The sequence below is a fragment of the Pseudomonas sp. GW821-FHT07F05 genome (assembly GCF_059418765.1).
Genome location: NZ_JBWKQL010000004.1, coordinates 121,920 through 179,590, shown reverse-complemented (window position 1 = coordinate 179,590; position 57,671 = coordinate 121,920). Strand labels below are relative to the sequence as shown.

Genomic DNA, 57,671 nt, shown 5'->3' with positions numbered 1-57,671 from the left:
ATGAGTCGTCGAGTAGCACCGGTGCCCATGTAGGAGTGACCGGGGTGGCGCTCCACCTTGCTCGCGAAGAGGTCGGTACATTCGCCGAGTATGCAGCGGCTGGAATGCAGTCTTCGCGAGCAAGGTGGAGCGCTACCCCGGTCCCTCCCACAGGACCGTTGATTCCCCCCGACGATGCATGTGGCTGACACAAGGTACGACATTTGCTTGCACGATAGGCCTACACACCGTCAGAGCCCTCACTCCCATGCTCCAGACCCTCGTCCCCGCCGCCGCATCGAACACGCCCGCCGCCAGCAATCGCGGCGTGCTGTCGGCTGCGGCCAACGGGCTCGATGGCTTTATCGTGCAACACGGCGGTGATCTGGACCGGGTATTCGGCCGCTCCGGCATCGACCCCGAGCAGCTGCTGCACCCGACCCTGAGCCTGCCGCTGACCAACTACTGCAAAGTGCTGGAAGAAGCCGCGAGCCAGACCGGCTGCGACAATTTCGGCCTGCGTTACGGCCAGCAATTCCGGCCCCAGGCGCTGGGCCTGCTGGGCTACATCGGCCTGTGCTCGGCGACGCTGGAAGACGCCCTGATCAATTTCTCCGCCGCCTTCCCGTTCCATCAGCACAGCACGCTGATCGAACTGGTGGATCAAGGCGAGTGCTACCGTTTCGATTATCAGGTGCGCCACGGCGCGATCAACGAACGCCGCCAGGACGCCGAGCTGACCATGGGCATGGCGCTGAACCTGGTGCGGCACGTGCTCGGCCCGGACTGGGCTCCTCGGCAAGTGGCCTTCGAACACGCCAAACCCCAGGGCTGGCACGAACACCGCGACGTGTTCCGCGCTGACGTGCGTTTCGGGCAGCGCTGCAATTCACTGCTGATCCCCAAGCGCGATGTCGTGGGCAAAGCCATGCCCGGCAGCGACCCGATTCTGCTGATGCTGATCAAGGACGCGATCCGCCAGCTGGGCGATAACGGCAGCAGCACAGGCAACGGCCCCGAGGCCACGCTCCTCGACCGCGCCCGCCAGACCATCCTCGCCACCCTGCACCTGGGCGAACCGGCGCTGGACGACATCGCCCACACCCTCGGCCTGTCCGAATGGACCCTGCAGCGCAAACTGCGCGAACACGGCTTCAGCTTCACGCAGCTGGTCGACCAGATCCGCCAGGACTCGGCCCTGAATCACCTGAAACAGCAGAACCTCAGCATCACCCAGCTCGCCTCGCTGCTCGGCTACTCGGAAACCAGCGCGTTCTCCCGGGCGTTCAAACGATGGTTTGGCGTGAGTCCGAAGCAGTGGCGGGGTGGGGATTGCAGGGTTTGAAAAGTCATTGTCCGGATTCTCGCCCCTGCTGAAAGCCGGGCTCAGCGGTGATAAACCAAGTGTCGGTTATTTGAAAGCCGAGTTACGTCCCGCTGCGTAATGGCGCGTCTGATACGGCAGCAGGGTCTGCACTTTCAACCCCAACCCCTCGCTAAGTCCCCACGACACTGCAAGCTCGTCCCGACGGTCACGCAGGCGAGTCTCCGCTATTTGCTGGTCGTCGCCCTGACGCGGAAAACGCTGCATCAGCAAACTCAGCGCGTGCAAGGTCTCGCGCACACGCTCGTCAGTCGCACAGGGGAACCGGGTCAGCTTTTCCAGAAGGTACCCCACTCGGCGCGCCGCCAGCTCGCCAGGATTGCTGGCGAGAAATCTGCGCAATTCTGACTCCATGCTCGAGTGCTCATACCAGACCTCCTGAGCCAGACTCACCAACGCGCAATCATCGGCCTGACTCAGCGGCTGATCAGCGAGTCTGGCCATCGCTTCGGAAAGTAAGTGGCGCTCAGCCGGGCTGTCCATCAGTGGTCTCCAGGTAGTCCTGCAAAATATTGGTGAGGATGGATGTGGGAGGTTCGTGATTGCCAACATAGCAATCAATGGCCTGCAGGGCCAAACGCTCAAACTCGGCAGCAAGGATGAAGCCGGTACGCAACAGGGCGAAGATATCGCTGACGTCCTGCTCAGTCCCGCGTCCGAGCTTGGAAATAGCAAGATCGACCGGCGACGCTATCAGAACTCGCAATGGCGACAGCGGCCCGAACGAATCAAGCGGCACTCCGCGTTCCAGATAGTCCTCATGCAATGGGCCCAATCCAGACGTGAAGTTGAGGTCGTAAGACAATTCCACCACTCGACCACTTTGCTCATCCACGAATGTCTGGGGGACTGCCGCCAGCATAGTCTGTAAATCCAGGCTCGAAGGCAGCTCCGACGCAAAGAACTCTGCATCGACATCACTGGAAACCCGATGACTTGTATACAGATGCACCGCGCACCCACCAAAGATAACGACGGTAAGCGCCGCAGGCGGGGCCTTCTCACAAGTCAGTTCGCTCTCAACCAACTTGAACATGGCCACCAATGCTCTTCCCAACGCGGTCTTGCAATTAAGGATGGCAGGCCGTACATCATAGGCAGCGTTCTTGTTCACGGTTCGTCCCTGGATCGCTAAAAGTCGATCAGAAATTTACCGATGAATAAGCTGGTACGAAGTCAGCGTGGATCGTCCCCGTGTGTAGGAGCCGCCGGAAATAAGGGAAGGCAATCCCGCTTAAAACGGATCGTTACCGAGAGAGGTGTCCGCCCCCTACTTACGCCCCAAATCCTGCAACCAGTCATTCACGTTCCCCGGCAGCAGCAGTTCGTGCCGGGCGCGGGAGCTGGCGGTGTAGAGCAGGGAACATACGCTGGCCAGTGAATGGGTCGAGCCCTCGCGCGGTGGGCGCATGAGGTCGCGGGAGAGCAGCACAGAGTCGAATTCCTGGTTCTTCACGTCTTCGACTTTCGCCAGTTTGAGGATGGCGGCCGGGTCATTGCAGAACCGCTGGGTGGTGTCGAGGAAGTCCTGCAGGCGGTTGCCCTGGCCGAGCCACTCATGCATCGCCTTGAATTCGTGGCTGCCGCCCATGGCCGAGGCCAGCGCGTCCCAATAGGCAAACCGGAAGATCAGCCGGTGCTGCGGGCGCAGGTCTTCGCGGTAGAGCAGGTCCAGGCCTTTGACGAACAGCGTGAGGCTTTCAAAGGTGCGCAGGGGCATTTGAAAGCGCGCGCCGGCTTCGGTCAGGCGCTTGAACCAGGCAAACAGGCCCCATTCGTTGGCGACCAGAATCGTCGTGGGTTTTTCCGGAATCGGCATGATGCCGTGGCCAATGATCCGCGTCGGGTGCGGCGCGCGGCCGACGAAACCTTCCTTGATGTCGCTGGGGTGCAATTGAATCATCGGGTTGAGCACGTCGGCCATTTGCTTGCCGGCGCGGATCGACTGGGTCATGAAACGCTGGCGAATGAAGCCGACGTGGCGTGGAGTCTTGCCGCTGAGCTGCTGAAATTCGTCGCCCAACGTAATGACCGCCTGGGGGCTGCGGTCGAGGATCTGCACCATCGGCGCCGTCAGTTCGTGGCTTTCGTCGATGATGATATGGCTGTAGTTCTCGGGGATCACTTCGTTGGTCAGCGCCAGGAACTTGATCCGGTGGCTGTTGCGGATTGGCAGACGAATGTGCGGCGCCGATGGCCTGACCGTCTCGCGCCAGAGCAGGCGGCTGTATTCCAGCAGCAGAGCGATGTCCGCCTGACTCGCCGCGTGGCCCAACGACGGCAAGTGCCGCGCCTCGATATTCGCCAGCGGCGACAGGCTGTAGCTGTGCACGGTACTGGCGCAGACCCGCGCCACATCCCGCGGCTGCAGTTTGCCCACCGCTTGCAGGTTAAGCCACTGCGCCACTTGCTGGTCATCGACCAGCGAGCTGGCACCGGTGCGCTGCATGTCGGCACTCCGCCAGCCACGGGAGGTCAGATCGCGGTTGACCAGCAGGTTGGCCATGTGGCCGAAGGTGCACGCGTTGATCCGCGCGTCGGGGTTGGCCTGACGCACCCGCGTCTGAAGCGCGCTCACCTGACCCGGAAAGGTCGCCATGAGCAGGGTTTTTTCCGGGACCAGGACCTCGAAGAACTTCGCCAGCAGGTAGGTCTTGCCCACCCCGGCATAGGCCTGCAGATGGAACGACTCCTCGTTGCAGACCTTGAACTCGTCGAAGATCCGGCTCTGCTGATCGCTCAGGCGCAGGAGGTCGCCGGACGGCATCACGATCTCGCGGGTCAGTGGCTCCAGTTTGGCGCGATGACGCAGGCCAAAACCGAAGTCCCACTGCCCTTCCCCGTCGAGGTAATCCTGCTGCTCGATCTCAGCGTCCTCGAGAAGACTGACGCCGGCAATTTCAAGCACCGCCAGCCCTGATGCCAAGCGCTCAGGGGTGAACCTGCCACGCACCAGATCGGCAAATCGACCGCCGGCTTCTTCAACGGAAGCGGCTGCGCGCAGGACGTCATCGAGCATGCGTTCGAGCTGTTCGACGGCGGTGTTTTGCGCGACCAGTGCGTTGAGATTGAGCAGCAGCATCAGCGCAGCGAGTTGCGGCCGGCCGGCTTGACTCAGGAAATCGTCCAGCGATTCGCCAGCGGCCAGGCCCTTGCACACCTCTTCGGTCAGGGGCAGAAACAGCGACGGCGGTGGCGCGAAGGCAGCGGGTGATCTCATTGCGGGCGTCAGGTCCTGAGCGGCGCGTGGGCGCGGGCAGTCAAAAAGGAGCACAGCTTACTCCTGCCGCCCGATCACCGCCCACTTGCGTGTCGCCGTTACTGCGGACGGCCCGAAAGACCGCCGCCTGAATCGGGCCTCACACTCGGCTCTGCTGCTCACCCGCCATGCCGGCGCGGGTGTGTTCGGAGCCGCCTTCCGCGACCATCTGTCCGCAGCTTTCGATCCACATCACCAGCGGCGTTTTGTCAGAGCCGTTTTCAGCGACTTTCGGCGCGAGCTGGAAGCAGGCGATGTCATCGGCGCCGGTGTGCTGCACCGCTGCGTTGGCGTGCACGGCGAATCCGGCGAGTGCGAAAGCAACGGCGGACAGGGTGGTCTTGATCGGTGTCATGGTGTGATCCTCATGAAATCTTCAACAGTAATGAGTGAACCGGGCGGCCGGTGACACGTCACCCGCCCCGAGCCTGGACTCAGTTGTCCTGCGGGCAGTTCTGGGCCACGGTCTGGTAGTTCAGGGTCTGTTGCTGACCTTGGGAATCTAGGTAGCGCAGATGGGCGTTGACCACGCCGCAGGTCGGGGTTGAGTCGACTTCGGTGGACAGGGCCTTGGCGATGTCCAGGTGGTCGCCGTACATGTAAGTGTGGGCTTGGACGACGGGCTGGGCGTGTGCAGTCAGGGCGCCGAGGCTCAGGGCGGCAAACAGGGTGGCGATGCTGAGGTTCTTCCAGTTCATGATGTTCTCCGGTATCCAAGGTTGTTCGGTTGGGGTTCGAGGCGGTGTGTGTCTGTCGTCTCGATGGGTCCCATTGAACGCCCCGCAGGTATCTCGCTTGTGTCGCGAACCGCCGGAAAATCATCCTTACGTGTCAGAGCCCGCTGCAGATACACAGCGATACATTCGCGCCGAAAAAACCGCCTTTTGCATGCGCATGTATGCCCGGCAGCGCCAGATACAGTGGAATACAAACCCCGGCAGGCAAGTCACGCGCGACTGGTTAAGATGCGCCACACACACATGAATACGGGAGCTGCGGCAATGGAGCACGTCGATCACATTCTGATTGTCGATGACGATCGCGAGATTCGAGAGCTGGTGGGCAATTACCTGAAGAAGAACGGCCTGCGCACCACCGTGGTCGCGGATGGCAGGCAGATGCGTTCGTTTCTGGAATCGACGCCCGTCGACCTGATCGTGCTCGACATCATGATGCCGGGCGACGATGGCCTGCTGCTGTGCCGCGAGCTGCGCACCGGCAAGCACAAGACCACCCCCGTGCTGATGCTCACCGCCCGCAGCGACGAAACCGACCGCATCATTGGCCTGGAAATGGGCGCCGACGATTATCTGGTCAAACCCTTCGCCGCCCGCGAACTGCTGGCGCGGATCAATGCCGTGCTGCGCCGCACCCGCATGCTGCCGCCGAACCTGATCGTCACCGAAGCCGGTCGTATGCTGGCGTTCGGCAAATGGAAACTGGACACCACCGCCCGCCACTTGCTCGACGCCCAAGGCACGGTCGTTACCCTCAGCGGCGCGGAATACCGCCTGCTGCGCACCTTCCTCGATCACCCGCAGCGGGTCTTGAGCCGCGATCAGCTGCTGAACCTGACCCAGGGCCGTGACGCCGATCTGTTCGACCGCTCCATCGACTTGCTGGTCAGCCGTTTGCGTCAGCGCCTGGCCGACGACGCCCGCGACCCGGCCTACATCAAGACCGTGCGCAACGAGGGTTACGTGTTCACTTACGCCGTGGAAATTCTCGGGGAAAGCCCATGAAGCTGAGCGTCGGATGGCCGCGCACCCTGGCGTCACGGCTTTCGCTGATTTTTCTGATCAGCCTGGTGCTGGCCCACGGGTTGTCGTTCGGCCTGCAATTCTATGAGCGCTATGAAAGCGCGATGACCACGATGCTCGGCAATATGGAGCGCGACCTCAGCACCACCGTCGCTGTTCTTGAGCGCCTGCCGGCCGACGAGCGTCAGGCCTGGCTCCCACGCTTCGAACACCCGACCTACGGCTACATCCTCGGTGCCGGCCAGACCGGGACACCGGTGGACATGGACAAGGCGCCGATGTCAGTGCATTCGATGCAGGAAAGCCTGGGCCACGATTACGAACTGACGTTCAATAACATCGCCGACAGCCGCCCGCACTATCAGGCGCATCTGACGCTGAAGGATGGCAATCCGCTGACGATCGACGTACGCCCGCAGATCACCCCGCTGTCGCCCTGGCTGCCGTTGTTGTTGATCGGCCAACTCGTGCTGCTGTTTGTCTGCACCTGGCTGGCGGTGCGCACGGCCATTCGCCCGCTGACGCGCCTGTCCCACGCGGTCGACAACCTCGACCCGAACGGCGCAGGCATTCGCCTGGATGAAAGCGGCCCGACCGAAGTGGCCTTCGCCGCCGTGGCGTTCAACACCATGCAGCAACGGATTTCGACCTACGTGAAAGAGCGCATGCAACTGCTGGCGGCGATCTCCCACGACCTGCAAACCCCCATCACCCGCATGAAACTGCGGGCCGAGTTCATGGACGATGGCGTCGAGAAAGACAAACTCTGGAGCGACCTGAGCGAGATGCAGCACCTGGTCCAGGAAGGCGTCGCGTATGCGCGAAGCATGGACACCTCGACCGAGACAGCGCGGCGCGTGGACATGGATTCATTCCTCGACAGCCTGGTGTTCGACTACCAGGACGTCGGCCGCGACGTGCAGCTGAACGGCAAGACCGGCGCCGTCATCGACACCCGCCCCCACGCCCTGCGCCGGGTGCTGGTCAACCTGACTGACAACGCGTTGAAATTCGGTGGAGCGGCAGAGATCCAAGTGGTCGCCCACGCCGACCAGAGCCTGTCGCTGCAAGTGCTCGACCGCGGACCGGGAATTGCCGAAGGGGAATTGTCCGAGGTCATCAAACCCTTCTACCGCGTCGAAAGCTCGCGCAACCGCGATACGGGGGGGACGGGGTTGGGCCTGGCGATTGCGCAGCAATTGACGATCGCGTTAGGTGGAACGTTGACCCTGACCAACCGCGAAGGCGGCGGCTTGTGCGCGCAATTGAAGCTGCCCGCGCGGTTGGCGCCGGGGGCGGTGAAGATCACGGATCTCTAAGGGGTGGTGACGAGGGTCATCCCTAGTGGGACCGGCTTTAGCCGGGATTGGACGCAGAGCGTCCGGGGCGGCATTACCACGCGAAGCGTGGGAACGATCGGAGTCATGGACGCACGCTGCGACCGTCTGACTATTTGTCGAACGATACAACCGTAATTTCTCCATTCTCAGGGTTCACCAGATAACTCACCCCATTCCAGTTACCTGCGATCAGATCGTCATTCTGACCTATGTAGATATTCACATACGGCTTGTCTTCTTGAGTGCCATGGGGGCTTTCTTCTATCTGCCAGAGAACTTTGCCCTCATGGCTAACTCCATAAACGTTCCTGTTGAAAATGACCCCGGCCGGAGGTTCAACTCGAACGATGATCGAATCACGGTAAGTAAGTGCCTCTTCTACAGGATGCGGAAAATCGATTACTCGGTCGCCGATGGTAAGTTTTCCGTTAACTATCACAAATGCCATTTTATTCATCGGCCAAGCCTTATCGATTCACAAGGACCGGCTTCAGCCGGGAAGAGGCCGGTGTGAGCACCGAACATTCTGCAGTGTGACGCCTGACGCATTCCCGGCTAAAGCCGGTCCCACTAAAGGCTCGCGGGCACCCCGTAGGACCGGCTTCAGCCGGGAAGGCGTCGGCCGCTATAGCAACACTCTCGATCCTAAACCTCAATATCCAGCAACGCCGCCCCCAGCGCTTTGCCGTGGGCATCCAGCGCCAATGACCGTGTAACGCCCCCCTTCAAAATCCCCGGCAGCACAAAATTCAGCGCGTGCACGTTTGGCAGTTCATACCGAAGCACCCGCGAGGCATCGCTCCCCAGCAACTCGGCAAAGTGCTCAGCCACCCGCTCGACCGTCAGCACCTCCAACAATCGCGGGTAGTCTTCCGCCTTGAAAGCGATCACCGAAATATTCGAGGTGTCGCCCTTGTCGCCGGTCCGGGAATGGGCCAGTTCGCGCAATTTCACGGTGCTCACGATGCGTCCTCCAGATGAACCTTCGCCTTGACGGCATCCCGCGGCATCAGCAGCGACGCCACGGCCACCACTTGCCGCACGCCCTTGGTCGCGCCGCCGCCGCCATAGGGCCCGTTGGTGTAGAGGGTTTCGACTTCATTGCCGATGCGCACGGCTTCGGCCTTGTCTGCACAGCGCGCCGCGACCCGCAGGCGCACCTCCCACGGCTCGGCCGCCGTCCGCGAACCCAGCGCCGCACCGTGCAATGCGTCGACGCCAATCAGCTCGGCGCGCACGTCATCGAAGACCACGCCGGTCAGTTGCAGACGTTCCAGCACCACGTCCCGCGCCAGTTGCGCGCGGGGCAGTGCGCCGGGGCCGCCATAGGAAATCTGCCCTTCGCCGATCCAGCCGTCGAGATAACCCACCGAGACCTTGAGCGTCTCGGGTCGCGCGCGGCCATCGGCGCCCTCAGCCCGCACCTCGTCAGAGGCAACAACGCTAAACGACACGCCGGAAAAATCCGCCGTCACGTCCGGGGTCAGGTACGCCGCCGGGTCGTGCACTTCATAAATCATTTGCTCGGTGCAGGTGGCGGTGTCGATCCGCCCGCCGGAGCCTGCGACCTTGCTGATCACCGCCCTGCCCTCGGCATCGACTTCAGCCAGCGGAAACCCGAGGCGCGCCAGGCTCGGCACCTCTTTCACCCCCGGATCAGCAAAGTAGCCGCCGGTGATCTGCCCGGCGCATTCCAGCAAGTGGCCGATCAAGGTGCCGCTTCCCAACCGTGTCCAGTCGTCCTCGGCCCAACCGAACTCAAAGACCTGCGGCGCGAGAAACAATGAAGGGTCTGCCACACGGCCCGTAATCACCACATCGGCATCGGCCTCCAGCGCCTCGACAATCCCCTCGGCACCCAGGTAGGCATTCGCCGAGATCAACCGATCACCCAACGAAACAATTGTCGCGCCGTTATCCAGCATCTGTTCAGGACTCGCCCTTAGAACAGCGAGCACGTCATCCCCCGTCACCGCCGCGACCTTCAGCCCGTGCAGCCCCAACTCGACCGCGATGCGGCGCACTTCCCGCGCCGCCGCCAGCGGATTGGCCGCGCCCATGTTGCTGATCAGCCGAAGCCGCCGTTGCCCGACTTCCCGTCCACGCCCAACGAACGGCAGCACGCGACGCATGCGCTCGCTCAGCAGCGGGTCGAAACCGGCTTCGGGATCGCTGAGCCGCGCTTGTTGTGCCAGGGCAATGGTGCGCTCGGCCAGGCACTCGAAGACCAGGTAATCCAGTTCGCCTTTCTCCGCCAGTTCGACCGCAGGCTCAATGCGATCACCGGAATAACCGGCGCCAGAGCCGATACGTAATGTCTTCATTTAAAACACTCCCAGCAACAGTGCGGTCAGGGTCATCAGCACCGATGCGGCAAACAGAAACGGAATGGTGAAGCGTTGGTGGTCGGCCAATTCGACCTTGCACAGCCCGACCAGCAGGAAGGTGGCCGGCGTCAGCGGGCTGACCGGGAAACCGGTGGTGTGCACGCCCAGCAGCGAGGCCTGGGCCACTTGCAGCGGATCAACGCCCAGGGAGCGGCCGACTTCGGCAATCACCGGCATCACGCCGAAGTAGAAGGAATCGGGATCAAACAACAGGCTCAGCGGCATGGACAGGAAGCCCACCACCATCGGAATCAACTTGCCGTGGCCGGCCGGGATTTGCGCCACCGCCACTTCGGCCATGGCCTTGAGCATGCCGGTGCCCTGCATGATCCCGGTGAAGACCCCCGCCGCCAGAAGAATGCTGGCCATGGTCAGGGCGGTCTTGGCGTGGGCATCGATGCGCGCGCGCTGGGCGTCGACGTTGGGGTAATTGATGCACAGCGCCAGCACCGTGCCGACCATGAACATCACCACCGGATCGACCCAGCCGGAAATCATCACCGCCATGACCACGATGGTCAGCACCAGGTTGAGCCAGAACAGACGCGGCCGGCGCAGCACCGCTTCCTGCTCGGTGAGCACACGCTGCGGCACCACGTCGATGTGCTCGGCCGTGGTTTGAAAGCGGCCCAGCCCCAGGCGCTTTTCCTCACGCCGCCCGAGCATCCAGGCGCAAAAGAAAACAAAGGCCAGGCCAACGATCTGCACCGGAATCAGCGGCTGGAACAGTTCGGACACGGGTACATGCAGCGCCGCCGACGAACGCAGCACCGGCCCGGTCCACGGCAGGAAATTCACCCCCGCCGCCATCGCCGCGACGCAGGCCAGAATCCGCCGATCAATACCCAGCCGCGTGTACAGCGGCAGCATTGCCGGGATCGTCACCAGAAAGGTCACCGCGCCGGAACCGTCGAGGTGCACCAGCAACGCCAGCAGTGCGGTGCCGACGACAATCCGCGTAGGACGCGTGCCCACCGTGCGCAGGATGCGGTCGATGATCGGGTCGAGCATGCCGGCGTCGGTCATCACCCCGAAGAACAGAATGGCGAACACGAACATGCCGACCACCGGGGCGACGTTCTTGATACCGGTGATGATGAAGCCGCTGGTTTGCAGACCGAATCCGCCGATCAGCGCGGCGATGATGGGCAAGGCAATCAGGGCGACCAAGGGCGAGACGCGCTTGCTCATGACAGCAGCGAGCAGGCAGAGGATGGTAATGACACCAAGGGTGGCGAGCATGGTTTGATCCTTCGTCATCCCTGACCGGCGGGCGGCGGGACGAGCTGTTGTTGTTTTCAGCGAGTATCGAAACGGGGGTAAGCTTTGTAAATTGAAATGTTCGGCGCCCTGCGTTCGGAAAAACCGAATGACGCCGCGACAAGAAGCATTGGAAATCAGCGCCATGAAAAACTCGATTCAGCACATCCGCGCGTTCCTGACCGTCGCCAACACCGGCAGCTTTGCCAAGGCGGCGCTGGAGCTGAACCTGTCGCCGTCCGCCCTGACCGTGCAGATCCAGCAGCTGGAAGAATGGCTCGGCGTTGCCCTGCTGGAGCGCAGCCCGCGCCAGGTCAGCCTGACCGCTGCGGGTCAGAACAATCGCGGGCCCATGGAGAAACTGCTGCTGGACCTGGACAACATCGTCAGCGGCTCACGGGATCTGGCCGCGCTGCGTCGGGGCGTGGTGACCATCGCTGCCCTGCCGTCGATGTGTTCTGGCACGCTGCCGCCCATTCTGAAAACCTTTCGCGAGCAGTTCCCCGGCGTCGAAGTGCGCTTGCGTGACGTGGTCGCGCAGCGGATCGATGCGCTGGTGCGCGAGGGCGAAGTGGATTTCGGGCTGGGAGTGCGGGCGCGCATGGGCCACGGGCTGGCGTTCGAGGTGGTGATGGTCGACCGGCTGAGCCTGTTCGTTCCCGCTGACCATTCGCTGGCACAGGAGCGTTCGGTCACCCTGCAGGCCCTGGCGGGACAGCCGATCATCCTCACCGGTCGCGACAGCAGTGTGCGCGAGCGGGTGGAACAGTTATTTGCCGAAGAAGGGCTTGTGCTGACGCCCGGACTGGAAGCGAACTACATGTCGACGGTCATGGCGCTGGTGCGGCAGGGACTGGGGATGACGTTGCTGCCGGAGTCCGCCGACGAGGGCCGCGGCGATTTGACGCAGGTGCGAGTCGAGCATCCTGGGGTGTGTCGGGAGATCGGGCTGATTACCCGTGCTGGATCGGACCCGAGCCCGGCAGCGCTGCGATTCGTCGAGACCCTGAAAGCCGCGCTGTGAACGCTAAAACGCTCTGGCCGCTTGCGCGCTTAAAGCTTCCAGCTCCCTCACTGCCTGAACCCCGGCTGAACAAGCAGGGTTTTGCAAAAAAACCAGTGCACGCATTCAATAATGAGTATCATTATGTTACACATTGGCTGAATGCGAATGGCTACCCGACGCATTCACGTCGCACACCCTATCAGATATGCACCGGTGATAAATGCTCGTTCCTTTTTTGATCATGCTGCGCGAAGGGATTGAAGCCGCGCTTATCGTTGGCATCATTGCCAGTTACCTGAGACAGACCGGCCGCGGCGAGTGGATGCCTGCGGTGTGGATCGGCGTGTTCCTGGCGGTCGCCCTGGCGCTGTTCGTCGGCGGTGGTCTGGAGATGGTCAGCGCTGAATTCCCGCAAAAGCAGCAGGAACTGTTCGAAGGCATCGTCGGCCTCGTCGCCGTGGTCATCCTCAGCTCGATGGTCGTGTGGATGCGCAAAGTCGCGCGCTCGGTCAAGCATGACCTGCACCAGTCCCTGGACGCCGCGCTGGCCGGGTCGAGAAACCAGACCTACGCGCTGATCGGCATGGTGTTCTTCGCCGTGGCCCGTGAAAGCCTCGAGACCGTGTTTTTCCTGCTCGCCGTGTTCCAGCAGAGCGAAGGCGTGTCCGGCCCGCTGGGTGCGCTGTTCGGCCTGATCATCGCGGTATGCATCGGCGTCGCGATCTATAAAGGCAGCATGCGCCTGAACCTGAGCAAGTTCTTCCGCTACACCGGCCTGTTCATCCTCGTCGTCGCGGCGGGCATTCTGGCCAACTCCGTGCGTTCGCTGCACGAAGCCGGGGTCTGGAACCACTTCCAGGACGTGGTCTTCGACATCAGCGCGATCCTGCCGATGGACGGCCCGACCGGTTCGGTGCTGGCCGGCATGTTCGGCTATCAGGATGCGCCGACCGTCAGCGTGCTGGTGGCGTACCTGGCTTACCTGGTCTTTGCGCTGTTCCTGTTCTTCAAGCCCCAGGCGCGGGTGGTGAGTCTGCCCACCCGCCCGGCCCATGAACACGGTCACACTTCTTCGGTTACGCATTCAGTTACGAACAAATAAGGGCTCCCATGAACTCCACTGCCAACGGCCTTCCTCCCAAGAAAGCCAAGCCCCCTCGCGCCTTGCAGTTCGCCGTTGCAGGCTCGGTGATTTTGATGATCGCCGCCGGCGCCATGTTTTATTTCGCCTCCCAGGCCGCGCAGCAAAAGCGCATCGCCAACAGCGGCAATGAAACCGTCGTGACCATCAACGCCAAAAGCTGCGAGCCGAATTCGATCACCGTGCCGGCCGGGAAGAACGCTTTCCGCATCGTCAACGCTTCGGATCGCGCCGTGGAATGGGAAATCCTCGACGGCGTGTTCGTGGTGGAAGAACGCGAAAACATCGTTCCGGGCCTGAGCCAGATCATCAACGCCAACCTGCAGCCGGGCGACTACGCCATCACCTGCGGCCTGCTGAGCAACCCGCGCGGCACCCTGCACGTGACGCCGACCGCTGAATCCGATGCCGCTGCCAAAGCGCGTCCGTCGATGGTCGCCTTCATCGGCCCGCTGTCCGAATACCGCGTCTACCTGAGCACCCAGAGCAGCGCGTTGATCCGCGCAGTGAATGATCTGCAACAAGCCATCGACAGCGGCGATCTGGCCCAGGCGCAGAACGCCTACGCGCCGGCCCGTGCTGCCTATCAGCGCATCGCCCCTGCGGCCCAGCGCCTGTCCGAGCTGGACAACGCGATCAACGCCCGCGCCGATTACTACGAAAAACGCGAACAGGACCCGGGCTTCGGCGGCTTCCACCGCCTGGAATTCGGCCTGTTCTCGCAGAAATCCGTCGATGGCCTGACGCCGGTCGTGCAGAAGCTGCAAACCGACATCGCCAGCCTGAAACAGCAATTGCTGGCCCAGAGCATTGCCCCGGAACAACTGGCGAGCATGGTCGTGCGCAACATGCGCAGCATCGCCGAAGTCCGCAGCAACGGCGAAGAAGAACGCTATAGCCACCTCGACGTGAACGGCTTTGCCGCCAACCTGGAAGGCACGCGCAAGGTCATCGACCTGCTGCGTCCGCTGCTGGCCAAGTCCTCCGGCGACATGCTGAAAAAGATCGACACCGCGAGCACCGCCCTGGATGACCAGTTGCTGATGCTCAAGACCGCCGACGGCTTCAAGCCGTACGACCAGGTCAGCACCGAACAACGAAAACAAGTAGCAGACAAGGCCAAGGCACTGGCCGACGCACTCGATGGAATCGATCCGGCCCTCGGCCTCTCAGGCCTGTGAGCGTGCCCAGGCGGGTGCCCCATGCACCCGCCCGGCCCTGAAACCAGAGCGAAGACAGCATTCACATGAAAGACTCCGATTCAAAAAACGCGCCGATCTCCACTGACCGTCGCCGCGTCCTGCTGGGCCTTGGCGCTGCGGGCGCAGCGGTGGCCGGTGCCAGCCTGACCGGCAACGCGTTCGCCGCCACCGCGCCGGCGCAGGTCACCGAAGCACCGAAAAGCGAAAAAACCCAGGACCACAACGCGTTCCACGGCCCGCATCAGAGCGGCATCGTCACCCCGCGCCCAACCGCCGGGATGATGGTCTCCTTCGACGTGCTGGCCCAGGACCGCGAAGATCTTGAGCGCATGTTCCGCACGCTGAACGAGCGCATTGCGTTTCTGATGACCGGAGGCCCCGTGCCCCAGGTCGACCCGAAACTGCCGCCACTGGATTCCGGCATCCTCGGCCCGGTGGTTACGCCGGACAACCTGACCATTACCGTGTCGGTGGGTGACTCGCTGTTCGACGACCGCTTTGGTCTGGAACCCGTCAAGCCCAAGCGTCTGCAGCGCATGGTCGGTTTCTCCAACGACGCGCTGGAAGCCGATTGCTGCCACGGCGATTTGAGCATTCAGTTCTGCTCGAACGCCCCGGACAGCAACATTCACGCCCTGCGCGATATCGTGAAAAACCTGCCGGACCTGCTGCTGGTGCGCTGGAAACAGGAAGGCACCGTGCCCGCCCAAGCCCCGCTGAAACCGGGCCAGCCGCCGGAAAGCGCGCGCAACTTCCTGGGCTTCCGCGACGGCTCGGCCAACCCCGATTCGAACAACCAGAAGACCATGAACGAGCTGGTCTGGGTGCAACCGGGCAGCGACGAACCGGCCTGGGCCGCCAACGGCAGCTATCAGGCGGTGCGCATCATCCGCAACTTCGTCGAGCGCTGGGACCGCACCCCGCTGCAGGAGCAGGAATCGATCATCGGCCGGGTCAAAACCACTGGCGCGCCGATGCATGGCAAGACCGAAACCGACGTCCCGGATTTCCAGAACGATCCGGAAGGCAAGATCACCAAGCTGGACTCCCACATCCGCCTGGCCAACCCGCGCACGGCCGAAACCCAGCGCAACCTGATCCTGCGTCGCCCGTTCAACTACTCGAACGGCGTGAACAAGAACGGTCAGCTGGACATGGGTCTGCTGTTCATCTGCTATCAGGCGGACCTGGAGAAAGGCTTCATTACTGTGCAGACGCGCCTCAACGGCGAGCCGCTTGAGGAGTACCTCAAGCCGGTGGGCGGCGGGTATTTCTTCACCCTGCCGGGCGTGGTCGACAGCAACGATTTCATTGGCCGGTCCTTGCTGGCCGCCTCTGCCCACACAACAAAAACTGCCTGACAACCCTTACCTCACAGGAAGAGCTCTATGAAAAAGTCGCCCCTCGCTTTGTTGCTGACCTTTGGCCTGTTGCAGACATCGATGTCCGCGTTCGCCGCCACCGCGCCGCTGGATCTGGTCACGCCGGTTTCGGATTACAAGATCTACGTGACCGAAAACGTCGACACCCTGGCCGCCGACACGCAGAAGTTCACCGACGCGATCAAGAAGGGCGACCTGGCAACGGCGAAAAAGCTGTTCCCGACCACGCGCCTGTCGTACGAGTCGATCGAGCCGATCGCCGAACTGTTCAGCGACCTGGACGCGTCGATCGACTCCCGTGAAGACGATCATGAGAACGGTGTGAAGGCCGACGATTTCACCGGTTTCCACCGCCTGGAATATGCGTTGTTCTCGCAGAACACCACCAAGGATCAGGGCGTGTTCGCGGACAAGCTGTTGGCTGATGTCAAAGAGCTGCAGTCGCGTATCGCTGGCATCACCTTCCCGCCAGAGAAAGTCGTGGGCGGTGCTGCTGCGCTGATGGAAGAAGTGGCGGCGACGAAGCTGTCGGGCGAGGAAGATCGTTATAGCCATACCGATCTGTATGATTTCCAGGGCAACGTTGACGGTTCGAAGAAGATCGTTGATTTGTTCAAGCCGCAGCTGGAGGAGTCGGACAAGGCGTTCGTGGCGAAGGTCGAGAAGAACTTTGCGACCGTGGACAAGATCCTGGCGAAGTACAAGACCAAGGACGGTGGCTACGAGACATACGATAAGGTGAAGGAGCAGGATCGCAAGGCGCTGGCAGGTCCGGTCAATACGTTGGCTGAAGATCTGTCGCAGATGCGCGGGAAATTGGGCCTGAACTGATTCGTCAGGTACTCAAGAGCCCGCTTGCCGAGAGATCGGCAGGCGGGCTTTTTTGTTGTTGAGGATTGGGGACATATCCGTAATTTGTGGTTGCTGAAATTATGGTTCCGCCCTTACGGCGGGTCACTTTTGGCAAAAGCGCCCGGATTGCCGGCCCAGCCAAAAGTAACCAAAAACGCTTTGCTCCCGGTTGGGCCCGACTTCGTCGGGTTCCTTCACTCCGGTCCCGCTCCGTGGGCCCGCGCCGAACGTACATCCATGTCCGCAACGGCGCTCTCGCCGCATCAAGGCGGCTCGGCCCACTCCGCGAAACCTGCGTCCAGCCTGCACCCAAGTCGCGATTGGCGGTGTTTGAGCCTTTTGTGTCCGAAGATCAAAAGCACATCAAGAGCAGATCAAGGGCTTCCCGGCTGAAGCCGGTCCTACGGTGACCGCGGTGTTTTTAGGACTGGCTTTAGCCGGGAAGAGGCCGGAATGTTCGCTATCAGTTTGCGGCATGACGATCGACGCCTTCCCTGCTGAAGCAGGTCCTACAGGACACCGCGTGCATTCAGTGGGACCGGCTTCAGCCGGGAATGGACGCGGAGCGTCCTGGGATGCATACCCACGCGGAGCGAGGGCACGATCAGCAAAGCAGGTCCCACGGGGTGTACGCGGTGCATTCAGTAGGACCGGCTTCAGCCGGGAAGAGGCCAGCCCAGGCGCCAGCATTTTTGCTGATCGCACACCCATCCTGTGGGAGCGAGCTTGCTCGCGAATGCTGCATTTCAAACACCAATTATTCGGCGGATGTACCAATGCCTTCGCGAGCAAGCTCGCTCCCACAAGTCCCCAGCATCCTTAGCCCGCAATCCGCCCTTGATCCGCTCTTGATCTGCTTCTGATCTGCTCTTGATCTTCCTACGCAAAAAGATCAAACACCGCCAATCGCGACTTGGGTGCAGGCCGAACGCAGACGACGCGGAGTGGGCCGAGCGGCATGGATGCCGCGAGAGCGCCGCTAGGACATGGATGTCCGTTCGGCGCGGGCCCACGGAGCGTCGTCGGAGTGAGGGTATTCCGACGAAGGAGGAACCCAACCAGGAGCAAGCACCCTTGGTTACTTGGGGTGCTTTTCCAAGTAACTCGCCGAAGGCGAAACCCGAGGCCGTTAGGCCGACGCTTTAGATCTTGATCTTGATCTTGATTCTGAAACGAACGGGATCATATCCCGCTAAACCAGTTGTACCCCTGATCCTCCCAATACCCCCCGGGATTATCATTACTCACCACAATCTCGACGATATGCTTCGGATTCTTGAACCCCAGCTTCGTCGGCACCCTCACCCGCAACGGATAACCATACTCCGGCGGCAACGCCACCTCGGCGAAATCCAGCGCCAGCAGCGTCTGCGGATGCAACGCCGTCGGCATATCCAGACTCGAGTAATACCGATCCGCGCACTTGAACCCGACAAACTTCGCCGTCGTATCCGCCCCCACATGCTCCAGAAACGTCCGCAACGGCACACCGCCCCACTGCCCGATCGCGCTCCACCCCTCAACACAGATCAGGCGCGTGATATCGCTGCGCTGGGGCAACTTGCGCAACCCCTCCAGCGTCCACGGCGCCTTGTCGCGCACCAGCCCCGACACACCCAGCTTCCAGTCCGCCGTGTCCAGCTCCGGAATATCATCCTCGCTGTAAAACGCATTGAACGGAAACGGATTACGGACCTGATCCTTGCTGAACGTCGGCGCCAGTTTCTGCCCGCTGAACAGCCAGGCCTGAACCCGGTCGTTCCAGCGCGACATGCTCCACAGCACCTTATCCACCTGATCGCCGTCCTGCAGGTTGCAACCGGTGAGCATCGCCATCGCGCCCACGGTCAGCCCGCCTTTGAGGAAATGCCGACGCTGCAGGCTCTCCAGCTGGATCTGCTGGGCCGGCTCCAGTTTGATGCGCGCAATGGCGCGTTTTTTAGGCTCAATCATGCTCGACCTTCCCGCTCTCAATCCCACGCGTACCGCCGGTGATCATCGGCATCAGGGTTTTCGGCACCATCAGCACCAGGGCCAGATGCACCACCACGAACGCGCCAATGAACGCCATCGCCGCAAAATGCACGTAACGGGCGAAGTCGTATCCGCCGAACACAGCGGTCAATTCCTGCAACTGAATCGGCTTCCAGATCGCCAGCCCCGTGAGCACGATCAACACGCCGGCAGCCAGCACCAGCCAATACATCAGACGCTGCACGGCGTTGTAGACGCCCTTCTCGTGCTTGAGACGAAAACGCAGCGCGTCAAGCATGTCGCGCTTGACCGCCGTGGGGGTGACCGGCAAAAAGTCGCGCTTGAAATGCCGCGTGAACAGGCCATACAGCACGTAGATCAGGCCGTTGATTACCAACAGCCACATCACTGCGAAGTGCCACGCCAGCGCGCCGCCCAGCCAGCCGCCCAGGGTGAAATCCCGGGGGAAAGAGAAGCGAAACAGCGGCGAAGCGTTATAGATGCCCCACCCGCTCATGAACATGCAGACCATGCCGAAGGCATTAATCCAGTGCGTCAGGCGGATGGGCCATGGATGAATTCTGGTTTTTTTCATGGGGCGAGACTCATCACGGATTCGGTGAAAGCGGCGCCGTGAGACGCCGCAACCCGCTTACATCGGCGGCTGGAAGCCGTCTTTGCCGACCGCGACACCGCGTGCGGTCTTGCCGTCTTCGCCCGGGAACACGACGATTTTCGCGCCCTTGACCAGCTCATCGACCTTGCCCGGCTGCACGTAGGCAATGGGCACGTCTTCCGGCACGACCAGCTGCTTCTCGCCGCCTTTGTAGCCGACGCTCAAGGTACGACCGTTGGCCTTGCCGCTCAGCTTGCCAACGGTGCCATTGGTCATGGTGCCGGTGCTGCCGTCCGCGTTTTCCCAACCGTAGTGGCCTTCACCGCTGCCTTTCAGGCTGGGTTCGAACACCGTCACTTCCAGGGCTTTCAGCGTGCCGTCGGCCTGTGGGGTCGCGGCGGAGCCGATGAAGCTGTCCGCTTTGATCGATGCGATGTCAGTCTTGGAGACCAGACGGATGCCGGTCTTGTCGGTCAGGCCGATGCTCTGATGGGCGCCGGAACGGGTGGTGAAATTCAGGGTGTTGCTGTCGACGCTGTCGACCGTCCCGCGCAGTGGCTTGACCACAGGCATGTCACCCGCAGCCATGCCGGCGGCAGAGGCCATGACGGAGGCGCTGAGCATCAGCATGCCGAACGTGGTGGTCAGGGCTGTCTTCATCTTCATCGGTGGATTCCTTCAGGCAGTTGGGGAAAGTTGAAGCGGAACGTCATGTGTTGCATGACCACCATCCTGTACCCGTAACCGGCACCCGACAATGACCGCCCGATTACATTTTTGTCATTCGGGCGGCAGGTTCGTCACTGCGCCGATCAATGACAAAAATGTAACCGACCGCGCGCCATCCGTTGGTTACACTCCACATCCGGCGCGGCCTGCAGCCCTTCGCGCCTGTTCTGACCCAATCTGATGAATCATCCGACACCCCACGCCGGCGACGCTGCCAATGACGTGAAGCGAGCCTGACCGACGATGCACATTCTGCTTATCGAAGACGACACCAAGACCGGCGAGTACCTGAAGAAAGGTCTTACCGAGTCCGGTTACAAAGTGGACTGGACCCAGCACGGCACCGACGGCCTGCACATGGCTCTGGAGCACAGCTACGACTTGCTGGTGCTCGACGTCATGCTGCCCGGCATCGACGGCTGGCAGATCATCGAAATCCTGCGGGCGAAGCAGGATGTGCCGGTGCTGTTTCTCACCGCCCGGGATCAGTTGCAGGACCGCATTCGGGGCCTGGAACTGGGCGCCGACGATTACCTGGTCAAGCCGTTTTCCTTCACCGAATTGCTCCTGCGCATCCGCACCATCCTGCGTCGCGGCGTGGTGCGCGAGGCCGATCATTTTCATCTGGCCGATCTGGAACTCGACCTGCTGCGCCGACGGGTCACGCGTCAGCAACAGGTCATCACCCTGACCAACAAGGAATTCGCGCTGCTGCATCTGTTTCTGCGCCGCGAGGGTGACGTGCTGTCGAGGGCGCAGATCGCTTCGGAAGTGTGGGACATGAATTTCGACAGCGACACCAACGTCGTCGACGTGGCGATCAAGCGCCTGCGCAGCAAGGTCGACACGCCCTACCCGATCAAACTCATCCACACCGTGCGCGGCATCGGTTACGTCTGCGAGGTGCGGCCATGCGAGCCCGACGCCAGCCATCCCTGACCCTGCGCGCGACCCTGGCGTTTTCGGTGGTGGCCATGCTCGCCGTCACCAGCGCCGGCATGTACCTCTACGAGACCATGAAGGGCGCGGTCATGACCCGCAGCGACCATGCGGTGCTGGCGCGGCTGGACCACTTTCGCAAACTGCTGCAATACGACCTGACCCTGACCACGCTGCAAAGCAGCCCGCAGCTGTTCGAGAACATGCTCGACAGCGAGGACGACATTTTCATCATCGCCGAGCCGGGCAAGCCGGCGGTGATCATGGTCAATCCGCTGCACGCGCCGCTGCCGGAGATGCCGGTGGTGCCAGCCGACATGCCGCTGAGCGTGGCCGACATGCGCAGCGGCATGCTGGATTCAGGGGTGCCGATGCGCGCGGCGACGATCGAAGCCGTGTCCGGCGGCAAGACTGTGCATCTGACGGCGGCGCACATCGCGGTCAAGGAAATGGCCACCCTGGCGGGCTTCCGTAACCGCATCCTGTTCGCCGTGGCGCTGGCCTTCGTGCTCACGGCGCTGCTCGGATATGTGTTGCTGCGCCGGGGTCTGCGCCCCTTGCGCAGGATGGCCAGCCATGCCGCGGCCATCACCCCGGCGCAACTGGACAGCCGCATGGACAACCGCGACACGCCGGTGGAGCTGCAGCAACTGGGCGAGGCGTACAACGCGATGCTCGACCGGCTTGCCGATGGCTATCAGCGGCTGACGCAGTTTTCCGCCGACCTGGCCCATGAAATCCGCACGCCAGTGGGTTCGCTGATGGGGCATTGCCAGGTGGCGCTGCGGCAACCGCGCACCGAGGATGAATACCAGGCGCTGCTGGCCTCCAATCTGGAGGAGCTGGAACGCATCTCGCGGATGGTCGAAAGCATCCTGTTCCTCGCGCGCGCCGATGAAGCGCAAGCCGCGCTCAATCGCCAGACGCTGGACCTGGCGGACGAGATGCAACGGGTTACGGGCTATTTCGAAGGGCTGGCGGAAGAACGGGACATCGCCCTGCACACCGAAGGCGACGCTCGGATTGAGGCTGATCCCCTGTTGCTGCGCAGGGCGCTGAGTAATCTGGTGGCGAACGCGATTCGCTACGCCGATGAAGGCAGCGTCATCGATGTTCGTGTGGTTGAAAGTGCCAGGCACTGCCGCATCGAAGTGGAGAACCAGGGCCCGACGCTGGACGACGCGACGCTGGGCAAACTGTTCGACCGCTTCTACCGCGGCGATGCCTCACGCCACCAGAGCTCCGACTCCAATGGACTGGGCTTGGCGATCGTCGCCGCGATCATGCAGCTGCATGGCGGCGAAGTGGCGGTCAACCAACCGACGCCGGGACGGATCTGTTTCGGGCTGGTGTTTCCACGATAGCGCGCAGCGCAGACTGTCACCTGCCGGCAGATGAACTGTAGGAGTGAGCTTGCTCACGAAGAGGCCGGTACATCCGCTAGATCTTCAGCGGTTGGAATTAAGCCTTCGCGAGCAAGCTCGCTCCCACCGAATCGGTGATCGACTCGGAATCTTGGTCATGGTGCGGGACCTGTGGGAGTGAGCTTGCTCGCGAAGGGGCCGGGACATCCGCTGGATCTTCAGCGGTTGGAATTAAGCCTTCGCGAGCAAGCTCGCTCCCACGGGATCGGTGATCGACTCGGAATCTTGGTCACGCTGCGGGACCTGTAGGATTGAGCTTGCTCACGAAGAGGCCGGGGCATTCAGTCGCGTCCTCCGGCGGCTGAAAGTAAGCCTTCGCGAGCAAGCCCGCTCCCACCGGATCAGTGATCGACTCGGCATTTTGGTCATGCTGCGGGACCTGTAGGATTGAGCTTGCTCACGAAGAGGCCGGGACATTCAGCCACATTTTCTGAAGCTAACACTCAGTCTTCGCGAGCAAGCTCGCTCCCACAAGACCGTGATTCTGCCTGAGATATTGGGCATGTCGCAGAACCTGTAGGAGTGAGCTTGCTCACGAAGAGGCCGGTACATCCGCTAGATCTTCAGCGGTTGGAATTAAGCCTTCGCGAGCAAGCTCGCTCCCACCGGATCGGTGATCGACTCGGGATCTTGGTCATGCTGCGGGACCTGTAGGAGTGAGCTTGCTCGCGAAGAGGCCGGGGCATTCAGTCGCGTCCTCCGGCGGCTGAAAGTAAGCCTTCGCGAGCAAGCTCGACTCCCACGGGATGGTGGTTCGCGTCGGAATTTCAGGTTGCTGCAGAACCTGTGGGAGTGAGCTTGCTCACGAAGAGGCCGATACATCCGCTGGATCTTCAGCGGTTGGAATTAAGCCTTCGCGAGCAAGCTCGCTCCCTCGGGATCGGTGATCGACTCGGAATCTTGGTCATGGTGCGGGACCTGTGGAAGTGAGCTTGCTCACGAAGAGGCCGGGGCATTCAGTCGCGTCCTCCGGCGGCTGAAAGTAAGCCTTCGCGAGCAAGCTCGCTCCCACCGGATCGGTGATCGACTCGGAATCTTGGTCACGCTGCGGGACCTGTGGGAGTGAGCTTGCTCACGAAGGGGCCGGTACATCCACTACATATCCAGTGGTTGAAATACCGTCTTCGTGAGCAAGCTCCCACAAGGGCGGTGTTTAAGGCGAGACAGCAGTCTGCCCCAAGCCTCACGCTTTTTTGTCGTGGGTCGCCTGCAGTTTGTAGAACGTCGCTGCCCCGCCTTCGGTGGCGTAGCCGGTGTTGTCCTGGGTGTACACGCCGGCCTTGAAGTACAGCGGCTTGCCGCTCCACGACGGGTCGAGCTTGGTGCCCCATTGCATCTCGTGGGCGTTGACCGTGAGGTTGCCGGCGGCGGTCAGGTGGATGGTGTAGGTGAAGCGCTCCTTGAGCAGCACGCCGGTCGCGACCTGAATCACCTCGGGCTCGGAGGTCGGCGTCAGGCGAAACTTGACGACGATGTTGCCGCTCTTGAGTTTTTCCTTGTACTGGTACTCAAGCTTGATCAGCGGCTCGGTGCTGCCATAGCAGTGGATCTGGCCGATGACGATCTTGCCCGTCGAGGGCACCTGGTCCACGGTCAGCGCCGCGCGCAGGAAATTGTCCGCCTGGGAGTAAACCCAGTTGTGCACCGCACCGTTGGCGTAGGTCTCACGCAATTCGGTACGGGGATAGATCGCGTTGTCAGTCCTTGACCCGGTCACCGGTGCCCAGAAGAACAAAGTGTCCCCTGAACGGAAGTAACCATCCTTGTAGCCGGCCACCAGTTTTGGCGTGTCGATGGTGGCGGCTGGGATACCGACCGGTACAGAAAGATTCCAGATGGCGAGATCAATCATGGTGCACTCATGGTGCGCGATGCGCACAGCAAAGGAGGTGTCTGGAACAGGCCTGTCACTGCCGTTCCCGTCATCTTTGCTATCGGCTGAACCGTTTGATCTTTAGTCGTCCCCGGAGTCAAGAAACCGCCGAGCCACCTGAAGAGGCGGTTAAGGCCAGCACAATGCCATTACTGGGTAAAAGTGGCCCATTGCCTTCCAGATTTGCCCAGCCAGCGTAAACCGGGCGATGAAGGCTAATTATTTGGCGCCATTTTTTTGGAGGACGCTTAGACGGCCCTCAAAAAAATAGTTCAGCTGGCGAGCACCCACCCGACAGACGGTACGATAAATTCCTTCACACGTACCCTCTTCCATCGTGCTCCGCGGTCGTGAGCGCCTGGCAGGCCCCTCCCGCTCAACTGAAAATCTGGACACGCCCGCCTGCGACAATCCGCCGGGCAGGTCTGCCAACATTCCATTTGACGATACCAGGGTGTAACAAGATATTATTAGTTAGCAGCCTAATAATGCAGCGCCTAATCATTCAGTTCCTAACCAAACCCACACCGCCCCAATGGCCTTTTCATGAACCCTGACACCCTGCAAATGCGCATCACCGGCGGCGTCGTCGCGGCCTCCCGGCAGTGGCGCCGCGTCTGCCAGACCACGTTGATGAACGTCGGCGTGAGCGAAGCCTGCGCGGGCCCGTTGCTGATGATCGCGCGCCTGGGTGAGGGCGTGCGCCAAGTGACGGTGGCCCAGGCCTGCGGGCTGGAAAGCCCGTCACTGGTGCGCCTGCTCGATCAGCTGTGCAAAGCCGGACTGGTGCAACGCACCGAAGACCCCACCGACCGCCGCGCCAAGGCCTTGAGCCTGACCGACGAGGGCCGCGCTTTGGCCAATTCCATCGAGGAAGAGCTGATCCGCCTGCGCCGCGACATCTTCAGTCACGTCGACCCGGCGGATCTTGAGGCGACGTTGCGCGTGTTCAACGCCATTGCCCAGGCCACACCGATGGCGCCGGAGTCGTCATCTTGAGCGGCCTGTTCAAGGGCTTTTTCGACGGAGTACCGCCGGGCCGCGACTGGTTCTACGGCGTGCGCACGTTCGCGGCTTCGATGCTGGCGCTGTACATCGCGCTGATGATGGAACTGCCCCGCCCTTACTGGGCGATGGCAACGGTGTACATCGTCTCCAGCCCGTTCGTAGCGCCGACCAGTTCCAAGGCGCTGTACCGCGCGGCCGGCACGTTGCTTGGCGCCGCCGCTTCGGTGGTGCTGGTGCCGATGTTCGTGCAGACGCCGTTTTTGCTGGCGGTGGTCATTGCGCTGTGGACCGGCACCCTGCTGTTTCTGTCCCTGCATTTGCGCACCGCCAACAGCTACGCGCTGATGCTGGCCGGCTACACCATGCCGCTGATTTCCTTTCCCGTGGTCGACAACCCGCAGGCGGTGTTCGACATCGCCGTCTCGCGCACCGAGGAGATCTTCCTCGGCATCGTCTGCGCCGCCGTGGTCGGTGCGATGTTCTGGCCACGTCGGCTGGCGCCGGTGCTGGTCGATGCCATGGGCAAGTGGTTCAAGGACGCCTCGGCCTACAGCGACCTGTTTCTCTCCCGCAGCGCCACGCCGGAAGCGGTTGGCGGTCTGCGCACGGCCATGGTCGGCACCTTCAACAGCCTGGAACTGATGATTGGCCAGTTGCCCCACGAAGGCGCCCATCGCCAGACCGTGCGCAATGCCAAGGAACTGCGCGGCCGGATGATTCACCTGCTGCCGGTCATCGATGCGTTGGACGATGCACTCTGGGCGCTGGAGCGGCGCTCGCCCGAGCACGTCGCCGACCTTGCGCCGCTGTTGATCGAGTGCCGCGACTGGGTCGAGCAGACCGCCGAAGGCGCGCCGATCAAGTACTGGAAGGCGCTGCACGCCGAGCTCGACCGCCTGCAACCGACACCCGCGCAGATCGACGATCGCCGGCAACTGCTGCTGTCGAACGCGCTGTATCGGCTGCGCGAATGGATCGACCTGTGGCAGGACTGCCGCAGCCTGCAACACGCCATCGAGACCGACGATCACTCGGCATGGCGCGCGGTGTACCGCCATTGGCGGCTGGGGCGACTGTCGCCGTTTCTCGATCGCGGGATGATGCTTTATTCGGTGGCGACCTCGGTCAGCGCCATCATCGTCGCGTCAGTGCTGTGGATCATGCTGGGCTGGCAGGACGGCGCGAGCGCGGTGGCGCTGGCGGCGGTGTCGTGCAGCTTCTTCGCGGCGATGGACGACCCGGCGCCGCAGATCTACCGCTTCTTCTTCTGGACCATGATGTCGGTGATCTTCGCCAGCCTCTATCTGTTCGTGGTGCTGCCCAACCTGCACGACTTCCCGATGCTGGTCCTGGCGTTTTCGGTGCCGTTTATTTGCGTTGGCACCCTTACCGTGCAACCGAAGTTCTACCTCGGCACGCTGCTGACCATCGTCAATACCTCGTCCTTTATCAGCATCCAGAGCGCCTACGACGCCGACTTCGTCAACTTCGTCAATTCCAACCTGGCCGGGCCGGCGGGTCTGGCGTTCGCCTTCGTCTGGACCCTGATCGTCAGGCCGTTCGGCACCGAAGTGGCGGCCAAGCGCATGACCCGCTTCAGTTGGCGCGACATCGTCTCCCTCAGCGAAGAGGCCACCTTGGCCGAGCACCGGCAAATGGGCGTGCGCATGCTCGACCGGCTGATGCAGCATCTTCCGCGTCTGGCGATCACTGCGCAGGATTCCACCAGCGCGCTGCGTGAAGCACGGGTCGCCCTGAACATGCTGGATTTGCTGGCGTATATGCCGCGGGTTGACCCAGTGCCGCGCGAGTTGCTGCGCCAAGTGGCGACCGAAGTCGGTGCGCATTTCCGCGCCTGCCTGAAAGCCCGGGAGCGTTTGCCGGCGCCCAAAGGTCTGTTGATGACCATGGACCGCGCCCGCCGCGCGCTGACCTTCAATGGTGAGGGGGATGACGCGGCGCGGATGAATCTGCTGCACGCCCTCAGTGGCTTGCGCCTAGCGCTGCTGCCGGGGGTGGAGATCGTCGATGTGCTCGCCGAGCAGGAAGAACAACCGCCCTATGGCATCGATGGAGCGCCGTTATGATCGGTGATGTGGACATCAGCGGGATTTTCCTGCCGACCTTTCTGGTGCTGATGGGCATCGCTTACCTGATTTTTCTGGTGGTGCACGCCGTGTTGACGCGCGCCCGCTTCTACCGCCTGGTCTGGCACCGGGCTTTGTTCAACGTCGGTCTATACGCTCTGCTGCTCGGCGTCGTGGATACCCTAAGTCGATACCTGATGAAATGAAAAAACCTCTTCTGACGCTGGGCCGCGTGGTCCTGACCCTGCTGGTTGTCACCCTCGCCGCGATCGTCGTCTGGCGCATGGTGATGTATTACATGTACGCGCCCTGGACCCGCGACGGGCACATCCGCGCCGACGTGATCCAGATCGCGCCGGACGTTTCAGGGCTGATCGAGAAGGTCGCGGTGAGCGACAACCAATTGGTCAAGAAAGGCCAGTTGCTGTTCACCATCGATCAGGACCGCTTCCGCCTTGCCCTGCGCCAGGCCCAGGCCACGGTCGCCGAGCGCAAGGAGACCTGGGAGCAGGCCCAGCGCGAGAACCGTCGTAACCGCAGCCTCGGCAATCTGGTCGCCCGCGAGCAGCTGGAAGGAAGCCAGTCCAAGGAAACCCGTGCGTTGTCGGCCCTGAATGAAGCGCAGGTCGCGGTAGATTCGGCGCAACTGAACCTGGACCGCTCGGTGATCCGCAGCCCGGTGGACGGCTACCTCAACGACCGCGCGCCCCGCGACCGCGAATTCGTCAGCGCCGGGCACCCGGTGCTGTCGGTGGTAGACAGCAACTCGTTCCACATCGACGGTTACTTTGAAGAAACCAAACTGGACGGAATTCACATCGGCTCCGGCGTGGACATCCGCGTGATCGGCGACAACGCCCGCCTGCGTGGTCATGTGGTGAGCATTGTCGCGGCGATCGAAGACCGCGACCGCAGCAGCGGCTCGAACCTACTGCCCAACGTCAATCCGGCTTTCAGCTGGGTGCGTCTGGCCCAGCGGATTCCGGTGCGCATCGCCTTTGATGAAGTACCGGCGGACTTCCGCATGATTGCCGGGCGCACGGCGACGGTGTCGATCATCGATGACGCCCGCGCAGATGCTCAGGGAAATGACCAACCCGTCCAGCCAGGAGCGCCGAAATGAAACACCGCGCACGCCTGCTGACGGTGGGCATGAGCATGGGCTTGCTGCTGTCGGCTTGCACCGTGGTCGGCCCGGATTACACGCTGCCCGATAAAGCCGCCGTGAACCGCCCCGACTTGCAGGGCGAGCTGGCCGGTTCGTCGTCCAACGTGGTGTCGGCGCCGGTACCGGCTGACTGGTGGCGGCTGTATCACGACCCGAAACTCGACGAACTGGTGGGTCAGGCGCTGGTGTCGAGCACTGACCTGCGCGTCGCGGCGGCAAACCTGCAACGGGCGCGCTTTCAGATGAGCGAGGCGGATGCGGCCGGTGGCTGGAGCGGCACGGCCAAAGCCGGGGCGCAGCGCTTGCAGGAAGCCGGTCAGGCCTATCTGCTGCCGGAAAAAGTACCGGTCGCGAACGTCGGCGATGTCGGCCTGACCACCTCGTACCAGTTCGATCTGTTTGGCGTGTTGCAGCGCGGCATCGAAGCCGCCCAGGCCAACGCCGACGCGACCCAGGCCGCTGCCGACACGGCACGCATCACGCTGGTGGCCGATGTGGTCCGTGCGTACACCCAAGTGTGTGCCGCCAACGAAGAACGCAACATCGCCCTGCACTCCCTTGACCTGCAGAAGCAGAGCCTGAGCCTGACCCAACGCCTGCGCGACGCCGGCCGCGGCGATGAAACCCAGGTGACGCGCTCGCAAACCCAGTTCCGCTCGCTGCGTGCTGACTTGCCGCGTTACGAAGCGGCGCAGAAGTCGGCGCTGTATCGCCTGTCGATGCTCCTTGCCCGTCCGCTGAATCAGCTGCCCCAAGGGGTGGCTGAATGCGCCGAGCTGCCGCACATTGCCCAGGTCATGCCAGTGGGCGATGGCGCCGCGCTGCTCAAGCGTCGCCCCGATGTGCGCCAGGCTGAACGCCGACTGGCGATGTCGACGGCGGCCATTGGTGTGGCAACGGGCGAGCTGTATCCCGACATCAGCATCGGCGCGACGGTGGGTACTGTGGGGATTCTCGATGAACTGGGTGATCCGTCGACCAATCGTTGGGGCTTCGGCGGGGTGATCAACTGGACCATCCCGTCCAATGGTGCGCGGGCGCGGATTCACATCGCCGAAGCGTCAAATCAGGCGGCGCTGGCGCATTTTGATGGCGTAGTGCTCAACGCCATCCGCGAGGCGCAGACCGGTTTATCCCAGTACACCGCGCTGCTGCAACGCCGCGATGCGCTGGTGGAAACCGAGGAGTCGGCGCGACAGGCGGCGGACCAGACGCACCGGTTCTTCCTGGCCGGCCGCGAATCCTTCCTCGCCGACCTGCAAGCCACCCGCACCTACACCGACGTCACCGCGCAACTGGCGGCGGCGAACACCCAGGTGGCGATGGGACAGATCGACCTGTTCCTGGCGCTGGGTGGGGGTTGGGAGAACGGGCATAAGTGAGATGCATGGTGTTCTGACTGGCCTCTTCCCGGCTGAAGCCGGTCCCACTAATTGACCGCGTACATCCAGTGGCACTGGCTGGAACACCATTGTGGGACCGGCTTTAGCCGGGAATGCGTCGGTGGTCACACCGCAAAATTGATGTCGTTCATACCGGCCTCTTCCCGGCTGAAGCCGGTCCTACAGTAGATACGCAGTCCCACTCACGCACCGCGCATTCGCTTGCGATTGAACCCCTGCCGGCCAGCACTGCCTGAGTTTTTAATCATTCAGTCCTATCCGCCCGGAGGCACCCCCGATGCGCACGCTTGAACTGGCAGACAAAACCGTCCCCGTTATCGGTCAGGGCACCTGGCACATGGGTGAGGACCGCCATCAGTTCGAGGCGGAGGTCTCGGCGCTGCAACTGGGCATCGATCTGGGCCTGACGCTGATCGACACCGCCGAGATGTACGGCGAAGGCGGCGCCGAGGAAGTGGTCGGCCAGGCCATTGCCGGGCGCCGCGACGAGGTCATGCTGGTGAGCAAGGTCTACCCGCACAACGCCAGCCGCGCGGGCATTCCGGCGGCGTGCGAGCGCAGCCTCAAGCGCATGAAGACCGACTACATCGATCTGTATTTGCTTCACTGGGCCGGTCAGTACCCGCTGGAAGAAACCGTCGAGGCCTTCGAGCGTCTGCGCGAAGCGGGCAAGATCGGCCGCTGGGGCGTGTCCAACTTCGACGTGTCCGACCTGCTTGAGCTGGACGAGCTCGGCCTCGGCGGCGGATGTGCCACCAATCAGGTGCTGTACAACCCGGAAGAACGCGGAATCGAATATGACCTGCTGCCCTGGATGCAAACCGCCCGGATGCCGCTGATGGCGTACTGCCCGATCGGTCAGGCCGGCAACTTGCTGATGAACCCTGCCATCCTTGAAGTCGCCGAACGCCACGACGCCACCCCGGCGCAAATCAGCCTGGCGTGGGTGCTGCGTCAGGACGGCGTGATCGCCATTCCCAAGGCCGTCACGCCCCATCACCTGGAATTGAACGCCGCTGCGGTTGAGATCGAGCTGTCCATCGAGGATGAATTGTTGATTGATTCCTCATGGCCGGCGCCCCTGCGCAAGACGCGCCTGTCAATGGTCTGAACAAGACTACTGGCCGACACAAACCGTCACAAAACTGTCAAAACCCCTTGCGATGATGCCGCTTTCGATCTCGTGCCCTGCGGGGCACTTCCCGTCTGCGAGCCTTCATGAATCAACGCATCGCCCACCATCAGGACTCCGATCTGTTTGGCTTGCTGTACGGGTTCCGCTTCCGTCCCGAGGAACCCGGCCGCGAACTGGATTCGACGGCGGCGCTTGAATGCCTGCGCCAGCCCACCGCGCCGGACGAGTTTGTCTGGCTGCACCTGAACCTGACCCACGCCAGCTGTGAACGCTGGCTGAAAACCAACCTCGACCTGCCCGACGAGTTCCTCGAAGCCCTGCACGAAGGGTCGCGCTCCACGCGCATCGAACACGTCGACTCTGCCCTGCTCGCCGTGGTCAACGACGTGGTCTTCGACTTCAACCGCGTCTCCACCGACATCGCCACGATGTGGGTCTGCGTGCGCAGCAACCTGATGATCTCCGCGCGCCATCAGCCGTTGCGTTCAGTGGACCGGCTGCGCTCGTCGGTGAAACAGGGCGAAACCTTCCGCTCCCCGCTGGAACTGCTCGCCCACCTGCTGCGCGACCAGAGCGACGTGCTGAGCCAGTTCATGCGCAAGACCAGCATCAGCGTCGACAAAATCGAAGACCAGCTTCTGTCCCAACGCCTGAGCAACAACCGCTCGGAACTGGGCGCCATGCGTCGGGTGCTGGTGCGCCTGCAACGGCTGCTGGCCCTGGAACCCGGCTCGCTGATGCGCCTGCTGCACCGACCGCCGCAGTGGCTGCTGGAGGAGGATTTGCAGGAGCTGCGGCAATCCACCGAAGAGTCGGCGCTGGTGATCAGCGACCTCACCGCCCTCGGCGAACGGATCAAACTGCTGCAGGAAGAAATCGCTGCCAACCTTAACGAACAGAGCAGCCGCACGCTGTTCACCCTCACCGTCGTCACCGTGCTGGCGCTGCCGATCAACATCGTCGCGGGTTTCTTCGGCATGAACGTCGGCGGTATACCACTGGCGTCCGATCCCCATGGGTTCTGGGTGCTGGTTGCGCTGGTGGCGACGTTTACGTTTATTGCGGGAAGGTGGGCGTTTCGCAAGAGTCGGGATTATTAACGACAGCGTTTAAGGCGTGTCCATTGGTCCCTAACCCCAGCAAATCCGCGCAAAACGTGACCCGTGTCGCATCTCTGTCACATTTTGTAATGATCATGGTCACTATCCCTCATCAACAGGATTGTGCCCCATGGCGACCCCCACACTGGCTCAAGGCTCTCTGCAACAGGGACCCGGACTGAGTGCTCAATTCGGGCGCAAGCCTGGCATGACGACGATGGTGATTTTCTTCGTTGTGCTGGCATTGGGCCTGTTCTATACCGGCTACAGCCTCAAGCAAGACATGGACGATCTGGGTACCGTCGTGCTGACCTGGACGCCGTTCATTCTGCTTGGCGTCGCATTGGTCATCGCGCTGGGCTTTGAGTTCGTCAACGGTTTCCACGACACCGCCAATGCTGTCGCGACGGTCATTTACACCCACTCCCTGCCACCGAACTTCGCCGTGGTCTGGTCGGGAACCTTCAACTTCTTGGGTGTGCTGTTTTCCAGCGGCGCGGTGGCGTTCGGTATCATTGCCCTGCTGCCGGTCGAACTAATCCTGCAGGTCGGTTCATCGGCGGGTTACGCGATGATCTTCGCCCTGCTCATCGCCGCGATCCTGTGGAACCTCGGCACTTGGTGGCTGGGTCTGCCGGCCTCGTCTTCCCACACGCTGATCGGTTCGATCATCGGCGTCGGCATTGCCAACGCGTTGATGCATGGACGCGACGGCACCAGCGGTGTGGATTGGTCCCAGGCGACCAAAGTCGGTTATTCGCTGCTGCTCTCGCCGCTGGTGGGCTTCACCTGCGCCGCGCTGTTGCTCATGGCGCTGCGCATGTTCGTGAAGAATCGCGCGCTGTACAAAGCGCCGGAAGGCAACAAGCCGCCGCCGATCTGGATTCGTGGTCTGTTGATCCTGACCTGCACCGGCGTGTCCTTCGCCCACGGCTCGAACGACGGTCAGAAAGGCATGGGCCTGATCATGCTGATTCTGGTGGGTACGCTGCCGATGGCTTACGCGCTGAACCGCGCCATGCCGGCCGATCAATCGGTGCAATTCGCTGCAGTCGCCCAGGTTACTCAACAGGCCCTGACCAAAGCGGCGCCGCTGCCCGCGCCGGCCGATTCCCGCCAGACGCTGTCGACTTACATCCGCGACAAGCAGGCCACGCCTGACTTGATTCCAGCGCTGGCGGTAATGGCCGGCAAGATCGGCGATCAGGTCGCCAGTTACGGATCACTGGCCAAGGTGCCCGCCGAGGCCACCGCCAACGTACGAAACGACATGTATCTGACGTCGGAAGCCATCCGTGTGATGGACAAGAACAAGGTCGGTAACTTCGACGCCGACACCCAGGCCAAAGTCGACACGTTCAAGGAGCAAATTGATACCGCGACGCGCTTCATCCCGCTGTGGGTCAAGGTGGCTGTGGCCATCGCGTTGGGCCTGGGCACCATGGTGGGCTGGAAACGCATCGTGATCACGGTCGGGGAAAAGATCGGCAAGACTCACCTGACCTACGCCCAGGGCGCATCGGCTGAAGTCGTTGCGATGCTGACCATTGGCGCGGCGGACATGTATGGATTGCCGGTCTCGACCACCCACGTTCTGTCCTCGGGGGTGGCCGGCAGCATGGTCGCCAACGGCTCCGGCCTGCAGATGCGCACCCTGCGCAATCTGGCGATGGCGTGGGTGCTGACTCTGCCTGCCGCGATTCTGTTGTCGGGCAGCCTGTACTGGCTGTTCACCCAGATTTTCTGATGTCCAAGAGTCTCCCGTACTCTCCTTCAGGCGCTTCGGCGCCTGTTTTTTTGCGCGGTGTTCTGACCCGGCGCAGGTCTGTAACTCGCCCTAAATCAGGTAGGCGGGTTTGACAGGCCCACTGCAGATTCGCGTGGAATGCACGACTTGTGGGAGTGAGCTTGCTCACGAAGACGGCGTTTCAGGCGCCGAGAATGCAGCGGTTGTTCCGGCTCCCTCGTGAGCAAGCTCACTCCCACAAGATCTTACCCGTCAGCTGCATCTTCAAAGGGTACAAATCCGGGGCATATCTCTAACGGTTATAAAAATATGGGATTCAGTTCTTTTACGGAATAAATCGGAGCCTTTATAACGGGTGCACTTGTCACAAGCCCACCGATTCCGCTCGAAGGATTTCTCATGGATGTTTTCTGGTTTCTACCGACACACGGCGACGGCCATTACCTGGGCACGACCAAGGGCGCGCGCCCGGTCACGCTCAATTACCTGAAGCAGGTCGCCCAGGCCGCCGATGATCTGGGTTACCACGGCGTGCTGATTCCGACCGGCCGTTCCTGCGAAGACTCCTGGGTGATCGCATCGGCCCTCGTGCCGCTGACCGAGCGTTTGCGTTACCTGGTGGCGATCCGACCGGGGATCATTTCTCCGACCGTCTCCGCGCGCATGGCCGCGACGCTGGATCGTTTGTCCGGTGGACGCCTGCTGATCAACGTCGTGACCGGTGGCGACCCGGATGAAAACCGTGGCGACGGCAGCTTCCTCGATCACAGCGAGCGCTACGAAGTCACCGACGAATTCCTGAAGATCTGGCGCCGTGTCTTGCAGGGCGAAGCCGTGGAATTCGAAGGCAAGCACCTGAGAGTGCAGAACGCCAAAGCCCTGTACCCGCCGATCCAGAAGCCCTATCCGCCGCTGTATTTTGGTGGTTCCTCCGAGGCAGCCCACGAACTGGCCGCCGAGCAGGTCGACGTTTATCTCACCTGGGGCGAGCCCCCTGCCGCCGTGGCCGAGAAACTGGCGGATGTGCGTGAGCGCGCCGCACGCAACGGTCGGACCGTCAAATTCGGCATCCGTCTGCACGTGATCGTCCGCGAGACCAGCGAAGAAGCCTGGAAAGCTGCGGACACCCTGATCGAGCACATCAGCGACGAAACCATCGCCGCCGCGCAGAAATCCTTCTCGCGGTTCGACTCCGAAGGCCAGCGCCGCATGGCCGCGCTGCACGACGGTCGTCGCGACAACCTGGAAATCGCCCCGAACCTGTGGGCCGGCGTCGGCCTGGTACGGGGCGGTGCGGGCACAGCGCTGGTGGGCAATCCCCAGGAAGTCGCCGCACGCATCAAGGAATACGCGGACCTGGGCATCGAAAGCTTCATCTTCTCCGGCTACCCGCACCTGGAAGAAGCCTATCGCTTCGCCGAGCTGGTGTTCCCGCTGTTGCCCGAGCCGTATCGGAGCCTCGCAGGCCGCGGCATCACCAACCTCACCGGCCCGTTCGGCGAGATGATTGCCAACGACTTGCCGCCGCAGAAGTAAGTTTCACCGCCCCCCCTGGAAAACAACCGCCTGCTGCGCGCCCGCGCAGCATGTGGGAAGCGGTTGATCTGCCAGCGCGACAACGGCCATCGCGACAAGGAGTCCTTCATGACAGCCAGCTTACCGTTCCAACCACAAGTGATCCCCATGCAGCTATTGACCCTACCGCCCTCGCCGGCCCTGGCCACTTCGATCCGCGCCACCGCGCAGGTGTTCGAGGACCCGAGGTCCCAGGCGCTGCTGGCCCACATTGAACAAGTCGCGCCCAGCGATGCCAGCGTGCTGATCATCGGCGAAACCGGCACCGGCAAAGAGCTGGTGGCGCGGCACATTCACAACCTGAGCAGCCGTCGTCACCAGCCGTTCGTGGCCGTCAACTGCGGTGCGTTTTCAGAATCGCTGGTGGAAGCCGAGCTGTTCGGCCAGGAAAAAGGCGCGTTCACCGGCGCCCTCACCGCCAAGGCCGGCTGGTTCGAAGAAGCCAACGGCGGCACGCTGTTTCTCGACGAAATCGGCGATCTGCCCCTGGCGATTCAGGTCAAGCTGCTGCGCGTCCTGCAGGAGCGCGAAGTGGTGCGGCTGGGTTCGCGCAAAAGCACGCCGATCAACGTGCGGGTGCTGGCCGCGACCAACGTGCAACTGGAACGCGCGATCAACGCCGGGCACTTCCGCGAGGACCTGTTCTATCGCCTGAACGTCGTCAATCTGGAGCTGAGCACGCTGCGCGAACGGCCGGGCGACATCATGCCGCTGAGCCGGCACTTCATCGACGTCTACAGCCAGCGTCTGGGTTGCGGACCGATTCAGATCAGCGCGGATGCCGAGCACAAGCTGCGCACCTACGGCTGGCCGGGGAATATCCGCGAGCTGGAAAACGTCATTCACCACACCCTGCTGATCTGCCGCAACGGCGTGATTCAGTCCAGCGATCTGCGCCTGTCGAACCTGCGCCTTGAGCGCCAGGAAGATTCAGCCCCCGCCGTCGACGATTCCACCGACGCCCTGCTGGCCCGGGCGTTCCAGCGTCTGTTCGAGGAGCAGGCCGGCGCGCTGCACGAGAAGGTCGAAGACGCCCTGTTGCGCGCGGCCTATCGCTTCAGCCACTACAACCAGGTGCACACCGCGCAATTGCTGGGGTTGAGTCGCAACGTCGTGCGCGCGCGGCTGATCAAGATCGGCGAACTGGCCGTCAACAAGCGCCGTCCCGGTGAACAGACCCAGGGTGAGCAGATGCTGCATTTGTCGGTATGATCCCTCAGCGATGCAACCTGTAGGACTGCGCTCACCCCTGACGCGGTCCTACGATTTCCCCTGCCACTTCGTACGCGTTGAAGATCATCGACGTGGCCCGGTGGCGCCGAATCAACTCCCACATGTCCCCTTCGCCCTGCTCGGCGTTTTTGAACGCACGCTCACAGTCGGTCTTCGATAGCCATTGCACATGGCTCAACACCCGCTGACGGTCTTCACTGACCTGCACGCTGGCGCGGACAAAGCCTGGGTAGGTGCGCGTAAACTGCTCGAAACGCTCGTTGAGCGCACTGACCAGCCCGGCCTGATGCTGCGGATCGACGGCGAACTCAACGAACTGACTGAACGGAAGAGTAGCGGCTGCTGGTGTCATGAACGTTCTCCACAGATGACGGTTGTTGCTGAACAGGATGCTGCGCGAACCGGTATGGCCCCCTACGTTTCTTGCGCCGGTGCCCCACTTGCCAAGCCGGTCCGGCCAAGGGATGCTGCGCAGGATAAAACCTCCAGTTAACTGGAGGTCAAGCGTCGTTCGGCACACAGGAAGATTGCATGCTTACCCAGGACATCCCGCCCATCGCCCGGGAACTCACCGTCGGCCAGCTGTCCGCCCGCAGCGGCGTGGCCATCACCGCGCTGCGCTTTTACGAAGCCAAAGGCCTGATCAGCAGCCAGCGCAACGCCGGCAATCAGCGTCGCTACCCCAGGGACGTGCTGCGTCGGGTGGCCTTGATCAAAACCGCCCAGCGCCTGGGCATTCCGCTGGCGACCATCCAGACCGCGCTGCAGACCCTGCCTCAGGACCGACCGCCCAGCCTTGACGACTGGACCCGGTTATCCGAGCGCTGGAAAACCGATCTGGATGAACGCATCAACCGCCTCACCGCCCTGCGCGACCAACTCAATGGCTGCATCGGTTGCGGCTGCCTGTCGATGGAGGCCTGCCCGCTGCGCAACTTCGGCGACAGCCTGAGCGAGCAAGGCGCCGGGCCGCGCCTGCTGGATCAGGATTGAAGGTTCTGCGGACTGACCAGGGTGCCGGCCAACGTCTGGTCCGCCAGTGACAGATGCATCTGCTGCATCGCTTGATTGAGCTGGTTGGTGGCCTGAATGAGCGAGTTGGTCATGGCCATGATTTCCATCTGCAACTGGCGCATTTTGCCCTCCCGGGCGCGGGGCGAGAGCGACCGGTCGCTCATGAACGCCTGCATGTCCTGCATGCGCTTGGCAATGCGCTCCTGAATCGAGCGGATCAGCTTGAGCTGCTCCTTGATCCGGTCAGGCAAGTGGGTGGCGTCGATGTCGGCGTTCTTGTCACCCTTCTTCGGCACCCTCTGCGCGTCCGGCGAGAGCAGCACTTCGATACCCTGGCGCACCTGCTCGGCGGCGCTGGCGGTCTGACTTGCGTCGTCGGCGGCTGTAGAAGTGGACACGACGGAGGGCGGCAGCAGCAGCAGTGCTGCCTCCGCAGGATTTCTGAAACTCAAGCTCAACATGAACGATGGCCTCCATAGCCCTGTGCACTCGCTGACGTCCCTGTCGCCTCTTGATGAAAAGCGGGCGGTCTTACCGGGTCGATAACGGGCTTTCGGCTCGTTCGGAGCGTGCTTTAGGAGGGGTTGCGGAAATTGTGTCGTGGTCGACACAATTTCCTGCGGCTTCACGACGGTACGGTGCTCAACGCCGCCAATCGTGCCGCCAGCGCTTTGGCCTGCAACGCCACGTCGGTTACGGCGGTGCTTTCCCACCACAGACCACGCAAGGGCGGGCCCATGGCATAAAGCCGCGTTGAGGCACGCCCTTCGGCGTCCATGACCGCGCCCCCCGCATCGGCGGCAATCCCCAGCGCCAGCGGCCCCGGCTGAATCAGGCCGCGCGCCAGCAGATTGCGCGGGAGGGCACGGTCGACCCGGCGCCAGTCGTATTGAATGCCGGTCGAGTTAATCAGCGCTGCGCCGCTCTCTTTGCTGGCCGTGTCCTGGCCGCGATAGCGAACGCTGATGGAGACCTGTCCGGCCTCGGCGCCCTCAACGCTGAGCAACGAGGCGGCGTGGATGTGCAGGCGCCCTTCGTCGATCAGCCGGTCCAGCAAGTGCGCGCTGGGCGGCGGCGAGCGGTGGTGATGGCTTTCCCACCACGGACGGACATGGCGTACGAATTGGCGGCGCTGCAGGTCAGAGGCCTGACTCCACAGCCGTGGAATATGCACGCGCACGGTGTCGAGCGGCGCCTGCCAGTCGATGCCCTGCTCCGCCGCCTGCGCGCACTGCTCGCGCAAAACCCTGACCAGTTGCCGGGTACTGCGAATGTTCGGGTCGGCGGCGAGGAAGTCCGGCCACGTTGGCGGCTGACGGCGCACGTGGGGCAGCAGGCCGTGGCGGGAAAACACGTCGATGGGCCCACGGTGACCGGCTTGCTCAAGGGACACCACGGCGTCGACCATGGTCAGGCCCGAGCCGATGATCAGCACGCGGCCCTGGGGGTCGAGCTGGCCCATGGCGTTGACGTCCCACGGATCAACAGCGGCGGCATTAAGGGCGTTTGAATCGCGCTGGGGCGTGCGCGCGGCGGCGAACATGCCCGTCGCCAGTACGCCGAAGCGGCCGGTCAGGTGCTCACCGTTGGCGAGGGTCAGGCGTATGCCGGCTGCGTCAGTCTGCAGGTCGGTGACTTCGCCGCGCACGTGGTCGACGGTCGAACCGCAGCGCTCGCCGATCACCCGGGCCTCGTCCAGGCGCTGCTGAACGTACAGACCGAAGATCCCGCGCGGCGGAAACAGCTCGGCCACCGGCACGTGCTGCTGATCAGACTCCGGCCAGCCGCCGGCGGCGATGTAGTCGGTCAGCCAGCGGGTCAGATCGTCGATATCGTCCGGGTCGACGCTCATGCGCGCGGCGTTGCCATTCAGCGTGTGGCCCAGCTCGGTGGCGCTGTAGGCCTCACCCCGGCCCAACTCGCTGCGTGATTCGACGATGACGATGCGCCGTTGCCCCGGCAGGCGCAGCAGCTGCACCGCCAGCATCGTGCCGCTGAGGCCACCGCCGACGATGAGGATGTCGGCGTCAGGTCCATTGTGTGCAGCGCTCATTGCGTCTCCCCTTCTCTTCGCCCCGCAGGCGCGCACCGCTGATTATGGACAGCGTGGCAGCGGATTCAAGCCGACGTCAGCCCTTGCGTTTCATGTCCAGCCGCCGCAGATGGCAGGTCACTTCTTCGCGGTCGTGGTAAAGCTGCTTGCAACCAATCGAGACCTTGACGCCGCGCGCCTTGAAGCCGTCTTCGATGCGCTCCAGCAGGCGTCGCACTTCGGCGTAGCGCTGTTTCATCGGCAACTTCAGATTGACCACGGCCTCGCGGCACAGACCTTCGCCCAGCCAGGTTTCCAGCAGCGCGGCGTTGCGTGCGGGCTTCTCGACGATGTCGCAGACCATCCAGTCCACCGGCTGACGCGGCTTGAAGGTGAATCCGTCCGCCATCAAGTGCTGCACCAGCCCGGTGTCCATCAGGCTTTCGGCCATCGGTCCGTTATCGATGGCGGTGACCAGCATGCCGCGCCGCACCAGCTGATAGGTCCAGCCACCGGGTGCTGCACCGAGGTCGACGCCGGTCATGTCGCCCGACAGGCGCTCGTCCCACTGATCCCGGGGGATGAAGTGGTGCCAGGCCTCTTCGAGCTTGAGGGTGGAGCGGCTCGGCGCTTCCCGGGGAAATTTCAGGCGCGGAATGCCCATGGGCCACATCGCCGAGTTGTCCGCGTCAGCCAGCCCGAGGAACACTTCGCGCCCGCTTTTGAACGTCAGCAGCAAACGCGGCAGGCTCGGGTTGTCGACCAGTTTGCCAGCCTTCTCCAGCGCCTTGCGCAACGGCGCTTCGAACTTGCGGCAGAAGGTCGAAAGCTCCTTGCCGTCGTTGGTGTCGACCACTTCCAGCCACAGGCTGCCGCACGGCGCATACCCGGCCATGTGCTCGAGGATCACGCTGATGCGGTCGGTTTCGGGAAGCTGGACAAACACGCCACGGGCCCACTGCCGGGGAAAAATCAGCTCGCGGAACTTCAGGCTGTTCATCAGCCGCTCCGCGCCGTGGGCCTCGGTGCAGATGAATTCGGCAAAGGCGGCGTCGGTCTTGGCCTTGGCGTAGCCGGACACCTCAAGGCGGGCGGCGTGCTCGCTGAGTTCCGAGCAGACCTCGCTTTCGAAGCCGGGGCGGCAATGCATGAAAAGGGTGTTCACGGGACGGTCTCCTCGCGCGCCACGAATCAGGTCGCGGCGCAAGCTGTACATGAGGATTAACCTCAATGACTCGAAAGCGGCGCATGATAGCCGAATCAGGAACCACTGGCTCAGCCGGCGGGTCCAGTACTACTCAACGATCATTTGAAGGCGCCGCCCAGAGCGCCGAAGCAAGACCCGTCTTACCGTCGATCGCCCGTCCGCGCGTACTGCACGGACCGTCAAGGAGTCAGTCATGCCCTCCCTCGATAGCCTGAAAAGCCTCAAAACCCTCGAAGTCAGCAACAAGACCTACCACTACTTCAGCCTCCCGGATGCCGCGCGCACGCTGGGCGATCTCGACAAACTGCCGATGTCGCTCAAGGTGCTGCTGGAAAACCTGCTGCGCTGGGAAGACAACCACACGGTGACCGGCGACGACCTCAAGGCCCTCGCCGACTGGCTGGTCGAGCGCAAATCCCATCGGGAAATCCAGTACCGCCCCGCCCGCGTGCTGATGCAGGATTTCACCGGCGTGCCGGCGGTGGTTGACCTCGCCGCCATGCGCGCCGCCGTGGCCAAGGCCGGTGGCGATCCTCAGCGCATCAACCCGTTGTCGCCGGTGGATCTGGTCATCGATCACTCGGTCATGGTCGACCGCTTCGGCGACGACAAGGCCTTCGGCGAGAACGTCGACATCGAGATGCAGCGCAACGGTGAGCGTTACGCGTTCCTGCGCTGGGGCCAGAATGCGTTCGATAACTTCAGCGTGGTGCCGCCGGGCACCGGGATCTGCCACCAGGTCAACCTGGAATACCTCGGCCGCACCGTGTGGACCAAGGAAGAAGACGGCCGCACCTACGCCTTCCCGGATACGCTGGTCGGTACCGATTCCCACACCACAATGATCAACGGCCTCGGCGTACTGGGCTGGGGAGTTGGCGGTATCGAGGCGGAAGCGGCCATGCTCGGCCAACCGGTGTCGATGCTGATTCCGGAAGTCATCGGCTTCAAGCTCACCGGCAAACTGCGCGAAGGCATCACCGCCACTGACCTGGTGCTGACCGTGACGCAAATGCTGCGCAAGAAAGGCGTGGTCGGTAAGTTCGTCGAATTTTATGGCGATGGGCTCGCAGACTTGCCGCTGGCGGATCGGGCCACCATTGCCAACATGGCCCCGGAATACGGCGCGACGTGCGGGTTCTTCCCAGTCGACGACGTCACGCTGGATTACCTGCGCCTGTCGGGCCGTCCGGACGAAACGGTGCAATTGGTTGAGGCCTATTGCAAGGCCCAGGGCCTGTGGCGCCTGCCCGGTCAGGAACCGGCGTTCACCGATGCGCTGGAGTTGGACATGGGCTCTGTCGTGGCCAGCCTTGCGGGGCCAAAACGTCCGCAAGACCGCGTCGCCCTTCCCGATGTGTCCAAGGCCTTCAGCGACTTCCTGGGCCTGGCGGTCAGCCCGAGCAAACACGAAGAAGGCCGACTGGAAAGCGAAGGCGGCGGCGGTGTCGCGGTGGGCAACGCCGCGCAGGTGGGCGAGGCTGAGTATGAATATAACGGCCAGACCTATCGCCTGAGGAACGGCGCGGTGGTCATTGCGGCGATCACGTCCTGCACCAACACCTCCAACCCCAGCGTGATGATGGCGGCAGGGCTGCTGGCGAAAAAAGCCGTGGAGAAAGGCCTGCAGCGCAAACCGTGGGTGAAGAGTTCGCTGGCGCCGGGCTCGAAGGTGGTGACCGACTACTACAACGCGGCTGGTCTCACCCACTATCTCGATCAGTTGGGCTTCGACCTGGTGGGCTATGGCTGCACCACCTGCATCGGCAACTCGGGGCCGCTTCCTGACCCGATCGAAAAGGCCATTCAGCAGTCGGACCTGACCGTTGCGTCGGTGCTGTCGGGCAACCGCAATTTCGAAGGCCGCGTGCACCCGCTGGTGAAAACCAACTGGCTGGCCTCGCCGCCGCTGGTGGTCGCTTACGCCTTGGCCGGCACCGTGCGCACCGACCTGAGCAGCGAACCCCTGGGCGAAGGCAGCGACGGCCAGCCGGTGTACCTGCGCGATATCTGGCCAACCCAGCAGGAAATCGCCGAGGCGGTCTTGAACGTCAGCACCAGCATGTTTCACAAGGAATACGCCGAGGTGTTTGCCGGTGACGAGCAGTGGCAGGCCATTGAGGTGCCCGAGGCGGCGACCTACGTCTGGCAGCCGGACTCGACGTACATTCAGCACCCGCCGTTTTTCGAGGACGTCGCCGGCCCGCTGCCAGTCATCGCCGACGTGCAGCAGGCTCGCGTGCTGGCGGTGCTGGGCGACTCGGTGACCACCGACCACATCTCCCCCGCGGGCAACATCAAACTCGACAGCCCGGCCGGGCGTTATCTGCGCAGCAAGGGCGTGGAATACAAGGACTTCAACTCCTACGGCTCGCGGCGCGGCAACCATGAAGTGATGATGCGCGGCACCTTCGCCAACATCCGCATTCGCAACGAAATGCTCGGCGGTGAAGAAGGCGGCTACACGCTGCACGTGCCCACCGACGAGAAGCTGCCGATCTATGACGCGGCCATGCGTTATCAGGAAGAAGGCACGCCGCTGGTGGTCATTGCCGGTCAGGAATACGGCACGGGCTCCAGTCGCGACTGGGCGGCGAAAGGCACGAATCTGCTGGGCGTCAAGGCAGTCATCGCCGAGAGCTTCGAGCGCATTCACCGGTCCAATCTGGTCGGCATGGGTGTCCTGCCGCTGCAGTTCAAGGCAGGCGAAAGCCGCAAAACCCTGGGCCTGACCGGCAAGGAAGTGCTGAACATCACCGGGCTCACCGGCGCCACGCTGCAACCGGGCATGAGCCTGGCGGTGCAGATCACCCGGGAGGACGGGCAGCAGGAAAACATCAACGTGCTGTGCCGGATCGATACCCTGAATGAAGTGGAGTACTTCAAGGCGGGAGGGATTCTGCATTACGTGCTGCGGCAGTTGATTGCGTCCTGAACCTCATCCCGGCTGAAGCCGGTCTCGCTGTCAGTGGGACCGGCTTTAGCCGGGAAGGCGTCAGATGCCACAACGCAATATCAATGGTGCTCAAACCGGCCTCTTCCCGGCTGAAGCCGGTCCTACGGGCACATCGCGTGCTGTTAGTGGGACCGGCTTTAGCCGGGAAGGCGTTGTCTGCCTCTCCCAAAATCTTATGGTGTTCACACTGGCCTCTTCCCGGCTGAAGCCGGTCCTACGGGCACACCGCGCGCTTTTAGTGGGACCGGCTTTAGCCGGGAAGGCGTCGTCTGCCTCACCGCAAATTGCCAGCGTCTAACCCAAATCCCTTGTTATCAGAAACGCCCTACACGACCTTCGCCCTGCATCCACGAAACAATCGGACCCGCTCCCCGTTGATCCGACATACACACGCGTTTAATCAACGTTAAAATCGCCAGCCTATTCCGACACCCAAGGACGACTTCATGTCGGTGCAACGCTGGACTTCCCTCCTCCTGCTCTCTCTCGGCTACTGCCTGGCGCTGCTTTACGGCCAGCTCAGCGTTCCCGTGGTCATCACGTTCGGACTGCTGATCATGGCCGGCATCTGCGTCAGCCATTTCCAGCACCGCGCCGTGCGCCTCTTCGGCCACGCCCTGTTTATTGCCATGGCAGCGGGGCTGGCCAGTCACTGGCTGCCCGGTTTCCTCAGCGCAAGGGCGATTGCCGGCGTGCGCCTCAGCCCCGAGGCCGCGCCGTATTCGATGTACCTGAATCTCGACAAGCCCCTTATCGGCTTCTGGATCGCCATCGCCTGCCCCTGGGTGTTTATCGCATTCAGTCCCCGACGCTGGCTGGGCGTCACCAGCATCGCCTTGCCCGTCACCGCCGCAGCGTGTCTATCAACGGCGCTGCTGATGGGCCTCGTCGGCTGGTCGCCTAAGTGGCCCGAGCAAACGGGCATCTGGGCGCTGAACAACCTGCTATTGGTCGCGCTGACCGAGGAACTGCTCTTTCGCGGTTACCTGCAAGGCAGCCTGAAAAGATGGCTGCAACACTTGCCCTGCCACGACGCCCTGGCCATCGGGACAGCCTCGCTGCTGTTCGGTCTTGCGCACATCGGTGCTGGCTGGGAATGGGCGCTTCTGGCGGGCCTCGCAGGTGTGGGTTATGGCGTTGCCTATCGACTGGGCGGCCTGCCCGCTGCCGTGCTCACCCACTTCGGCCTGAACCTGCTGCATTTCAGCCTGTTCACCTATGCGATGTTCGATCGCTGAAGCGACCGCCCGCGACACCCAACCTATGACGCAGTTCACAAAAGCTTAATTTTTTTCGCTTCGGGCCGATAACTCTTCACAGCCTTCCTGGATCGAATAGCTCATGCGAAATAACCAGCCCATCACTCAACGCGAACGGACCTTCCCGGCGCAGCAACGGTTGATCTCCACCACCGATGCGCGCGGCGTCATCACCTATTGCAACGACGCCTTCATTGAAATCAGCGGTTTTTCCCAAGATGAATTGATCAAGTCGCCGCACAACACCGTGCGCCATCCGGACGTGCCGACGGCGGTATTCGAACACATGTGGGCCACCCTCAAGCAGGGCCAGCCGTGGATGGGGATCGTCAAGAACCGCTGCAAGAACGGCGACCACTATTGGGTCAACGCTTACGTCACGCCGGTCTTCGAGAACAAACAGGTTGTGGGCTTCGAGTCCGTGCGCATCAAGCCGACCGCTGAACAGGTGCGTCGGGCCGAAGCGCTCTACAAACGCCTGAACAGCGGCAAAAGTGCGGTGCCAAGTCGTGACAAGTGGCTGCCGCTGTTGCAGGACTGGCTGCCGTTCATCCTGGTGAGCCAGGTGAGCTTTTTGATTGGCGTGTGGCTGAATTCCCATTGGGGCTTCCTGCTCGCCGCCGCAGTGTCCGTACCGCTTGGCCTGCTGGGGTTGAGCTGGCAACAGCGTGGCCTCAAGCGCCTGCTGCGTCTGGCCGAGCAAACCACCTCCGACCCGTTGATCGCGCAGATGTACACCGACAGTCGCGGCGCACAGGCGCGGCTGGAGATGTCGATCCTCAGCCAGGAAGCGCGTCTCAAGACCTGCCTCACCCGCCTGCAGGACACCGCCGAACACCTCAACGACCAGGCCCGTCAGTCCGACACCCTCGCGCAGGCCAGCTCCACCGGCCTGGAACGTCAGCGCGTCGAAACCGAACAGGTCGCCACCGCTGTCAACCAGATGGCCGCGACCACCCAGGAAGTGGCCAATCACGTGCAGCGCACCGCTGACGCCACGCAACAGGCCAACGAACTGACCCGTCGCGGCCGCGAGATCGCCAGCGACACCCGCGAAGCCATCCAGCGTCTCTCGGCTTCGGTGGGCGAAACCGGCCTGACCGTGACTCAGCTCGCGAAAGACAGCGACGAGATCGGTGGCGTTGTCGATGTCATCAAAGGCATCGCCGACCAGACCAACCTGTTGGCCCTTAACGCCGCCATCGAAGCTGCCCGCGCGGGCGAAATGGGTCGCGGCTTTGCTGTCGTCGCCGATGAAGTCCGCCAACTGGCGCAACGCACCACCGAGTCGACCGGCCAGATCCACGCCCTCATCGCCCAGCTGCAACAGACGGCTACCAACGCGGTTCAGACCATGAACACAGGCCGGCGCCAGGCCGAAGAAGGCGTCGAGCAGGTCATGGAAGCCGACAGGGCGTTGGTAGGCATCAGCGACGCAGTGGCCAACATTACCGACATGACCACGCAGATCGCCGCCGCCACCGAAGAGCAAAGCTCGGTGGCAGAAGAGGTCAGCCGCAACATCAGCACCATCGCGCACCTGGCGGACCAGACCTCCGACGAAGCCCGTCGCTCTGCCACGCTCAGTGCCGAACTGACCCAAACTGCTCACACGCAATACTCCTTGGTGGAGCGCTTCAACCGCTGAGTGATTGGTGGGTTATGCGAAGGCCCCGGCAGATTGTCTGCCGGGGCCTTTTTGTTTGTGTTGGGGTTTAAGTAGGACATTTCTGAAAATCATTTGGGGAAGCTTTTTTTGGTTTGGAGCAGGGGTTTGGCTGTTGACAGGATTTGTCGACCTCTATTAGTTGATTATTGAAAGACGATAAATAGATACCACCACGGGTGGAGTATTTGTTGATCTGGATAATTAATTTAATGTGCACTCTTTCTGCGGATGGAAGTGGAGGGGTGTGCTTGATGGAGTTTTGTTATGACTGAAGCGATTTTGAAATACCCAATCCCTCTGCCTCCCCCAATTGTGCCTATGGCTCACCCTGAAGACGGTCTGCTCTACATCTCGGCGCTCGAGAACCCGCTCCCGGTTGAAGTGCAAGTGTGGGAAGCAGCCGAACCTGGATATTACTTTCAGTTGGTGCTGGATGATGTACCTCTCGGCGACATTCGAGTAATCACAACAGACGATCGGGCGGGAGATATGATTACGGTTTTCCTTGATGAAGCCTTGCTCGATCATGAGGGCACTTACGCGCTGGGCTACAAAACAACCAGCCCCAATACGCAAGTATCTGATTACTCCCCGACAATTAGATTAATAGTCGACCGTACCAAACCCGGCGCCACCCTCCTCGCTCCCCTCATCTTCCCCACCGCCACCTTCGGCGATCAACTCATTGGCCTCCTCCCTGGCTACGCCGGCATGGAACCGGGCGATGTCATCCAGACATTACTCAACGGCGTTGAAGGCCCGTCCCATCTGGTCGAGACGGATGAGCTCACCCTCCGGCCCGTCGAAATCGCTTTCAGCCGCGAAGACCTGCTAACCCATGCAGCCGAAACCGTGTCCATCGAGTACGTCGTTACCGACCGGGCCGGGAATGCATCCATCACCAGCCTGCCGACCCTGGTTTCACTTAAATTGTAACCAGCTTTCCCGCTATTCAACTGAATACCAAAAGGAACCACCTCCACGCTAATGCGTGGAGGTTTTGTCAACAAAATTGCCAGCAAAAAATAATTTAAATTATTTTTTGGCATCTCGATTCCACAGAACCTACATCTCCGTAGGAAGCGTCTGATGGACTATCAAAATTTTATAGACTACGCGCGATACATAATTATTTAAATCGCTGAAAAACACCGTGAAAAGCGCCGAATTCACATATCAAAAATATATTCAACCACGAATTTTTTTCGGAGAAGCCATGCAATCCCATGCACTTCGCTTGTTTGACAGTCCTATTTTTCGAATCGATCATAGGCATGTGCAGCGCCGCAGTCCTACAAGCAAGCGCCAACACCCAATCCTGTAATCCTCGCACTAGCGATCTGATCAAGGAGTTCCAATGGAAGATGAAACGGATATCCAGCCGCCTCACTGTTCACAGCCCAATGAGTCCGATAACGATAACAAGGTAACACTGCCTAACCCGAGAACGACCCGCAGGAAGAAAGGCAAATCACCCGACAAGAGTTCAATTCCGCTCTACGAAGATCTGCAGGCAATACCGCCCGCGGGCAAGAGTGCGGCTGAACAGGCGTTGGTCTACGCCGGCCAGCTTCAGAATGCCCCGGGATTTCCCTGGCATCACGAGATGAAGCACCCGCCTCCGGCGCCGGTATTCGAAGCGCCTTTCATCACCGGTGCCGACCCCGAAGGCCCGACCGACGCACAGCTGCACGTGGGCATCTACATCAATATCCCGCGCTCACCGAAGCTGTGGTTCGGGGATCACCTGAAGCTGCGCTGGGGCCACAACACCTTCTACACCACCATTGGCAAGGTAGAAGGCCGCAAAGGCCCTCGCCTGGTTCAGTACCTCAACAATGAAACCTTGGCGGACTACGAAAGCGGATGCGTCGAGGTCCGCTATGAAGTGGTACGGCGCGCCAAGCTCGTCGGCATTTCGGAAACGCTGACCGTCAACTTGCCGCGCCTGAGGAAGCGACGCGGCAAAGGCTCGCCTTCGGGCCGTCCACCGCGACGGCGCCGGATGCAGCCAAAACCCTAAGCCCACGTAAAAAAGCCCCGACTGCATCGCTGCAGCCGGGGCTTCAAAACCGCGTTTCAACTAGCTGACGCGCGCGTCAGAACGCCAGACGCACGCCCACGTTCGCACCCCAAGGCTGCTCGACATGCTCACCCTTCATGTAATCGAAATCAGCGTGCACCTGAAGTCGCTCGGACAGCGACACCGAAACGCCGGCGCCCAGTTCCGCCCGGGAGCCAAACAGATCGTTGTCGAAACGCTGACCGTTCACGCTGACGTCATTACTGCGGGAGAACTCGTGGGCCCAAGCCACCCGTGCGTACGGTTTGACAACGCCGCCGTCCTTCAGGGCGAAGCTGCGTCCCACGGTACTGCCGACTTTACCCAGCACCGACTGCGTCTGGGTGGTTCTGGCCTGCATGCCGTTGTCCAGCGTGTAACTGCTGCCATCGATCCAGACGCTGGACACCTGCGCAAAAGGCTCCACGAAATACTCATCGGCCAGCTTTATATGCTTGCCGACTTCCAGCGATCCGCCCAACGCCTTGCTGCTGTAATCGCCCTTGGCCTTGGTGCCATCGCTCATCGCCACCTTCGACTCGTTATGGAACTGGTTGAGTTTCAGCACGCCGTCCAGGTAATAACCGCCCTCCGACAACCACGTGCCATACGCGCCCATGTAGTAGCTGTCGACCTGGCCCGAAGTGCCTCGGCCGATGTCCAGATCCGACTTGCTGTAACCCCCCATCAAACCGAGCAACAGCTGACCGTTGCCCACCGGCACCGGCGCATCCGCACCGAAAGACAGCCCCTGCTGCTTCTGGCTGTAGTCAACGCCGGAATCCAGCGCCGCATTGAAGCGACTGCCATACGTCCGCATCCAGCCGCCGCCCTGCTCCTGGCCACGCACTTCACCCATGCGACTGCGCAACGTCGTCAACTCGCTGTTCCACACTGTCGGTGCTGTGTTGAACAACGCCAGCGCACTTTTCGTGGACGGGCTGATCTCCTTGCCGGACCCGACGATGAACCAGTCCGTCCCCTGTCGCTCAAGCTCGTAGGAATACACCCCAAGATCCGCCCGACCGCCCACCAGCCCGAACTCGGCATCCCCGCTTTCGGTGTGGACCACCCGCAGCGGGTCGAACTCGGCAGGGACGGCTTCGGTGCCGGTCTTCTGAACACGCAGACGATGCCTGCCCGAGGCTTCCCCATTCACGCTGAGCAAATCACCGGTGCCGTCGTCCAGGTTGATACGCATATCGAACAGCCCAGAGCCGGACAGCTTGCCCAGCGAAAGCGAATGAAAGCCGTCTCCGGTGAAACCAACGCTGCCGCCGTCCATCGCAAGCGAGTTAACGCTGTTATCCGCCGCAAGCTGCCAGCGGCCACTGGAATCGATGGTCACGGAATTGCCATTGACGATATTCCCGTTCAACTGCCCGTGATTGCGCAGCACCACATTGAGGGTGCTGGTGTCGTCGGCGACGAAATCACCGGAGAGGGTGCTGTTGATCACTTTGACGTTCGCGGTGCTTTCTGACTGGACACTAATGAGTAATCCCGAATCTGACTCAAGGCTGGATCCATCGCGAATTATTATGTCCGCTGTCGTTTGTTGAGCCCTGCTGGAAAGCCTATCAACCACTACCGCGGCCCCAGTCCCAGCGCTTATTGAGGAATTAGTAATATCCAGACGGTTTTCCTGCGTGGTTATGTTAGATGCACCGTTAACTATGTAGATGCCGTTAACTTCACCAATGATGCTGCTGTTATCCGTAACATGTGCGACACCGCCGCTAAGACGCATACCTCCGGCCTTAGGCGCACCATCAGTACTCACGCCCTTTACGACTGAATTGGCGAGCCAAATCTCCCCGGTTGCGCCGACACCCAGTCCGTAAAAACTCCCAGTGATAGAGCTATTATTAACATGAGCTTGAGAGCGCGTGATCAGATCGGTTTCAGTAAGCAAAAGTTGTAAACCCAGCCCTTGTGCATTCTCAACCGTTGTGCCGTCTAGTTTCAGGTCTCCAGAGCTTACAGCAATCCCGTTCTTGACTAATCCAGCATGAACACTAACCTCCGAATGACTCATAGCGATGGAGTTAACGACTCCGCCTTCCAAGACATTTAATACCCCACCGTTCGTCACCAAATAACTCTGAGAGGGCGCCGAAGAACCCACGCTAACAATAGTGTCGTCGACTGGCACGAAGGATTCGTCGGATTTCTTGGGCTTTGGGAGGTCATAACTTTCGACATCCGCGAATTTGGTGAGCTCAAGCGCCTTAGGCAAATAACTAACTTGTTCAGCCCAAAGCGCTGGCGAAATCACGCCCATCGCCAACGCTAAAATATTTGGCTTAGCTCCCAATAGCAAAACTTCCCTGAGTGACGACACATCGCCTCCGATATCTGTACATGGAAAGCGACGAGTATGGGCGCGCTACCGACAACTAGGGAAATTGGCCAAAAAATATTGAGTAGGAAATATCCGAAAAGTACGAAGTCCGCGGACTACATCCCCGGCTCTGAAACGCTAGCAAAACCGAAGATTCGCGACCTGAAAAGCGCATGACTTTATTACGACATACAAATATTCATCTTACACCGGCCTGGCTTTCCTACAAAAACGAGGTTTTTGCTTCGTTGACAGGCCCGAGAAAAAGCTATTATTTAAATCAGGAATTGGCACTCCACCACTTCATAAAGATCCTGTCGGACGCACCCCAGTCCGAACAAAAAAAACGAACTCAAGGAATCAACATGTCCAACATTAAAACAGCACCGACCATCATCCACCCTCGTACCAGTCGAGAGCCGCTGCCATTAAAAGCACCCGACGTCGCAGTAGCATTTCACGACGCCGACAATCTCGGGTTGATTCCCGTGACGAACCTGAATGCGCCTGTAATTGTCGACCTCGAAGTGTGGGAGGCCGCCGAACCAGGATATACCTATCAATTAACATGGAACGGAACTCCGTCCGGACCGGAAAAGGTCATTCAGGCAAGTGAGAAACCGGGCGATCCCCTTACCCTCGAGATACCCGTCGACTTTCTCAAAGAGGGCGTCCATCGACTGACGTACCGGACCTACAGTCCTGCAGCCGACTCAGAAAATTTTTCCGACGAGTTTCCGATAGTTATCGACCGTACAGCTCCTGGCATGCCTCAGCTCGCCGCGATCCAGTTCCCTGTGGAAGTTCAGAATGGCCTGACGGCCGTTGAGTTGACCCAGTTGGGCAATAAGCTTGAGGTTCAGGTTGCTGGGTACACTGGCATGGCGAAGCATGACGTCATCCATACGTACTGGGGTGAGGTCGCCGGTCCGATAGCTGTCGTAGACCAAAATGACATGGGCCTCAACAAAGTTGTGTTCGACTTCGAGCGGGACTTTCTTGAATCAATTACATCCGGAAGCCACGATGTAATTTATCGGGTCGTAGACAGGGCGGGCAACATTTCTGAGGAGTCGCTTGCGGTAAACGTGTTGCTGTTGCTTGAGGAGATTCCGGAAAACTACCCTGCCCCTCTACTTGACCCTGGTATCGGATCATTGATCGACTACATGGAAGCCAAACCCGGAGTACAAGTTGATATTCCACATTACCCAGCGGCGGCAGCGTTTGATCAAATTACACTGCACTGGGGTGAGGATTATCCGATGCTTCCGGTCCAAATCCCCCCCGGCAACGAAAGCGAAGATATTGTGCTTTCCCTAAAGGTTCCTTACGAAACCTTAGCGGTGGCGCCGATAGGCAATGTTTCGATCAGCTACACCGTCACTCGACAAAATCAATTAAATGGTACTTCTCTGCCTACTGCCGTAGACGTGTATCTGACCTTGCCAGTACCTGAACCCTCAGAGGCGCCAATTATTCAGGGGACCAGCCTTGCAAGTCCAAACAAGGACGATAATTTCATTGATGAGGAAGATTACGAATACAACAGCAGGGCGATCATCCGCTGGACCGATTCATTCAAAGTGAATGATGACATCCATCTTTTTTGGGGAGATCAGCAGCGACTGCAATGGTACCAAATTAAAGAAGAAGATCTGATTGCGGCCTCGGATCTCGTTATTCCAGTCGCCAACTCGATTATGAAAGCGCAGGGCACCGGAGCCGAAATCCCGGTCCGTTACGCCGTAGCTCGACAGGGCAACCCTAACTTGACCCTATCCCCAAATCAGCGGGTTACCGTCCGCTCAAAAGAAAATCTTCCAGGTGGTCCCGAAGGCATCGAAGGCCCGACATTTAAGTTGAACCCGGCTGGCTATATCTCTCAGAGCGTAGCGCCTGACGGTACTGATGGGTACGTTGTGCCTTACGCTAATATCGCAGAGAATCAAAAGTTGTTTTTTACCTTCAGAGGTTTTGATAGAGAAAACAATCCGATCGATTCCGCCACCTACACCGCAAGTCGTGAGCTCGATGATCAAGACATTCTAAACGGGTACAGCTTTCGAGTTCCGTACAATATCTTGAGAACCATTTGCCGCGGATTTTGTGAAGCCTATATCAGGGTTGATCCAGCCCCCGATAGTAACCAAAGCTCAGTCACATCTAAGACCACTCGCGTACCTGTCGAGATGCGCGAGTCAAACGAAGCAGTCTGTTCAATTAACTAATCGAATTAGCGGACAGGACCGGTTCAACCGGACCTGTATGCCTATCATCAAGAGGTAATATCAATGACATCGCAGCAACTCACCCGTGCAACCGCTCCCGTTCTGCTAGCGCTGCCAACTATTCCAGCAGCGCTTGCGGAAGGATTAATCCCTAACGATGCGTTGAGCGCGCCGATTACTGTCAACTTTCCGGTTTGGCAGGCAGCTGAGCCGCAATACACTTATCAGCTTGTATTTGATGGGGAGCGCGTCTTGCCAGAAAAGGAAATTCTACCGACTGACAAGCCCGGCGACTTGCTGACCGTACACATCCCTGTTTCGCTTCTCTCAGAGGGCACTCACGCCGTCTCTTACCGAGTCTATAGCCCGTTCAGCGATTCAGAAGTTTTCTCCGGCACAACCCCAATCCAAATCGACCGAACCGCCCCAGGCGCACCGCAACTCGGCCCCATCATTTTCCCCGACGTTATCCAGAACGGCCTCACCTCCTCCGAACTGGAAGGCCTCAACAACGTCCTTCCCGGCAAGATCGCGGGCTACAGCGGCATGGCCGCAGGGGACGAAATCCGCACCTACTGGGGTCCGATGGAAGGTCCGATGACGCTCGTTGATGCCAACGACATGGGCCTGAACCGGGTGATGGTGGACTTCACGCGTCCGTTCATGGAACTGTCGGACTGCCAGACTTCTCCGGTCACCTACACCGTGACCGACCGTGCGGGCAATGTGTCGATGGTCTCTGATCCGGTGATGATCCAGCTTGACCTGGGCATGCGCCGACCTCTGCCGGCACCGGTGATCCGCGAAGCCAAGGGTCAGGTTCTGGACCCCGCCGATGCGGCGAATGGCGCCACCTTGGTGATCGATGCCACGGCTGATCTGCGCGAGGGCGAAACGGTCGTTGCTCAGTGGAACGGTCCGAAGGGCAACGATCGCCAGGAGAAGATTATTTCGGCCGCCGAAGCCGGTCAGGTGCTGGCCCTGGTGTTCCCTAACAGTGTAGTCACGGTCAATGACGGGCAAAATATCGAGGTGGCCTACACCGTGACGCGCGGCAGCGGCATCGTGCAGGAGTCGGCCAAACTTGCGCTGAAGATCATGAGCGCCGCGCTGGAACTGCCCGCGCCAACCGTCGACACAGTCGGCCCGGACGGCATTCTGCGTCCTTCACTGATTACCGGCTGGGAAGCGATCGTGCGTGTCAGTTATCGCGGGATGGACCCTCGGGATCTGGTGCGAGTGCGATGGGTTGGTGCACGTACGTTTGAAACCATGATGATGAACGTCGGTGGCATGACCGAACTGGTTTTCGGCGTGCCCAAAATGCTGATCGAGATGAGCATCGGCAGCACCGCGACGCTGACCTACATCGTGACGCGCAATGGCATCGACATGGAGTCTGTGCCGCTTCAGCTGTCGGTGCGCGAGGGCATGATGTTCGACACATCACCGGTTACCCTGGCCGGTAAAATTTACCTGCTACCCGCCCACCCTGCGTTGCTCCCGACCTTTCCAACGGGCACCACGGTCCATCGCATCGCCAGCGGCGGTCGCCCTCCTTATACCTATTTGACCAGCGATGCGAAGGTGGCCGTCGCAGCAGCTTCCGGCTGGACGTCGGTGCGCGGCAACGGCGTGGCAACCATCACGGTCACCGATTCAGCGGGCGAACAGCAGAGTTACGACGTAACCGTCACCGGCGTCATCGAATGCCACGGCGTGGGCTCCGGCAACTACACCCAGATCTCCAACGCCGCCAACCGCATCGGCGCGCGCATCCCGAGCATCCACGAGTTGATCGAGATCTATAACGCCTACGGCAACCGCTGGCCGATGGGCAATGCCAAATATTGGTCCTCCACCGTCGCCAAAAACGTGCTCGGCGCGAAGTGGTATTACGTGAAGAACCTCAACACCGGCAAGGACTACAAACTGCTCCACATCAATTCCAGCCTGGGCGTTGCTATTCGCTAATCCGCTAATCCGCTGATTCGCGAATCAGCCACTCACGCGCGTCAGCACGCTTCAGACACCTAAGCAGCACCCCCTTTCAAAGACGTCGTCGCAACCCGACGGCGTCTTACACGTGCAGCGCCCACGCCGCCCTTAAAATCCACTCAAGGAAACCTCAGAAAAATGCCCGCAAAACCTCCTCTTCAACGCCCGCAGGCACCGGCGGCGCGCGGCACGTTCAGCGCAATAGTCAACGGCCACCCCTTCATCACCCACCGCCTGAGCGCCATAGCGTGCCTGCGTCCGGGTCGGTCGGATCCGCTCACCTGCCGAATCTGGAAGATCCTCGCCACCGGCACGGTACGCCGGCACCGCACCATGATCGGCCTGTTCATTGACCAGACAGTGCAACCCGGCAGCTACAACTTGCTGCGCAACGAACAGATCACCGTCATCTACCACCTGACGCCCACGCGGATGGCGAAGATTTATCACTCCCGCGATCTGCAGCAAGGCAACCTGACGCTGGTGGGCTGCGATGCCACTTCAGGACTGCTGCACGGCAACTTCGAGTTTGCGGTCCCGACCAAGGACTTTCACGTGACCGACGGCCTGTTCGACCTGGTCTGCGACCTGAACGCCGAGGAACATCCCGCTATCCGATCAACCGACGCGCCATAAGCTCGGCGATTTCCTGCATGCACGCCTCGACACTGAGCCCCGATGATTTCAACGGCTTGAGGTCATGGTTGGCCGTCGGCACCCAATGCACCTCGATGACTTTCGACAGCTCATACCCTTCAACCACCTCTCGGTTGCCCAACGCATCGCGTTCGCCCTGCACGATCAGCGTCGGCGTCCGCAGTCCCGCCAGGTGCGCGACCCGCGGTTTCTCGGGTTTTCCCGCCGCGTAGAACGGATAGCCCAGACAGAACAACCCATCGGCTTCGACTTCGTCAGCGATGACGCTGGCCATGCGTCCGCCCATGGATTTGCCCCCGATCGCCACTCGCCCGCTCACACCCCCACGCACGGCGGCGTGCACCCCATGCCAGCACTCCAGCAACTTCGGTTGGGGATTGGGCGGTCGTCTGCGCCCGTCGATTCGGCGCTGGGCCATGTAGGGGAATTCAAAACGCAGCACGCCAACACCCAAGGCCGCCAGGCGCGTGGCGATGTCGTTCATGAAGTCGCTGTCCATCGGGGCGCCCGCGCCGTGGGCGAGAATCAGCGTCGATGGCGCGTCCGCTGCCTGGCCGGTCGGCGCATCCCAGATCCAGCCGTGTTCTTGCGCCAACTGGGCGCAGTGATCCGCCGTTCGCTTCGCCGCGTGTTGTTTGCTCATGCAGGTCTCTTTTACCAAAACATCGACCACCCGCCGACTGAGGCGAGCACCACGGCCGGCATTATGCAGCAACGTCGGCGTGCCATGAGCCTGCCCGCCGTTTGCCCTGCTCCGACAGCAAGGGTTCAGCTCCCGGGCGTTAGTCTGGCCCGGCACTTCGGCAACGAGCACCGAATCCTGAGCGCCCCAACCTGCACACAACCGGGCGGTTTCATCGACGGAATATGCTTTTTGTCCGCTCCGGACGATCACCCGTGACGATCGCCGGCCTTTCTGCCAGCTCGGGCCAAATATTTTTTGGGCAGATAAAAGTGCCAATGTCAGCGGCTTTTTGTATACAACTTTGCAGTCGAAATGCTCTCTCGATGCACAGGAACGGCAGGCAGAGAAGCGTTTCAGCTATCTCCGGAAATGGTTGATCGCCGCGTCCCGCCAAGGACGCGGCAACTTTCCGTCGAGCGCGGCCAAGTGTCGCAGGCGCTGTTCCAAAGCCTTCCCTCCGCGATCATTCGCGTCTAAGCTGTGTCCGCACAGTGGACCGGCGACAGCTAGCCACAGGCCCAGCAACAAGATTGTGCCCGGCAACGCAGCCCTCTTGCAGACAAGCAGCCCCAGCGCTGTTTTCACCCGCAGGGT

The 57,671-nt window shown here is 61.3% G+C and carries 48 protein-coding genes; 29 read left to right on the top strand and 19 right to left on the bottom strand.

Features of this window, described 5'->3' with window-relative positions; translation table 11 throughout:
* The first annotated feature begins 247 nt into the window (after window positions 1–247).
* Complete coding sequence (qhpR, locus tag AC07RO_RS12055) at window positions 248–1,324, top strand: AraC-like transcriptional regulator QhpR (RefSeq protein ID WP_495086124.1); 1,077 nt, start codon at window positions 248–250, stop codon at window positions 1,322–1,324.
* Between the two features lie 66 nt (window positions 1,325–1,390).
* Here the strand turns inward: qhpR and AC07RO_RS12050 are convergent, their stop codons facing one another.
* The 5 genes from AC07RO_RS12050 to AC07RO_RS12030 all read right to left on the bottom strand — a co-directional run bounded on the left by AC07RO_RS12050 (window position 1,391) and on the right by AC07RO_RS12030 (window position 5,320).
* Window positions 1,391–1,846, bottom strand: a complete 456-nt coding sequence (locus AC07RO_RS12050) for a hypothetical protein (protein WP_495086123.1) — start codon at window positions 1,844–1,846, stop codon at window positions 1,391–1,393.
* Window positions 1,830–2,477, bottom strand: a complete 648-nt coding sequence (locus AC07RO_RS12045) for a DUF6036 family nucleotidyltransferase (protein WP_495086122.1) — start codon at window positions 2,475–2,477, stop codon at window positions 1,830–1,832. The genes AC07RO_RS12050 and AC07RO_RS12045 overlap by 17 nt, the downstream gene beginning before the upstream one ends.
* Before the next feature lie 156 nt (window positions 2,478–2,633).
* Complete coding sequence (locus tag AC07RO_RS12040; RefSeq protein ID WP_495086121.1) at window positions 2,634–4,583, bottom strand: AAA family ATPase; 1,950 nt, start codon at window positions 4,581–4,583, stop codon at window positions 2,634–2,636.
* A gap of 139 nt (window positions 4,584–4,722) precedes the next feature.
* Window positions 4,723–4,977, bottom strand: coding sequence for a hypothetical protein (locus AC07RO_RS12035; RefSeq protein ID WP_495086120.1), 255 nt, complete (start codon window positions 4,975–4,977; stop codon window positions 4,723–4,725).
* 79 nt (window positions 4,978–5,056) lie between these two features.
* Window positions 5,057–5,320 (bottom strand): DUF2790 domain-containing protein, encoded by a 264-nt coding sequence (locus tag AC07RO_RS12030; protein ID WP_495086119.1) that lies wholly within the window; start codon window positions 5,318–5,320, stop codon window positions 5,057–5,059.
* A gap of 303 nt (window positions 5,321–5,623) precedes the next feature.
* Here AC07RO_RS12030 and AC07RO_RS12025 point away from each other — a divergent pair, with 303 nt between their 5' ends.
* Both AC07RO_RS12025 and AC07RO_RS12020 read left to right on the top strand, forming a co-directional pair.
* Complete coding sequence (locus AC07RO_RS12025) at window positions 5,624–6,364, top strand: response regulator (protein WP_192175111.1); 741 nt, start codon at window positions 5,624–5,626, stop codon at window positions 6,362–6,364.
* Complete coding sequence (locus AC07RO_RS12020; protein WP_495086118.1) at window positions 6,361–7,701, top strand: ATP-binding protein; 1,341 nt, start codon at window positions 6,361–6,363, stop codon at window positions 7,699–7,701. Before AC07RO_RS12025 ends, AC07RO_RS12020 begins: the two co-directional genes overlap by 4 nt.
* Window positions 7,702–7,831: 130 nt before the next feature.
* Here AC07RO_RS12020 and AC07RO_RS12015 read toward each other — a convergent pair whose 3' ends face one another.
* The 4 genes from AC07RO_RS12015 to AC07RO_RS12000 all read right to left on the bottom strand — a co-directional run bounded on the left by AC07RO_RS12015 (window position 7,832) and on the right by AC07RO_RS12000 (window position 11,516).
* Complete coding sequence (locus AC07RO_RS12015) at window positions 7,832–8,179, bottom strand: DUF7957 family protein (protein WP_495086117.1); 348 nt, start codon at window positions 8,177–8,179, stop codon at window positions 7,832–7,834.
* Window positions 8,180–8,367: 188 nt separating this feature from the next.
* On the bottom strand, window positions 8,368–8,685 hold the full coding sequence (locus AC07RO_RS12010) for an AtuA-related protein (RefSeq protein ID WP_495010159.1): 318 nt from the start codon (window positions 8,683–8,685) through the stop codon (window positions 8,368–8,370).
* Window positions 8,682–10,046 carry an acyclic terpene utilization AtuA family protein gene (locus tag AC07RO_RS12005; RefSeq protein WP_495086116.1) on the bottom strand — a complete coding sequence of 455 codons (1,365 nt, stop codon included), beginning with the start codon at window positions 10,044–10,046 and terminating at the stop codon, window positions 8,682–8,684. Before AC07RO_RS12005 ends, AC07RO_RS12010 begins: the two co-directional genes overlap by 4 nt.
* Entirely contained in the window at window positions 10,047–11,516 is a 1,470-nt protein-coding gene (locus AC07RO_RS12000; RefSeq protein WP_495086115.1) for a CitMHS family transporter, read from the bottom strand.
* On the opposite strand from AC07RO_RS12000, the gene AC07RO_RS11995 reads away from it, so the two are divergent.
* The 5 genes from AC07RO_RS11995 to efeO (AC07RO_RS11975) all read left to right on the top strand — a co-directional run bounded on the left by AC07RO_RS11995 (window position 11,515) and on the right by efeO (AC07RO_RS11975) (window position 16,931).
* The gene (locus AC07RO_RS11995) at window positions 11,515–12,393 is read left to right on the top strand and encodes a LysR family transcriptional regulator (protein ID WP_495086114.1); all 879 of its coding nucleotides are present in this window, start codon (window positions 11,515–11,517) and stop codon (window positions 12,391–12,393) included. The two genes, AC07RO_RS12000 and AC07RO_RS11995, sit on opposite strands and share 2 nt — an antisense overlap.
* A gap of 202 nt (window positions 12,394–12,595) precedes the next feature.
* Window positions 12,596–13,477 carry an iron uptake transporter permease EfeU gene (efeU, locus tag AC07RO_RS11990; RefSeq protein WP_192175103.1) on the top strand — a complete coding sequence of 294 codons (882 nt, stop codon included), beginning with the start codon at window positions 12,596–12,598 and terminating at the stop codon, window positions 13,475–13,477.
* Window positions 13,478–13,485: 8 nt separating this feature from the next.
* Complete coding sequence (gene efeO, locus AC07RO_RS11985) at window positions 13,486–14,697, top strand: iron uptake system protein EfeO (protein WP_495086113.1); 1,212 nt, start codon at window positions 13,486–13,488, stop codon at window positions 14,695–14,697.
* 65 nt (window positions 14,698–14,762) lie between these two features.
* Window positions 14,763–16,079, top strand: a complete 1,317-nt coding sequence (efeB, locus tag AC07RO_RS11980) for an iron uptake transporter deferrochelatase/peroxidase subunit (RefSeq protein ID WP_495086112.1) — start codon at window positions 14,763–14,765, stop codon at window positions 16,077–16,079.
* Window positions 16,080–16,106: 27 nt separating this feature from the next.
* Window positions 16,107–16,931, top strand: coding sequence for an iron uptake system protein EfeO (gene efeO, locus AC07RO_RS11975; protein WP_495086111.1), 825 nt, complete (start codon window positions 16,107–16,109; stop codon window positions 16,929–16,931).
* A 1,203-nt stretch (window positions 16,932–18,134) separates the two neighbouring features.
* On the opposite strand, the gene AC07RO_RS11970 is transcribed toward efeO (AC07RO_RS11975), so the two are convergent.
* The 3 genes from AC07RO_RS11970 to AC07RO_RS11960 are packed head-to-tail and all read right to left on the bottom strand — an operon-like array spanning window position 18,135 to window position 20,202.
* On the bottom strand, window positions 18,135–18,905 hold the full coding sequence (locus AC07RO_RS11970) for a molybdopterin-dependent oxidoreductase (RefSeq protein ID WP_423573896.1): 771 nt from the start codon (window positions 18,903–18,905) through the stop codon (window positions 18,135–18,137).
* Window positions 18,898–19,521, bottom strand: a complete 624-nt coding sequence (locus AC07RO_RS11965) for a cytochrome b/b6 domain-containing protein (protein WP_122622694.1) — start codon at window positions 19,519–19,521, stop codon at window positions 18,898–18,900. The genes AC07RO_RS11970 and AC07RO_RS11965 overlap by 8 nt, the downstream gene beginning before the upstream one ends.
* A 57-nt stretch (window positions 19,522–19,578) precedes the next feature.
* Entirely contained in the window at window positions 19,579–20,202 is a 624-nt protein-coding gene (locus tag AC07RO_RS11960) for a hypothetical protein (protein WP_495086211.1), read from the bottom strand.
* Window positions 20,203–20,514: 312 nt separating this feature from the next.
* Between AC07RO_RS11960 and AC07RO_RS11955 the strand changes: the two genes are divergently transcribed.
* Window positions 20,515–21,210: a heavy metal response regulator transcription factor gene (locus AC07RO_RS11955; RefSeq protein ID WP_065988665.1), complete on the top strand. Its 696-nt coding sequence runs from the start codon at window positions 20,515–20,517 to the stop codon at window positions 21,208–21,210.
* Window positions 21,183–22,574, top strand: a complete 1,392-nt coding sequence (locus AC07RO_RS11950; RefSeq protein WP_495086110.1) for a heavy metal sensor histidine kinase — start codon at window positions 21,183–21,185, stop codon at window positions 22,572–22,574. The genes AC07RO_RS11955 and AC07RO_RS11950 overlap by 28 nt, the downstream gene beginning before the upstream one ends.
* Window positions 22,575–23,817: 1,243 nt before the next feature.
* On the opposite strand, the gene AC07RO_RS11945 is transcribed toward AC07RO_RS11950, so the two are convergent.
* On the bottom strand, window positions 23,818–24,486 hold the full coding sequence (locus AC07RO_RS11945) for a polysaccharide lyase family 7 protein (protein ID WP_192174238.1): 669 nt from the start codon (window positions 24,484–24,486) through the stop codon (window positions 23,818–23,820).
* Window positions 24,487–25,053: 567 nt separating this feature from the next.
* Between AC07RO_RS11945 and AC07RO_RS11940 the strand changes: the two genes are divergently transcribed.
* From AC07RO_RS11940 to AC07RO_RS11895, 10 genes are all read left to right on the top strand, one after another.
* Window positions 25,054–25,506: a MarR family winged helix-turn-helix transcriptional regulator gene (locus AC07RO_RS11940; RefSeq protein ID WP_423573893.1), complete on the top strand. Its 453-nt coding sequence runs from the start codon at window positions 25,054–25,056 to the stop codon at window positions 25,504–25,506.
* A 5-nt stretch (window positions 25,507–25,511) separates the two neighbouring features.
* Window positions 25,512–27,602: an FUSC family protein gene (locus AC07RO_RS11935; protein ID WP_495086210.1), complete on the top strand. Its 2,091-nt coding sequence runs from the start codon at window positions 25,512–25,514 to the stop codon at window positions 27,600–27,602.
* Entirely contained in the window at window positions 27,599–27,808 is a 210-nt protein-coding gene (locus tag AC07RO_RS11930; RefSeq protein WP_065988670.1) for a DUF1656 domain-containing protein, read from the top strand. Before AC07RO_RS11935 ends, AC07RO_RS11930 begins: the two co-directional genes overlap by 4 nt.
* Window positions 27,805–28,725 carry an efflux RND transporter periplasmic adaptor subunit gene (locus AC07RO_RS11925; RefSeq protein ID WP_495086109.1) on the top strand — a complete coding sequence of 307 codons (921 nt, stop codon included), beginning with the start codon at window positions 27,805–27,807 and terminating at the stop codon, window positions 28,723–28,725. Before AC07RO_RS11930 ends, AC07RO_RS11925 begins: the two co-directional genes overlap by 4 nt.
* Window positions 28,722–30,152 carry an efflux transporter outer membrane subunit gene (locus tag AC07RO_RS11920; RefSeq protein WP_495086108.1) on the top strand — a complete coding sequence of 477 codons (1,431 nt, stop codon included), beginning with the start codon at window positions 28,722–28,724 and terminating at the stop codon, window positions 30,150–30,152. The genes AC07RO_RS11925 and AC07RO_RS11920 overlap by 4 nt, the downstream gene beginning before the upstream one ends.
* Window positions 30,153–30,450: 298 nt before the next feature.
* A complete protein-coding gene (locus AC07RO_RS11915) occupies window positions 30,451–31,284 on the top strand; it encodes an aldo/keto reductase (protein WP_192174234.1) in 834 nt (277 codons plus the stop codon).
* A gap of 107 nt (window positions 31,285–31,391) precedes the next feature.
* A complete protein-coding gene (locus tag AC07RO_RS11910) occupies window positions 31,392–32,408 on the top strand; it encodes a transporter (protein ID WP_192174233.1) in 1,017 nt (338 codons plus the stop codon).
* A 130-nt stretch (window positions 32,409–32,538) separates the two neighbouring features.
* Window positions 32,539–34,155, top strand: coding sequence for an inorganic phosphate transporter (locus AC07RO_RS11905; RefSeq protein ID WP_346628811.1), 1,617 nt, complete (start codon window positions 32,539–32,541; stop codon window positions 34,153–34,155).
* A gap of 399 nt (window positions 34,156–34,554) precedes the next feature.
* Window positions 34,555–35,691: an FMNH2-dependent alkanesulfonate monooxygenase gene (gene ssuD / locus AC07RO_RS11900; RefSeq protein ID WP_495086107.1), complete on the top strand. Its 1,137-nt coding sequence runs from the start codon at window positions 34,555–34,557 to the stop codon at window positions 35,689–35,691.
* A 147-nt stretch (window positions 35,692–35,838) separates the two neighbouring features.
* Entirely contained in the window at window positions 35,839–36,942 is a 1,104-nt protein-coding gene (locus AC07RO_RS11895; RefSeq protein WP_192174253.1) for a sigma-54 interaction domain-containing protein, read from the top strand.
* A 31-nt stretch (window positions 36,943–36,973) separates the two neighbouring features.
* Here the strand turns inward: AC07RO_RS11895 and AC07RO_RS11890 are convergent, their stop codons facing one another.
* The gene (locus AC07RO_RS11890) at window positions 36,974–37,315 is read right to left on the bottom strand and encodes an antibiotic biosynthesis monooxygenase (RefSeq protein WP_495086106.1); all 342 of its coding nucleotides are present in this window, start codon (window positions 37,313–37,315) and stop codon (window positions 36,974–36,976) included.
* A 179-nt stretch (window positions 37,316–37,494) separates the two neighbouring features.
* Between AC07RO_RS11890 and soxR the strand changes: the two genes are divergently transcribed.
* Window positions 37,495–37,956, top strand: a complete 462-nt coding sequence (gene soxR / locus AC07RO_RS11885; protein ID WP_192174229.1) for a redox-sensitive transcriptional activator SoxR — start codon at window positions 37,495–37,497, stop codon at window positions 37,954–37,956.
* Here the strand turns inward: soxR and AC07RO_RS11880 are convergent.
* The 3 genes from AC07RO_RS11880 to rlmM form a co-directional block, all read right to left on the bottom strand.
* Complete coding sequence (locus AC07RO_RS11880) at window positions 37,947–38,438, bottom strand: hypothetical protein (RefSeq protein WP_495086105.1); 492 nt, start codon at window positions 38,436–38,438, stop codon at window positions 37,947–37,949. The two genes, soxR and AC07RO_RS11880, sit on opposite strands and share 10 nt — an antisense overlap.
* A 164-nt stretch (window positions 38,439–38,602) precedes the next feature.
* Window positions 38,603–40,030: an FAD/NAD(P)-binding protein gene (locus tag AC07RO_RS11875; protein WP_495086104.1), complete on the bottom strand. Its 1,428-nt coding sequence runs from the start codon at window positions 40,028–40,030 to the stop codon at window positions 38,603–38,605.
* Between the two features lie 76 nt (window positions 40,031–40,106).
* Window positions 40,107–41,174 (bottom strand): 23S rRNA (cytidine(2498)-2'-O)-methyltransferase RlmM, encoded by a 1,068-nt coding sequence (rlmM, locus tag AC07RO_RS11870; RefSeq protein WP_495086103.1) that lies wholly within the window; start codon window positions 41,172–41,174, stop codon window positions 40,107–40,109.
* Between the two features lie 235 nt (window positions 41,175–41,409).
* On the opposite strand from rlmM, the gene acnA reads away from it, so the two are divergent.
* The 5 genes from acnA to AC07RO_RS11845 all read left to right on the top strand — a co-directional run bounded on the left by acnA (window position 41,410) and on the right by AC07RO_RS11845 (window position 49,123).
* On the top strand, window positions 41,410–44,151 hold the full coding sequence (gene acnA, locus AC07RO_RS11865; protein WP_495086102.1) for an aconitate hydratase AcnA: 2,742 nt from the start codon (window positions 41,410–41,412) through the stop codon (window positions 44,149–44,151).
* A gap of 467 nt (window positions 44,152–44,618) precedes the next feature.
* Window positions 44,619–45,410: a CPBP family intramembrane glutamic endopeptidase gene (locus tag AC07RO_RS11860; RefSeq protein WP_495086101.1), complete on the top strand. Its 792-nt coding sequence runs from the start codon at window positions 44,619–44,621 to the stop codon at window positions 45,408–45,410.
* Between the two features lie 103 nt (window positions 45,411–45,513).
* Window positions 45,514–47,079, top strand: coding sequence for a methyl-accepting chemotaxis protein (locus tag AC07RO_RS11855; protein ID WP_495086100.1), 1,566 nt, complete (start codon window positions 45,514–45,516; stop codon window positions 47,077–47,079).
* A 285-nt stretch (window positions 47,080–47,364) separates the two neighbouring features.
* Window positions 47,365–48,036 (top strand): hypothetical protein, encoded by a 672-nt coding sequence (locus AC07RO_RS11850; RefSeq protein WP_495086099.1) that lies wholly within the window; start codon window positions 47,365–47,367, stop codon window positions 48,034–48,036.
* A 421-nt stretch (window positions 48,037–48,457) separates the two neighbouring features.
* Entirely contained in the window at window positions 48,458–49,123 is a 666-nt protein-coding gene (locus AC07RO_RS11845) for a hypothetical protein (RefSeq protein ID WP_495086098.1), read from the top strand.
* Window positions 49,124–49,199: 76 nt separating this feature from the next.
* On the opposite strand, the gene AC07RO_RS11840 is transcribed toward AC07RO_RS11845, so the two are convergent.
* Window positions 49,200–50,621: an autotransporter outer membrane beta-barrel domain-containing protein gene (locus AC07RO_RS11840; protein WP_495086097.1), complete on the bottom strand. Its 1,422-nt coding sequence runs from the start codon at window positions 50,619–50,621 to the stop codon at window positions 49,200–49,202.
* Window positions 50,622–51,679: 1,058 nt separating this feature from the next.
* Between AC07RO_RS11840 and AC07RO_RS11835 the strand changes: the two genes are divergently transcribed.
* From AC07RO_RS11835 to AC07RO_RS11825, 3 genes are all read left to right on the top strand, one after another.
* On the top strand, window positions 51,680–53,737 hold the full coding sequence (locus AC07RO_RS11835; protein ID WP_495086096.1) for a hypothetical protein: 2,058 nt from the start codon (window positions 51,680–51,682) through the stop codon (window positions 53,735–53,737).
* A gap of 63 nt (window positions 53,738–53,800) precedes the next feature.
* Window positions 53,801–55,711: an immunoglobulin-like domain-containing protein gene (locus AC07RO_RS11830; RefSeq protein WP_495086095.1), complete on the top strand. Its 1,911-nt coding sequence runs from the start codon at window positions 53,801–53,803 to the stop codon at window positions 55,709–55,711.
* Window positions 55,712–55,873: 162 nt separating this feature from the next.
* Window positions 55,874–56,371: a hypothetical protein gene (locus AC07RO_RS11825; RefSeq protein ID WP_495086094.1), complete on the top strand. Its 498-nt coding sequence runs from the start codon at window positions 55,874–55,876 to the stop codon at window positions 56,369–56,371.
* Here the strand turns inward: AC07RO_RS11825 and AC07RO_RS11820 are convergent.
* Window positions 56,346–57,035: an alpha/beta family hydrolase gene (locus AC07RO_RS11820; protein WP_495086093.1), complete on the bottom strand. Its 690-nt coding sequence runs from the start codon at window positions 57,033–57,035 to the stop codon at window positions 56,346–56,348. The genes AC07RO_RS11825 and AC07RO_RS11820 overlap by 26 nt on opposite strands.
* Window positions 57,036–57,671 lie beyond the last annotated feature (636 nt).

Excerpts from the sequence above, each read along its gene's own strand:
- qhpR (WP_495086124.1), top strand. The coding sequence starts at position 248 with ATGCTCCAGACCCTCGTCCCCGCCGCCGCATCGAACACGCCCGCCGCC.
- AC07RO_RS12050 (WP_495086123.1), bottom strand. The coding sequence starts at position 1,846 with ATGGACAGCCCGGCTGAGCGCCACTTACTTTCCGAAGCGATGGCCAGA.
- AC07RO_RS12040 (WP_495086121.1), bottom strand. The coding sequence starts at position 4,583 with ATGAGATCACCCGCTGCCTTCGCGCCACCGCCGTCGCTGTTTCTGCCC.
- AC07RO_RS12035 (WP_495086120.1), bottom strand. The coding sequence starts at position 4,977 with ATGACACCGATCAAGACCACCCTGTCCGCCGTTGCTTTCGCACTCGCC.
- AC07RO_RS12030 (WP_495086119.1), bottom strand. The coding sequence starts at position 5,320 with ATGAACTGGAAGAACCTCAGCATCGCCACCCTGTTTGCCGCCCTGAGC.
- AC07RO_RS12025 (WP_192175111.1), top strand. The coding sequence starts at position 5,624 with ATGGAGCACGTCGATCACATTCTGATTGTCGATGACGATCGCGAGATT.
- AC07RO_RS12020 (WP_495086118.1), top strand. The coding sequence starts at position 6,361 with ATGAAGCTGAGCGTCGGATGGCCGCGCACCCTGGCGTCACGGCTTTCG.
- AC07RO_RS12015 (WP_495086117.1), bottom strand. The coding sequence starts at position 8,179 with ATGAATAAAATGGCATTTGTGATAGTTAACGGAAAACTTACCATCGGC.
- AC07RO_RS12005 (WP_495086116.1), bottom strand. The coding sequence starts at position 10,046 with ATGAAGACATTACGTATCGGCTCTGGCGCCGGTTATTCCGGTGATCGC.
- AC07RO_RS11995 (WP_495086114.1), top strand. The coding sequence starts at position 11,515 with ATGAAAAACTCGATTCAGCACATCCGCGCGTTCCTGACCGTCGCCAAC.
- AC07RO_RS12000 (WP_495086115.1), bottom strand. The coding sequence starts at position 11,516 with ATGGCGCTGATTTCCAATGCTTCTTGTCGCGGCGTCATTCGGTTTTTC.
- efeU (WP_192175103.1), top strand. The coding sequence starts at position 12,596 with ATGCTCGTTCCTTTTTTGATCATGCTGCGCGAAGGGATTGAAGCCGCG.
- efeO (WP_495086113.1), top strand. The coding sequence starts at position 13,486 with ATGAACTCCACTGCCAACGGCCTTCCTCCCAAGAAAGCCAAGCCCCCT.
- efeB (WP_495086112.1), top strand. The coding sequence starts at position 14,763 with ATGAAAGACTCCGATTCAAAAAACGCGCCGATCTCCACTGACCGTCGC.
- efeO (WP_495086111.1), top strand. The coding sequence starts at position 16,107 with ATGAAAAAGTCGCCCCTCGCTTTGTTGCTGACCTTTGGCCTGTTGCAG.
- AC07RO_RS11970 (WP_423573896.1), bottom strand. The coding sequence starts at position 18,905 with ATGATTGAGCCTAAAAAACGCGCCATTGCGCGCATCAAACTGGAGCCG.
- AC07RO_RS11965 (WP_122622694.1), bottom strand. The coding sequence starts at position 19,521 with ATGAAAAAAACCAGAATTCATCCATGGCCCATCCGCCTGACGCACTGG.
- AC07RO_RS11960 (WP_495086211.1), bottom strand. The coding sequence starts at position 20,202 with ATGAAGACAGCCCTGACCACCACGTTCGGCATGCTGATGCTCAGCGCC.
- AC07RO_RS11955 (WP_065988665.1), top strand. The coding sequence starts at position 20,515 with ATGCACATTCTGCTTATCGAAGACGACACCAAGACCGGCGAGTACCTG.
- AC07RO_RS11950 (WP_495086110.1), top strand. The coding sequence starts at position 21,183 with ATGCGAGCCCGACGCCAGCCATCCCTGACCCTGCGCGCGACCCTGGCG.
- AC07RO_RS11945 (WP_192174238.1), bottom strand. The coding sequence starts at position 24,486 with ATGATTGATCTCGCCATCTGGAATCTTTCTGTACCGGTCGGTATCCCA.
- AC07RO_RS11940 (WP_423573893.1), top strand. The coding sequence starts at position 25,054 with ATGAACCCTGACACCCTGCAAATGCGCATCACCGGCGGCGTCGTCGCG.
- AC07RO_RS11930 (WP_065988670.1), top strand. The coding sequence starts at position 27,599 with ATGATCGGTGATGTGGACATCAGCGGGATTTTCCTGCCGACCTTTCTG.
- AC07RO_RS11925 (WP_495086109.1), top strand. The coding sequence starts at position 27,805 with ATGAAAAAACCTCTTCTGACGCTGGGCCGCGTGGTCCTGACCCTGCTG.
- AC07RO_RS11920 (WP_495086108.1), top strand. The coding sequence starts at position 28,722 with ATGAAACACCGCGCACGCCTGCTGACGGTGGGCATGAGCATGGGCTTG.
- AC07RO_RS11915 (WP_192174234.1), top strand. The coding sequence starts at position 30,451 with ATGCGCACGCTTGAACTGGCAGACAAAACCGTCCCCGTTATCGGTCAG.
- AC07RO_RS11910 (WP_192174233.1), top strand. The coding sequence starts at position 31,392 with ATGAATCAACGCATCGCCCACCATCAGGACTCCGATCTGTTTGGCTTG.
- AC07RO_RS11905 (WP_346628811.1), top strand. The coding sequence starts at position 32,539 with ATGGCGACCCCCACACTGGCTCAAGGCTCTCTGCAACAGGGACCCGGA.
- ssuD (WP_495086107.1), top strand. The coding sequence starts at position 34,555 with ATGGATGTTTTCTGGTTTCTACCGACACACGGCGACGGCCATTACCTG.
- AC07RO_RS11895 (WP_192174253.1), top strand. The coding sequence starts at position 35,839 with ATGCAGCTATTGACCCTACCGCCCTCGCCGGCCCTGGCCACTTCGATC.
- AC07RO_RS11890 (WP_495086106.1), bottom strand. The coding sequence starts at position 37,315 with ATGACACCAGCAGCCGCTACTCTTCCGTTCAGTCAGTTCGTTGAGTTC.
- soxR (WP_192174229.1), top strand. The coding sequence starts at position 37,495 with ATGCTTACCCAGGACATCCCGCCCATCGCCCGGGAACTCACCGTCGGC.
- AC07RO_RS11880 (WP_495086105.1), bottom strand. The coding sequence starts at position 38,438 with ATGTTGAGCTTGAGTTTCAGAAATCCTGCGGAGGCAGCACTGCTGCTG.
- AC07RO_RS11875 (WP_495086104.1), bottom strand. The coding sequence starts at position 40,030 with ATGAGCGCTGCACACAATGGACCTGACGCCGACATCCTCATCGTCGGC.
- acnA (WP_495086102.1), top strand. The coding sequence starts at position 41,410 with ATGCCCTCCCTCGATAGCCTGAAAAGCCTCAAAACCCTCGAAGTCAGC.
- AC07RO_RS11860 (WP_495086101.1), top strand. The coding sequence starts at position 44,619 with ATGTCGGTGCAACGCTGGACTTCCCTCCTCCTGCTCTCTCTCGGCTAC.
- AC07RO_RS11855 (WP_495086100.1), top strand. The coding sequence starts at position 45,514 with ATGCGAAATAACCAGCCCATCACTCAACGCGAACGGACCTTCCCGGCG.
- AC07RO_RS11850 (WP_495086099.1), top strand. The coding sequence starts at position 47,365 with ATGACTGAAGCGATTTTGAAATACCCAATCCCTCTGCCTCCCCCAATT.
- AC07RO_RS11845 (WP_495086098.1), top strand. The coding sequence starts at position 48,458 with ATGGAAGATGAAACGGATATCCAGCCGCCTCACTGTTCACAGCCCAAT.
- AC07RO_RS11835 (WP_495086096.1), top strand. The coding sequence starts at position 51,680 with ATGACTTTATTACGACATACAAATATTCATCTTACACCGGCCTGGCTT.
- AC07RO_RS11830 (WP_495086095.1), top strand. The coding sequence starts at position 53,801 with ATGACATCGCAGCAACTCACCCGTGCAACCGCTCCCGTTCTGCTAGCG.
- AC07RO_RS11825 (WP_495086094.1), top strand. The coding sequence starts at position 55,874 with ATGCCCGCAAAACCTCCTCTTCAACGCCCGCAGGCACCGGCGGCGCGC.
- AC07RO_RS11820 (WP_495086093.1), bottom strand. The coding sequence starts at position 57,035 with ATGAGCAAACAACACGCGGCGAAGCGAACGGCGGATCACTGCGCCCAG.